At 64.7% G+C, this 56,559-nt stretch carries 55 protein-coding genes and 1 tRNA gene (2 of these 56 running past the window's edge); 12 read left to right on the forward strand and 44 right to left on the reverse strand.

From position 1 onward, the window contains the following. Nucleotides 1–1,190, reverse strand: the 5' portion of a protein-coding gene (locus XI08_RS38375; RefSeq protein WP_271578401.1) for an arylsulfatase. The gene continues 1,099 nt to the left of window position 1, outside the view; 1,190 of the gene's 2,289 nt are visible here — the first part of the coding sequence; it begins with the start codon at nt 1,188–1,190; its stop codon lies off the left edge, out of view. Nucleotides 1,191–1,297: 107 nt separating this feature from the next. Here XI08_RS38375 and XI08_RS38380 point away from each other — a divergent pair, with 107 nt between their 5' ends. Further along, nucleotides 1,298–1,972: a TetR/AcrR family transcriptional regulator gene (locus tag XI08_RS38380; RefSeq protein ID WP_271578402.1), complete on the forward strand. Its 675-nt coding sequence runs from the start codon at nt 1,298–1,300 to the stop codon at nt 1,970–1,972. Here XI08_RS38380 and XI08_RS38385 read toward each other — a convergent pair. The 10 genes from XI08_RS38385 to XI08_RS38430 form a co-directional block, all read right to left on the reverse strand. Next, on the reverse strand, nt 1,954–2,079 hold the full coding sequence (locus XI08_RS38385) for a hypothetical protein (RefSeq protein WP_271578403.1): 126 nt from the start codon (nt 2,077–2,079) through the stop codon (nt 1,954–1,956). The two genes, XI08_RS38380 and XI08_RS38385, sit on opposite strands and share 19 nt — an antisense overlap. Before the next feature lie 31 nt (nt 2,080–2,110). Beyond that, nucleotides 2,111–2,473 (reverse strand): DUF1428 domain-containing protein, encoded by a 363-nt coding sequence (locus XI08_RS38390; protein WP_027543170.1) that lies wholly within the window; start codon nt 2,471–2,473, stop codon nt 2,111–2,113. Nucleotides 2,474–2,647: 174 nt separating this feature from the next. Further along, a tRNA-Gln gene (locus tag XI08_RS38395) sits at nt 2,648–2,721 on the reverse strand. A gap of 171 nt (nt 2,722–2,892) precedes the next feature. Continuing rightward, nucleotides 2,893–3,027 (reverse strand): hypothetical protein, encoded by a 135-nt coding sequence (locus XI08_RS38400; protein WP_271578404.1) that lies wholly within the window; start codon nt 3,025–3,027, stop codon nt 2,893–2,895. Between the two features lie 32 nt (nt 3,028–3,059). Continuing rightward, the gene (locus XI08_RS38405; RefSeq protein WP_271578405.1) at nt 3,060–4,031 is read right to left on the reverse strand and encodes a Bug family tripartite tricarboxylate transporter substrate binding protein; all 972 of its coding nucleotides are present in this window, start codon (nt 4,029–4,031) and stop codon (nt 3,060–3,062) included. A gap of 57 nt (nt 4,032–4,088) precedes the next feature. Then, nucleotides 4,089–5,219: an iron-containing alcohol dehydrogenase gene (locus XI08_RS38410; protein ID WP_271578406.1), complete on the reverse strand. Its 1,131-nt coding sequence runs from the start codon at nt 5,217–5,219 to the stop codon at nt 4,089–4,091. A gap of 13 nt (nt 5,220–5,232) precedes the next feature. Beyond that, nucleotides 5,233–6,270, reverse strand: a complete 1,038-nt coding sequence (gene pdxA / locus XI08_RS38415) for a 4-hydroxythreonine-4-phosphate dehydrogenase PdxA (protein WP_271578407.1) — start codon at nt 6,268–6,270, stop codon at nt 5,233–5,235. After that, entirely contained in the window at nt 6,267–7,373 is a 1,107-nt protein-coding gene (locus XI08_RS38420; RefSeq protein WP_271578408.1) for a four-carbon acid sugar kinase family protein, read from the reverse strand. Before XI08_RS38420 ends, pdxA begins: the two co-directional genes overlap by 4 nt. Continuing rightward, nucleotides 7,370–8,815 (reverse strand): FAD-binding oxidoreductase, encoded by a 1,446-nt coding sequence (locus tag XI08_RS38425; protein WP_271578409.1) that lies wholly within the window; start codon nt 8,813–8,815, stop codon nt 7,370–7,372. Before XI08_RS38425 ends, XI08_RS38420 begins: the two co-directional genes overlap by 4 nt. A gap of 27 nt (nt 8,816–8,842) precedes the next feature. Next, nucleotides 8,843–9,766, reverse strand: a complete 924-nt coding sequence (locus XI08_RS38430; protein ID WP_271578410.1) for a dihydrodipicolinate synthase family protein — start codon at nt 9,764–9,766, stop codon at nt 8,843–8,845. Between the two features lie 125 nt (nt 9,767–9,891). Between XI08_RS38430 and XI08_RS38435 the strand changes: the two genes are divergently transcribed. Next, nucleotides 9,892–10,725 (forward strand): IclR family transcriptional regulator, encoded by an 834-nt coding sequence (locus XI08_RS38435; protein WP_271578411.1) that lies wholly within the window; start codon nt 9,892–9,894, stop codon nt 10,723–10,725. Nucleotides 10,726–10,734: 9 nt separating this feature from the next. Here the strand turns inward: XI08_RS38435 and rnz are convergent, their stop codons facing one another. The 4 genes from rnz to XI08_RS38455 all read right to left on the reverse strand — a co-directional run bounded on the left by rnz (nt 10,735) and on the right by XI08_RS38455 (nt 15,332). After that, the gene (gene rnz / locus XI08_RS38440) at nt 10,735–11,640 is read right to left on the reverse strand and encodes a ribonuclease Z (protein ID WP_271578412.1); all 906 of its coding nucleotides are present in this window, start codon (nt 11,638–11,640) and stop codon (nt 10,735–10,737) included. A gap of 67 nt (nt 11,641–11,707) precedes the next feature. Beyond that, nucleotides 11,708–12,691 carry an antibiotic biosynthesis monooxygenase gene (locus XI08_RS38445; protein WP_271578413.1) on the reverse strand — a complete coding sequence of 328 codons (984 nt, stop codon included), beginning with the start codon at nt 12,689–12,691 and terminating at the stop codon, nt 11,708–11,710. A 10-nt stretch (nt 12,692–12,701) separates the two neighbouring features. After that, entirely contained in the window at nt 12,702–14,099 is a 1,398-nt protein-coding gene (gene guaD / locus XI08_RS38450; protein ID WP_271578414.1) for a guanine deaminase, read from the reverse strand. Between the two features lie 15 nt (nt 14,100–14,114). Continuing rightward, nucleotides 14,115–15,332, reverse strand: a complete 1,218-nt coding sequence (locus XI08_RS38455; RefSeq protein ID WP_271578415.1) for a multidrug effflux MFS transporter — start codon at nt 15,330–15,332, stop codon at nt 14,115–14,117. Nucleotides 15,333–15,792: 460 nt separating this feature from the next. Here XI08_RS38455 and XI08_RS38460 point away from each other — a divergent pair, with 460 nt between their 5' ends. Next, nucleotides 15,793–17,313 (forward strand): amidase, encoded by a 1,521-nt coding sequence (locus XI08_RS38460; RefSeq protein ID WP_442869902.1) that lies wholly within the window; start codon nt 15,793–15,795, stop codon nt 17,311–17,313. A gap of 1 nt (nt 17,314) precedes the next feature. Here the strand turns inward: XI08_RS38460 and XI08_RS38465 are convergent, their stop codons facing one another. After that, nucleotides 17,315–17,920 (reverse strand): TetR/AcrR family transcriptional regulator, encoded by a 606-nt coding sequence (locus XI08_RS38465; protein WP_271578416.1) that lies wholly within the window; start codon nt 17,918–17,920, stop codon nt 17,315–17,317. Between the two features lie 201 nt (nt 17,921–18,121). Here XI08_RS38465 and XI08_RS38470 point away from each other — a divergent pair, with 201 nt between their 5' ends. Further along, nucleotides 18,122–19,363, forward strand: a complete 1,242-nt coding sequence (locus XI08_RS38470) for an efflux RND transporter periplasmic adaptor subunit (protein WP_271578417.1) — start codon at nt 18,122–18,124, stop codon at nt 19,361–19,363. Nucleotides 19,364–19,548: 185 nt separating this feature from the next. Further along, the gene (locus XI08_RS38475; RefSeq protein WP_271578418.1) at nt 19,549–22,737 is read left to right on the forward strand and encodes an efflux RND transporter permease subunit; all 3,189 of its coding nucleotides are present in this window, start codon (nt 19,549–19,551) and stop codon (nt 22,735–22,737) included. Here the strand turns inward: XI08_RS38475 and XI08_RS38480 are convergent. The 16 genes from XI08_RS38480 to XI08_RS38555 all read right to left on the reverse strand — a co-directional run bounded on the left by XI08_RS38480 (nt 22,734) and on the right by XI08_RS38555 (nt 37,306). Next, complete coding sequence (locus tag XI08_RS38480; RefSeq protein WP_271578419.1) at nt 22,734–23,462, reverse strand: sulfite exporter TauE/SafE family protein; 729 nt, start codon at nt 23,460–23,462, stop codon at nt 22,734–22,736. The genes XI08_RS38475 and XI08_RS38480 overlap by 4 nt on opposite strands. 14 nt (nt 23,463–23,476) lie before the next feature. Beyond that, nucleotides 23,477–23,656 (reverse strand): hypothetical protein, encoded by a 180-nt coding sequence (locus XI08_RS38485; RefSeq protein ID WP_271578420.1) that lies wholly within the window; start codon nt 23,654–23,656, stop codon nt 23,477–23,479. Next, a complete protein-coding gene (locus XI08_RS38490; RefSeq protein WP_271578421.1) occupies nt 23,649–23,906 on the reverse strand; it encodes a hypothetical protein in 258 nt (85 codons plus the stop codon). Before XI08_RS38490 ends, XI08_RS38485 begins: the two co-directional genes overlap by 8 nt. Before the next feature lie 227 nt (nt 23,907–24,133). Next, nucleotides 24,134–25,252 (reverse strand): helix-turn-helix transcriptional regulator, encoded by a 1,119-nt coding sequence (locus tag XI08_RS38495; protein WP_271578422.1) that lies wholly within the window; start codon nt 25,250–25,252, stop codon nt 24,134–24,136. Between the two features lie 111 nt (nt 25,253–25,363). Further along, the gene (locus XI08_RS38500) at nt 25,364–26,482 is read right to left on the reverse strand and encodes a helix-turn-helix transcriptional regulator (RefSeq protein WP_271578423.1); all 1,119 of its coding nucleotides are present in this window, start codon (nt 26,480–26,482) and stop codon (nt 25,364–25,366) included. A 144-nt stretch (nt 26,483–26,626) separates the two neighbouring features. Then, nucleotides 26,627–28,219 carry an autotransporter family protein gene (locus XI08_RS38505; protein WP_271578424.1) on the reverse strand — a complete coding sequence of 531 codons (1,593 nt, stop codon included), beginning with the start codon at nt 28,217–28,219 and terminating at the stop codon, nt 26,627–26,629. Further along, nucleotides 28,216–28,719 carry a hypothetical protein gene (locus XI08_RS38510; RefSeq protein ID WP_271578425.1) on the reverse strand — a complete coding sequence of 168 codons (504 nt, stop codon included), beginning with the start codon at nt 28,717–28,719 and terminating at the stop codon, nt 28,216–28,218. Before XI08_RS38510 ends, XI08_RS38505 begins: the two co-directional genes overlap by 4 nt. A 288-nt stretch (nt 28,720–29,007) precedes the next feature. Beyond that, the gene (locus XI08_RS38515; RefSeq protein WP_271578426.1) at nt 29,008–29,256 is read right to left on the reverse strand and encodes a DUF6894 family protein; all 249 of its coding nucleotides are present in this window, start codon (nt 29,254–29,256) and stop codon (nt 29,008–29,010) included. A gap of 221 nt (nt 29,257–29,477) precedes the next feature. Next, complete coding sequence (locus tag XI08_RS38520) at nt 29,478–30,452, reverse strand: helix-turn-helix transcriptional regulator (RefSeq protein WP_271578427.1); 975 nt, start codon at nt 30,450–30,452, stop codon at nt 29,478–29,480. A 230-nt stretch (nt 30,453–30,682) separates the two neighbouring features. Then, nucleotides 30,683–31,837: a helix-turn-helix transcriptional regulator gene (locus XI08_RS38525; RefSeq protein ID WP_271578428.1), complete on the reverse strand. Its 1,155-nt coding sequence runs from the start codon at nt 31,835–31,837 to the stop codon at nt 30,683–30,685. Nucleotides 31,838–32,133: 296 nt separating this feature from the next. Further along, nucleotides 32,134–32,646 carry a hypothetical protein gene (locus XI08_RS38530; protein ID WP_271578429.1) on the reverse strand — a complete coding sequence of 171 codons (513 nt, stop codon included), beginning with the start codon at nt 32,644–32,646 and terminating at the stop codon, nt 32,134–32,136. Nucleotides 32,647–32,747: 101 nt separating this feature from the next. Continuing rightward, nucleotides 32,748–33,194, reverse strand: coding sequence for a MaoC family dehydratase (locus tag XI08_RS38535; protein WP_092183210.1), 447 nt, complete (start codon nt 33,192–33,194; stop codon nt 32,748–32,750). Nucleotides 33,195–33,580: 386 nt separating this feature from the next. Further along, entirely contained in the window at nt 33,581–34,003 is a 423-nt protein-coding gene (locus XI08_RS38540; RefSeq protein ID WP_027543197.1) for a hypothetical protein, read from the reverse strand. A 12-nt stretch (nt 34,004–34,015) separates the two neighbouring features. Further along, nucleotides 34,016–34,237 carry a hypothetical protein gene (locus tag XI08_RS38545; protein WP_027543198.1) on the reverse strand — a complete coding sequence of 74 codons (222 nt, stop codon included), beginning with the start codon at nt 34,235–34,237 and terminating at the stop codon, nt 34,016–34,018. A 198-nt stretch (nt 34,238–34,435) separates the two neighbouring features. Continuing rightward, entirely contained in the window at nt 34,436–35,248 is an 813-nt protein-coding gene (locus tag XI08_RS38550) for a lytic murein transglycosylase (RefSeq protein WP_271578430.1), read from the reverse strand. A 240-nt stretch (nt 35,249–35,488) separates the two neighbouring features. After that, entirely contained in the window at nt 35,489–37,306 is a 1,818-nt protein-coding gene (locus XI08_RS38555; RefSeq protein WP_271578431.1) for a flavin-containing monooxygenase, read from the reverse strand. A gap of 174 nt (nt 37,307–37,480) precedes the next feature. Here XI08_RS38555 and XI08_RS38560 point away from each other — a divergent pair, with 174 nt between their 5' ends. Beyond that, nucleotides 37,481–39,106: a long-chain fatty acid--CoA ligase gene (locus tag XI08_RS38560; protein ID WP_271578432.1), complete on the forward strand. Its 1,626-nt coding sequence runs from the start codon at nt 37,481–37,483 to the stop codon at nt 39,104–39,106. 55 nt (nt 39,107–39,161) lie between these two features. Next, on the forward strand, nt 39,162–40,373 hold the full coding sequence (locus tag XI08_RS38565) for an acyl-CoA dehydrogenase family protein (protein ID WP_271578433.1): 1,212 nt from the start codon (nt 39,162–39,164) through the stop codon (nt 40,371–40,373). Between the two features lie 670 nt (nt 40,374–41,043). Here XI08_RS38565 and XI08_RS38570 read toward each other — a convergent pair. Genes XI08_RS38570 through XI08_RS38585 form a run of 4 tightly spaced genes read right to left on the reverse strand, consistent with a single transcriptional unit; the run spans nt 41,044 to nt 44,637 of the window. After that, nucleotides 41,044–41,910: an efflux RND transporter periplasmic adaptor subunit gene (locus tag XI08_RS38570; protein WP_271578434.1), complete on the reverse strand. Its 867-nt coding sequence runs from the start codon at nt 41,908–41,910 to the stop codon at nt 41,044–41,046. Beyond that, nucleotides 41,907–42,113 (reverse strand): DUF1656 domain-containing protein, encoded by a 207-nt coding sequence (locus XI08_RS38575; protein WP_271578435.1) that lies wholly within the window; start codon nt 42,111–42,113, stop codon nt 41,907–41,909. The genes XI08_RS38570 and XI08_RS38575 overlap by 4 nt, the downstream gene beginning before the upstream one ends. Then, entirely contained in the window at nt 42,110–44,161 is a 2,052-nt protein-coding gene (locus XI08_RS38580; RefSeq protein WP_271578436.1) for an FUSC family protein, read from the reverse strand. The genes XI08_RS38575 and XI08_RS38580 overlap by 4 nt, the downstream gene beginning before the upstream one ends. Before the next feature lie 2 nt (nt 44,162–44,163). After that, nucleotides 44,164–44,637, reverse strand: a complete 474-nt coding sequence (locus XI08_RS38585; protein WP_271578437.1) for a MarR family winged helix-turn-helix transcriptional regulator — start codon at nt 44,635–44,637, stop codon at nt 44,164–44,166. A gap of 92 nt (nt 44,638–44,729) precedes the next feature. Between XI08_RS38585 and XI08_RS38590 the strand changes: the two genes are divergently transcribed. Next, nucleotides 44,730–45,170, forward strand: coding sequence for an MFS transporter (locus XI08_RS38590; RefSeq protein ID WP_271578438.1), 441 nt, complete (start codon nt 44,730–44,732; stop codon nt 45,168–45,170). A gap of 50 nt (nt 45,171–45,220) precedes the next feature. On the opposite strand, the gene XI08_RS38595 is transcribed toward XI08_RS38590, so the two are convergent. From XI08_RS38595 to XI08_RS38615, 5 genes are all read right to left on the reverse strand, one after another. Beyond that, on the reverse strand, nt 45,221–46,129 hold the full coding sequence (locus XI08_RS38595; RefSeq protein WP_271578439.1) for an amino acid ABC transporter substrate-binding protein: 909 nt from the start codon (nt 46,127–46,129) through the stop codon (nt 45,221–45,223). Nucleotides 46,130–46,276: 147 nt separating this feature from the next. Beyond that, nucleotides 46,277–47,710 carry an amidohydrolase family protein gene (locus XI08_RS38600; protein ID WP_271578440.1) on the reverse strand — a complete coding sequence of 478 codons (1,434 nt, stop codon included), beginning with the start codon at nt 47,708–47,710 and terminating at the stop codon, nt 46,277–46,279. Between the two features lie 16 nt (nt 47,711–47,726). Next, the gene (locus XI08_RS38605) at nt 47,727–48,752 is read right to left on the reverse strand and encodes an ABC transporter substrate-binding protein (RefSeq protein WP_271578441.1); all 1,026 of its coding nucleotides are present in this window, start codon (nt 48,750–48,752) and stop codon (nt 47,727–47,729) included. Nucleotides 48,753–48,791: 39 nt separating this feature from the next. Then, nucleotides 48,792–49,568, reverse strand: coding sequence for an ABC transporter permease (locus XI08_RS38610; RefSeq protein WP_271578442.1), 777 nt, complete (start codon nt 49,566–49,568; stop codon nt 48,792–48,794). Next, on the reverse strand, nt 49,568–50,413 hold the full coding sequence (locus tag XI08_RS38615; protein ID WP_271578443.1) for an ABC transporter ATP-binding protein: 846 nt from the start codon (nt 50,411–50,413) through the stop codon (nt 49,568–49,570). The genes XI08_RS38610 and XI08_RS38615 overlap by 1 nt, the downstream gene beginning before the upstream one ends. Before the next feature lie 198 nt (nt 50,414–50,611). Here XI08_RS38615 and XI08_RS38620 point away from each other — a divergent pair, with 198 nt between their 5' ends. After that, nucleotides 50,612–51,370, forward strand: coding sequence for a GntR family transcriptional regulator (locus tag XI08_RS38620; RefSeq protein WP_027543212.1), 759 nt, complete (start codon nt 50,612–50,614; stop codon nt 51,368–51,370). Here XI08_RS38620 and XI08_RS38625 read toward each other — a convergent pair. Continuing rightward, nucleotides 51,367–51,783 (reverse strand): nuclear transport factor 2 family protein, encoded by a 417-nt coding sequence (locus XI08_RS38625; protein WP_271578444.1) that lies wholly within the window; start codon nt 51,781–51,783, stop codon nt 51,367–51,369. The two genes, XI08_RS38620 and XI08_RS38625, sit on opposite strands and share 4 nt — an antisense overlap. Before the next feature lie 162 nt (nt 51,784–51,945). On the opposite strand from XI08_RS38625, the gene XI08_RS38630 reads away from it, so the two are divergent. From XI08_RS38630 to XI08_RS38640, 3 genes are all read left to right on the forward strand, one after another. After that, nucleotides 51,946–53,187, forward strand: a complete 1,242-nt coding sequence (locus tag XI08_RS38630) for an amidohydrolase family protein (RefSeq protein ID WP_271578445.1) — start codon at nt 51,946–51,948, stop codon at nt 53,185–53,187. A 79-nt stretch (nt 53,188–53,266) separates the two neighbouring features. Beyond that, entirely contained in the window at nt 53,267–54,472 is a 1,206-nt protein-coding gene (locus XI08_RS38635; protein ID WP_271578446.1) for an amidohydrolase family protein, read from the forward strand. 175 nt (nt 54,473–54,647) lie between these two features. Then, on the forward strand, nt 54,648–54,950 hold the full coding sequence (locus tag XI08_RS38640) for a hypothetical protein (protein ID WP_271578447.1): 303 nt from the start codon (nt 54,648–54,650) through the stop codon (nt 54,948–54,950). A 12-nt stretch (nt 54,951–54,962) separates the two neighbouring features. Here the strand turns inward: XI08_RS38640 and XI08_RS38645 are convergent, their stop codons facing one another. Beyond that, complete coding sequence (locus XI08_RS38645; protein WP_271578617.1) at nt 54,963–55,886, reverse strand: DUF1932 domain-containing protein; 924 nt, start codon at nt 55,884–55,886, stop codon at nt 54,963–54,965. Continuing rightward, on the reverse strand, nt 55,883–56,559 hold the 3' portion of the coding sequence (locus XI08_RS38650; RefSeq protein ID WP_271578448.1) for a hypothetical protein. The gene runs 193 nt beyond the window's last position; the window shows 677 of its 870 coding nt (coding positions 194–870); its start codon lies beyond the right edge, outside the window — the gene reads right to left on this strand; the stop codon is at nt 55,883–55,885. Before XI08_RS38650 ends, XI08_RS38645 begins: the two co-directional genes overlap by 4 nt.

A 56,559-nucleotide genomic window follows, 5' to 3' on the forward strand; every position in this document is an offset into this window, starting at 1 on the left:
AGCGGCGTGTTCGACGCCATCGCCCAGCCATGCGGGAAATTGCTGTGGGTGTCGGGCCCGCCGATGTCGTCGATGCGGCTCAGCTTTTCGGCGATGGGCTCCGGCTTGAAGTTGAACGGCCCCATCGCGTTGACGAAGCCGAGCGGCCCGCCCTCCTGGCTCGCGCCATTGTCGGACATCACGATGATGACAGTGTTGTCGCGGATGCCGGCCGTATCGAGAAACGCGACGAGCCGGGCAAGATGCCGGTCGGAATGGTCGAGCATGCCGGCAAAGGCTGCTTGCAGGCGCGTGAACACGCGGCGCTCGTCCGCGGAATGATCCTCCCAGGCCTTCACGCCGTCATTGCGCGGCGGCATCCGCGTGTCCTGCGGCACCAGCCCCATCGCCTTCTGGCGCGCCAGGCGCTGCTCCCGTTCGACGTCCCAGCCGTGCGCGAAGGTCGCGTCGTAGCTCCTGATGATATCGGCGGGCGCCTGATGCGGCGCATGGCAGGCGCCGAGCGCAACCCAGGTGAGCCAGGGAATCTCCGGCCGGTCGGCGACGTGATCGCCGACGAAGCGGATCGCCTGGTCGATCAGGTCCTCGGTCAGGTGATAGCCGTCGGCGAAAGTGCCCGGAGGATCAATATGCGTGTTGTCGGACACGAGCTCAGGCGCATACTGATCGGTCTCAGCATCGAGGAAACCGTAGAAGCGATCGAAGCCGCGCCCGAGCGGCCAGCCGTCGAACGGGCCGGTGGCGCCGCTCTCGGTCAGCGGCGTGACGTGCCATTTGCCGACCATGTAGTTGCGATAGCCATGCACACGCAGCATCTCGGCCAGCGTCCCCGCCTCGCGCGCGATCTTGCCGCGATAACCGGGATAGCCGGAATCGAAATTGGCAAGGCAGCCGACGCCGACCGAGTGATGATTGCGTCCTGTCAGCAGCGCGGCGCGCGTCGTCGAGCACATCGCTGTGGTGTGAAAGCCGGAGTAGCGCAGCCCCTCCGCGGCGAGCCGATCGATGGTCAGCGTCTTGATTGTCGAGCCGTAGCAGCCGAAATCGGAGAAGCCGACGTCGTCGAACAGCACGACCAGGATGTTCGGCGCACCCTCGGGCGGCTTCGGCGCCTCCGGCCACCAGGGTTTTGACTCCGCAACCGTCTTGCCGACGGTGCCGCGGAACGGCGTGCCGCTGCCTGCGCTCATCTGACCCTCCCTGCCTGTTGCGTGAATCGGACGGTTGACCCGCGGTCCGACCGCGCTTAAATTATAATCCGAATTATGATTATGATTTTGATCGGATGCAAGCACCGATGCGGCCACGCTCAGAAGAGCCCGGATTTCGCGATTTCGACCTGCCGGGCGTTGCCCCGTCGCGCCAGAAGCGCAGCCGCGAGACGACGCTGGCGCTGCTGCGCGCCGGCGCCGATATGCTGCGGGCGCGGAGCCTTGCCGAACTCTCGATCGAGGCACTCTGCGCCGAGGTCGGCGCCACCGTCGGCGCCTTCTACAGCCGCTTCGAGAGCAAGGAGGCCTATTTCAACGCCCTGATGGCGCTGGCCACGCGCGACGGCGAGCAGCGGCTGGGCGAGATCAGGCGGCCGTCACCCGGCGCCGGCCTCGACAAGCTCTGCCAGGTCATCGTCAGCAGCATCATCGCCTGGATGCGCAACCACGAGGGCGTGCTGCGCGCGGCGCTTCAGCATGACGACACCCGCCCGGACAAATGGACGCCGTTCAAGGCGCTCGCGAAGGCGACCACGATGCGCGCCACCCCTCTCCTGCTGCCCGCCATGGGCAAGGGACGCAAGGCCGCCAAGACCCGCACCATCGCCTTCGGCTTCCAGGTCGTGCTGGGCACGCTGGTGAACGCGATCCTGAACGACCCCGGGCCGCTGCAGCTTCGGTCGAAAGAGATGGAGGCGCGGCTGGCCGGTTGCCTGTTGCTGCTGCTTCAGGCGGAGATGGGTCACTCGACTCCGAGATAGGCCTTCTGCACCTGCGGGTCTTCCGCCAGCGCCGCCGCGGTGCCCGACAGCACGCTTTTGCCGACCTGGAGCACGGACAGCGCACCCGGATTTCGCTTACGCTCCATCCGGGCTACGAGTCTCCGTGCTCTACCTCACTCAACTGATAACGTCGCTCGCGCGCAGCAGAGTCGTGAAGCCACCATAGATCATGCGCTTGCCGTCGAACGGCATGTCGCAGCCCTTGAGCCGCGCATCCGCCATCACCTTTTTGTTGACGGCATCGCGGCTCTCACGGTCGCGGTAGACGATCCAGGAGAACACGACGAGCTCATCCTCCTTCGCCATCACCGCGCGCGGAAACGATGTCAGCTCGCCATAGGGAACGTCGTCGCCGATGCATTCGACATAATCGAGCGCGCCGTGCTCCATCCAGACCGCGCAGGCCATTTTCGCCAGCGCCTTGTAGGCCTCGATCTTGTCCTTCGGCACGGCCAGCACGAAACCATCGACATAGGGCATCACGGATCTCCTTGGGTTGTGTGTCCCAAGGACGATGGAGCGCGCGGCGATCCGACCCCGCAGATGCGCTTTCAGATGAGGCAAACCGTCGCGAGCGGGGTGCGGCCAGCCGGGCTTCGCAAATGGTGCGGCTGCGGGGCGGGTCAATCATGGCTTGGGAAAAAGCGCCTGAATTGGCTGGGGAACCTGGATTCGAACCAAGACAAACAGAGTCAGAGTCTGTTGTGCTACCGTTACACCATTCCCCAACGGAATAGCCGAACAAATTCAATAGCTTACAAATTTGTCCGACTGCGGCCGGAAGCGCGTTTGGCGCAAATCACGGCTCAGGCGTGGCAGCCTTCTACCCGCTCGGCTCCGGGCTGGCAAGCGCGGCGGTGCACGGAGCTGTGAACCCGCAGCGGGGGACCGAAAGGTGCCTATTCCGGCGCGAGCGTCGCGAGCCCGGCTTCGATAATCGTGATCTCCTCGCAGACCCGCGCGATGGCCGGCTTCGGGTCCGCGCCCGTGACGGCCGTCAGTTGCCTGAGAAGATCCTGCCGATGCGCCAGCATCTCGTGAAGCGCATACCTCCGATGGAGCGATACTACTCCAGCTTGATGTTCGCGGCCTCGATCACCTTCTTCCAGCGCGCTGTCTCCGCGGCGATGTAGGCAGCGAACGGCTCCGAATCCACCGCCACCGCAGCCGCGCCGAGCTCGGCCATCTTCTGCACCGTGTCCGGTTGCTGCATGAAGGCGCGGATCTCGGTCGAGAGTTTTTCGACGATCGGCTTCGGCGTGCCCGCAGGGACGAAGAAGCCGTGCCAGGCGACCGCCTCGAAGCCGGGCAGGAATTCGGCGACGGCCGGGACTTCAGGATCGAACACGGCACGCTTGGGCGTTGCGGTCGCAAGCATCGCGAGCTGGCCGGTCTTCACCTGCGGCAGCAGCAGCGGCACGTTGTCGAAGGCAAGATCGATCTGGCCGCTGAGCAGATCGGTCAGCATCTGGCTGGAGCCCTTGTAAGGCACGTGCACCATCCTGGTGCCGGTCATCTGCTGAAACAGTTCGCCCGCAAGATGCTGCGAGGTGCCGACGCCGGCCGATCCGAACGAGACCTTGTCCGGATTCGCCTTCAGATAGGAGATCAGCTCCGGCACGGTGCGCGCCTTGATCTTGTTGGGGTTCACGACGAGAACGTTGGGCACGATGCTGATCTGGGCGATCGGCACCAGATCCTTGTCCGGCTGGTAGCTGAGCTTCGGCCCATAGAGCGAGGGGTTGATCGCGAGCGCCGACGTGCTGGCAAGGCCGAGCGTGATGCCATCAGGCGCCGATTTCGCCAGCCGCGTCACGCCGAGGATCGAGCCGGCGCCGCCGACATTCTCGACCACGAAGGGCTTGCCGAGCTTGACCTGCAAATGGTTGGAGACCATGCGCGCGAAGATGTCGGCGGTGCCGCCGGCGGCGAAGGGAACGATTACCGTCACCTGCTTGGACGGATAGCCGTCCTGCGCCTTCGCCGGCGACGTCGCCAGCAGCATGACCGAGGCAAGAACAAGCCACATCGATCTCATCGAAGTTTCCTCTGTTTTACCGTGTTGTTGATTGGCTGCCGCGCGCGGCAGAGATAGCTAGAACGCGACCTCGTACATGTTCAGGATCGCATCCCGGCCGAGATCGCGCGGGTTGTTGTCGAGCAGGCGGCGAATGGCGTGCGCCTCGTCGGCCATCACGCCGAGATCGTTCCTGGGCACGCCAAGCGCGGACAGCCGCATCTCGATACCGAGATTCCTGCAGAACTCGTAAGTTGCGTCGAACGCGCGTTTCGCGTCGCCCTGCTCCGGCAGTTCGAGCGCCCGGAGCACCGCGACCGTCTTGGCCTCGACCGCCGGAATGTTGAAGGCCAGCGTGTGCGGGAAGATCACCGCGCAGGCGAGCCCGTGCGCGATATGATGGCGCGTGCCAAGCGGATAGGCCACCGCGTGGCCGGCGGTGGTGTTCACCGGCCCAAGGCAATAGCCGCCATAGAGCGAAGCCAGGGCAAGACCGGCGCGCGCCTCGCGGTCGCCGCCGTCGGCCACCGCGCGCTTGAGATAGCGCCCGACCAGCCGCGCACCCTCGAGCGCATAGAGGTCGATCATTGGATGCGCCTTGCGGCTGGTATAAGCCTCGACGCAATGCGCGAGCGCGTCGACGCCGGTGGCCGCAGTGACCTCCTTCGGCACGGTCATGGTCAAGTCCGGATCGACGATGGCGATATCGGCAAGCATGAAGCGGCTCTGCACCGCCTGCTTGTTCTGGCTGACGGGATCGGTGACGAGCGCGCGGGTGCCGGCCTCGCTGCCGGTGCCCGACGTGGTCGGTATCTGCATCAGCGCCACGCTGCGGCCGGCCACCTTCTCCGGCCCGACGATGTCGGCAAAGGCCACGTCGCTCGTGCAGAGCACCGCGACCAGCTTGGCGAGATCCATCGCGCTGCCGCCGCCGAAGCCGACGACAAGATCGGGCTTGGCCTCGCGCGCCATCGCCACGGCCTTCTCCAGATTGGGCAGGTCCGGCTCGGGCTTGACGTCGCCGAACACCTTCACCACACCCGGCAGCGCCAGCATGTCGACGCGGCGCGCATTGAAGGGATCCGAGATCACCAGCGGCCGCTTGGCGCCGATCCGCTCGGCAAAGCGTGCCGCAGCCGTGATCGTCCCGTTGCCGAATTCCAGGGTGGTGGGACGTTGGATTTCGATGGGTGTGAAGGCGTTGGTCATAGCGCGGTCGATCTCATGATTTGGATGCGGAAGCGCCAGCGGCCAGCCGTTCGGCATAGTCGATGGCCTCGATCAGGCTGTGCTCGTTGGCGATGCCCTTGCCGGCGATGTCGAAGGCGGTGCCGTGATCGACGGAGGTGCGGATGATCGGCAGGCCCAGCGTGATGTTGACGCCGGAGAGCTCCTGCCAGCGGCCGGTCGCGGGATCGACCTGGAAGCCGAGCAGCTTGACGGGAATATGCCCCTGGTCGTGATACATCGCGACCGCCGCATCGAACTGGCCGGCGCGCAGCTTGACGAAGATGGTGTCGCCGGGCACGGGGCCGACGACGTCGAGACCATCGGCGACCGCTTTGGCGATCGTCGGCGCGGACACATCGATATCCTGCCGGCCGAACAGGCCGCCCTCGCCCGCATGCGGGTTGAGCGCCGCGATCGCGATCTTCGGTTTGGCAATGCCGAGCCGGCGCAGCGCATCGTTGGTGAGGTCGATCACCAGGCGCAACCGCTCCGGCGTCAGACGCTTCGGCACGTCCTCCAGCGCGACATGAGTCGAAACATGGCTGACGCGCATGTTGCCATGGGCGAGCAGCATCACCGAGCCGCGCACACCGGTCAGATGGGCCAGCATCTCGGTATGGCCGGGGAAATGATAGCCGGCCTTGTTGAGCGCTTCCTTGTTGAGCGGAGCCGTGACGATGGCCGCGGTGCGGCCCGCCTGCGTCAAACGCACGCCCTGCTCGATCGCCTTGTAGGCGAAGCGGCCGCCATCGGCGCTGAGCACGCCGGGCTTGATCGGATCGCCTTCGGCGTCGGCTTGCAGGTAGCAGAGGTTGGGCCATTCGGGATCGTCGGCCGACACCTGCGGGATCGCAACGTCGGTGCCGAGCGCGGCCTTTGCGCCGTCCAGTGCCGCGCCGCTGCCGATGACCAGCAGGCGCAGATCGCCCGTCGCGATCCGGTCCTTCAGCCCGACACAGGCCTTGACGATGATCTCCGGCCCGATTCCGGCCGGATCGCCCATGGTGATGGCAAGATGACGAGAGGTCATGTCGGACTCTCCATTCTGAGCAGATGATTGTCCCGGAGCAGATCACGCCAGAGCTCGCGGGTGCCGAACGCTCCGGACTTCGAGACGACGTCAACGCCGGCCCAGCGCCCGCCTTGCAGCACTGAACGCGGCAGTCCCGGCACGATGCGTCCTGTCACCTGGAGGGCATCGGCGCCGAGGGCAATGCATGCGGCCTTCAGGGTCTCGCCGCCGGCGACGATCAACGTACCGGGTTGATCGAGCGCCGCGATCAGCGCCGTCATTTCATGCGCGATCCGCCGCGCCGCCTCGGCGCGCGTCAGGCCTTCGGCGAGAGAGAATTTGACCAATGCGATTTCGTCACCGGCGAGCTTGCGCTGGACACGCGCGGCGCCCTCGCCTTCCGCAAGCGCGACGGTCGCCCCGCCGCATGCGGCGAGCTGCGACGCCGTGGCGGGCTGGTCGGACCCGAACAGCCCCAGCACCGGCAGCTTCAACTCGCTCTGCGCATCGGCACGGTGGCTCCGGGCGAGCGCCCCGGCCAATCCGCCGCTTCCGCACCACAGCACTGGCCCCGGCATGCGCCGTCCCATCTCCACCACACGGTCGAGGTCGATGTCGCTCTCGGCATCGAAGACCTGAACGCCGGCCTGCGCCAGCGTATCAGCCTGCCCCTGCCGCGCCTCAATGCCCTCGAGCTGCAACTGGGCGAGGAGATTGTCGCCGACACGATGCCACTCGCCTTGCACCGTGCGCGCGAATTGCTGGCCATCGACGGTACGGCGCCCCTGATAATCGAAGGCAGGCGCGACCACGCAAGATGCCCAATGGCCGCTGCCCAGGCAGGCGCCGAGCTCTGCCGCCCACGCCCCACGCAGGAGGCTATCGACCTTCTTGTAGCCGATCGTCGCCCCGCGCAGCTGCGGCGCCAGCCGCCCGACGATCTCGACGCTCTCCGCCTTGGAGCGCTCGCGCGTGCCGCTGTCGATCGCGAGGCTCCGGGAGCCTTGCGCCGCGGGCGCTGCCGGCCAGGTGACGTCGAACGGTCCGCACAGGCCGACGAACTCCGCCGCGGTGTCGAGCGCACCGGTGAGGTCGTCGGCAAGCAGGCGAACGCTCGTCATCGCCGCACGCCTCCCGCGGCAAAAATCTTGCCCGGATTCATCAAGCCATCCGGGTCGAGCAATTGCTTGATGTCGCGCATCAGCTCGATGTCGAGGGGATCGGCAACGCGGGCGAGCCGGCCGCGATTGGTGATCCCGATGCCGTGCTCGGCGCTGATGGCCCCGCCTTGCGCCGCGGTCTCGTCGTCGACGATCTCGTTGATCTCGGCCACCAGCTTGGCCGTGGCATCCGGGTCCTGGCAATGCACGCGATCCATCAAGGCCACGACATGGATGTTGCCGTCGCCGATATGTCCGTGCATGACCACATTCGCATGCGGCACGGCGGCCTTGATCCGGGCCTCGACATTGTTGACGAAGGCCGCCTGGCGCTCCAGCGGCACGACGCTGTCATGGGACACCACGTAACCGCTGCGCTTGTTGCCTTCGGACACGCTGTGCCGGACCGCCCAGATCGCCTTCGCCTGCGCCAGGCTGGAGGCCAATATGGCGTCTTCAGCGAGCCCCGCCTCCATCGCCTCCGCAAGCACCGCGGCCAGCGGCTCGTTCAGGTCCACGCCCGCGAGCGTGTCGGTCAGCTCGACGATCAGATACCACGGCGTCGTCAGCTCGAAGGGGATCGTGACATGCGGCACGGTCTTCGCGATCGCCTCGATCTGCGACCGCGACATGATCTCGAGGCTGCCGAGCCGGTCGCCGACAGCACCGCGCAGGCGCTGCATGATCTCGAGCGCCTGCTCGACACCCTGCAACTTCAATAGCGCCAACGCCGAGCTACGCGGCGGCGCGAACAGTTTCAGCACCGCCGCGGTGACGATGCCGAGCGTTCCCTCGGCGCCGATGAAGAGCTGCTTGAGCGCGTAACCCGTGTTGTCCTTGCGAAGCGCGCGCAGGCCGTTGAGGACGCGCCCGTCGGGCAGCACGACCTCCAGCCCGAGTACGAGATCGCGCGTCGGCCCGTAGCGCAGCACGGCGGTGCCGCCGGCATTGGTCGAGATGTTGCCGCCGATCTGGCAGGAGCCCTCGGCACCGAGGCTCAAGGGAAAATAGCGATCGACGTCTCGGGCCGCGTTCTGCACGTCGGCGAGGATGCAGCCGGCCTCCACGGTGATCGTGTTGGCGAGCGGGCTGACGTCGCGCACGGCCCGCATGCGGTCGAGCCGGATCACGACATTGCCCGCGCGATCGTCCGGCGTCGCCGCGCCGCACATCCCGGTGTTGCCGCCCTGCGGCACGATGGCGAGCCGCCTTGCCGCGCAGAATTTGACGACGGAGGCGACCTCGGCTGTCGAGCCGGGCTTCACCACCGCGACGGCGCGGCCGTGATAGCGCCCGCGCCAGTCCACCACATAGGGCTCCAGGTCGGGCCCGGACGCGATGACGTGCTTGTCGCCGACGATATCAGCGAGCCCGGCCAACGCATCCTGGAAAGAATCGGACATCGGATCGCCTCGTCGCCCGCGCCAAGTCTAGACGGTGGCGGCGGCGAATGCAGCAGCATCCGCGAGCAGCTCTTTCACCTGAGCCGGCGGCAGCGATACCAGCGGCGGCCGCAGCCGCTGCCATCCGGAATGACCGGTACGCTCGGCCACCAGCGCCTTCAGCGAGGCCATCTGCGGGAACCGCGAGACCAGCTCGCGCGCCTTCACGATGCGCGCCTGCGCCGCCTTGAGCGCCGCATCGTCGTCGCTGTCGCGAAAGTGCTTGTAGACGTAGGCAAGACTGCGCGCGACGAGATTGGACGTCGCGGTAATGCAGCCTGCGCCGCCCTTGCGCAGCAACGGCAGCATCAACGGGTCCGCGCCGCCCAGGACCGCGAACCCGGGGAAGCGCTCCACCATTGCGGTCATGTTGGCGAAATCGCCGGACGAATCCTTGATGCCGGTGAAGACGGCCGGATAGGCCTTGCGCAGCCGTTCGATCAGCGCATGCGAGATCGGCTGCGCCGACATCTGCGGATAGTGGTAGAGCACGACTTTCAGACGCGCATCACCGATGCGCTGCACCACTTCACTGTAGGAGGCGTAGATGCCGTCATCGCTGACGTTCTTGTAGTAGAACGGCGGCAGCATCACCACGGTGTCGACGCCGACCGAAAGCGCGTGACGCGTCAGCGCGATGGTCTCGGTGAGCGCGGCAACGCCGGTGCCGGGCAGAAGCCGCTGCGGCGCGATGCCTGCGGCCACCACGGCTTCGAGCAGCGCAGTGCGCTCCGCAACGGAAAAGGAATTGGCCTCGCCGGTCGTGCCGAGCAGCGCGATGCCGTCGCAGCCCTCATCCAGAAGGTAGCGGCAATGCTCCACGAAGCGCGCATGATCGGGCGCAAGCTCGGCGTCGAGCGGCGTCAGCGCGGCGGAGAACACGCCATGAGGGTGCAGCGATGATGTCGACAAAACTTCCTCCGATCGCCAAATCGATATTGTTCGGAATGCGAACATTTGTTATTTACTGATGCTGTCAGTAAAATCAGCGCGCCCCTGCGTCAAGGGCGATGCTGTCATGACGGGGACATTCGAGCATGGCCAAGGTCCAAAAGAAGGCCGCGAAGCGCAAACCTGAACCTAGCCCAAAGAATCCCAAGAATTATGTCTCTTCCGTTGGGAAGGCCTTCGCCGTGCTCAGGAGTTTCACCAGCGAGGCCTTCGAGCTCACCTTGAGTGAAGTTGCCGCACGCGCCGATCTCGATCGCGGGACCGCGTTCCGGCTGATCCAGACCTTGATCGAGCTCGGTTATCTCCAGCCGGTTCCGCAGACCCGTCGCTTCCGCCTCGGGCTCGCCTGTCTCGACCTCGGCTACACCGTGCTGTCGCACGGATCGCTGCGAGCCATCGTCGAGCCGCTGCTGCGCGACCTCGTGCCCGAGGTGGGCGATGCGGCCTCGCTCGGCATCCTCGACGGCGGCGACGTGATCTATCTCGCGCGCGTCGGCGCCGGCCTCGACCGCCACAAGATGGATCGCCGGCCAGGTTCGCGCATTCCCGCCTACAGCGCCGCGCTCGGCCATGTCATGCTGGCGCATCTGGCGCGGGACGAGCAGATCGAGCGACTGGAAGCGCGCCCTCGCGTCAAGCTGTCGGAACGAACGCTGACCGATCTCGATGCCCTGCTCGCCCGGCTCGATCTGGTGAAGAAGAAAGGCCACGCCGTCTCCGACGGCGAGAACGCCTATGGCTTGCGTACGCTGGCCACGCCGATCTTCGACGCCCAGGGTGTCGTGATCGGGGGATTGAGCGTGACCATCGACACGATGCGCATGGACATGCCGGCCTTCCGCGACCAGGCGCTGCCGCGGTTGATGCAGGTGACGCGCCAGGTGCAGGACATCGCGATCAAGTCGGGATTGTCGGGCTGAGGGCTGCGACTAGACGACGATGTGATCGAAGTCGGCGGCGATCCGGCTGTTCGGGAAGATCCTTGCCGCCTCGGCCAGGATCTCCTCGTCCTCGTAACGTCCCGACATATGGGTCAGCACGAGCTGCCCGACATTGTTCGCGGCCGCAAAGGTGGCTGCTTCTGCTGCGGTGAGGTGGCCATAGTCCCGCGCGGTCGGCGCGTCGCGATCGAGGAACGTCGCCTCGATCACCAGCATGTCGGCGTCAGCGACGTATTGCGACAGCCCCTCGCTGGTCTCGGTGTCGCCGATCACGACGAGCTTCCGGCCGCCGCTCGGCGGTCCCAGGACGTCCTCCGGTTCAATCGTCCGGCCATCTTCGATCACGACCGGTCGGCCTTGAGCCAATTCGCCGCGCAAGGGACCGTCGGGGACACCAAGGGTCGTGAGACGATCGGACAAAAGATGGCGACGTGCTGGGCTCTGGAAGGAGAAGCCAAAGCTGTCGGTGTCGCGATGGCGGACCGGAAAGCAGTCGATGGTAAAGTCGCCGGCATCGATGACCTGGCCCTCGGTCAGCGCTGCGAACTCCACGGGGATCGGCGCCCTGCCCGCGCCCCACAGACCCGCCAGCATCCGGATGACGATGTCGAGCGTATCTGGGCCGCCATGAATGGTCATCACGTCGGAGGTCTGCCGCAAGCCCAGCGTCGAGAAGAGACCGGGGATGCCGAGGACGTGATCGAGATGAGCGTGCGTCAGCAGGATGCGATCGAGCCGCCGGAAGCCGGCGCCGCTGCGCAGCAACTGGCGCTGCGTGCCCTCGCCGCAATCTATCAGGATGCGCTTGCCCGCGGCCTCCACCAGGAGGGCGGGATGGTTGCGTTCCGCGGAGGGAACGCTGGCCGAGGTCCCGAGGAATGTCAGGGCGAACATGCTCGTCACTGTCCAGAGACCGCCGCTCTTCCCGACAGCACCGCAACGGCCGGCACGGTGGACGGTCTCACCGTCCCCAATGCCATGCGAGCAGCAGCGCGTACAGGCCCATCGACGCAGCGTAGAGCGCGGCAAGCAGTGCGTATCCCGCGACCTGGCGACCGAGCGCCGCCTTCGGCGTGACCCACCAGCCCAACGCCCTAAAGGCGGCCGGCACCAGCCACCAGCCGAGCAGCTGGGTGCTCACGAGATTGCCGACGAACAGCGACAGCCAGACCGGCACACCATGGCTGTCGATCAGCGGCCGGCTGATGAAATAGCCCCAGAGGTAGACCACCGGATAGAGCACCAGCAGCACGATGAGGTTGCTCTTCCAGATCAGCGCGGGGCCCTGCTCCGGAGCCTGCGTCTTGCCGGCCGGGAACCAGAAATTGAAGCCGTAGCTCGCCCGCTTCACGTTCATGCCCGCGTTGAAGCGCGCGCCCTCCTTCAGCAGCGTCTGCCGCATGGGAGAGTCGAGCCAGGCATTGAGGTTGGCGTCGCTGTCGAACGACAGGATGACGATCCACTCATCGTGCAGGCCCGGAATGGGCCGCTCGATCTTGTGCCGCAAAAATCCCTTGAACTCGGCTTCCGCGGCCTGGATGCGCTGCTGCCATTTGAGGAATGCGTCCTCGAGCCCGTCAGGTACCTTGAAGGAGATGACGGCTGAGACCGCGCTGTCGCGTTGAACGCCGGTGTCCGGCAGAATATGGACATCCTCCGAACCGACGAAGAAGCGTTGTATCTCCGCAATCAGCTTCGCCCGCACCTCGCTCTGAAGCCAGGCGCGCGCCGCGGCCGGGCTGGCGAAGCGCAGGATCGTCACCCAGTCCACATGCGCCGGCGGCTGTGGCGGCACCACCTCCTGGCCGAGGAAGCCCGGCCACGCCTTGAGCACCTCGCCGACCTCGCCGTTCCACCGCGCGAACGCGGCGAAGCCGTCGTCGGCGATGCGGCGCTGGATGACGAGGGCGACCGGCTGGCCGGCCGTATCGGGTGATCCGTTCATCGCGTCCGCTTCAGTTCTTCTTGTAGAGACGCTTGCCCATCACCCAGGTCTCGTCGACGCAGCGATCGTCGCCGACCATCATGACGGCGAACAGCATGCTCGCGGCGTCATCGACCGTGCGCGGGCCGGCACCGTCGGCGACCAGCGACTGGTGCCAGGGTTGAGCGACCGGGCCACCGTTCGGATCGAGCGCGACGAAATCGGCTTCCTTGCCGGGCTCGAAATTGCCGAGCTTGTCGTCGATGTAGAGGCCTTCGGCGCCGCCGAGCGTGACCGACCAGAAGCCACGATAGGGCGAGAGCTTGTTCCGCTCGGCTTCCGCGAGGTCCTTGCGCGATGGATCGATGCTGCCGTCGAGCATCGTGTTGTTGCACATGCCGACCTTGTAGGCGTCATCGAGCACGGAGATCATCGAGAAGCGGTTGCCACCGCCCACGTCAGTGCCGAACGACATCTTCACCCGATGCTCGGGATCGGTGGCGCGGCCGAGACGGAACAGGCCGCTGCCGAGGAACAGGTTCGAGCACGGGCAGAACACCACCGCCGCGCCCTTCTTGGACATGCGGCGGAATTCGTTGTTCGAGAGATAGACGCCATGGCCGCCGGAGAACTTCGGACCGACCAGATCGAACTTCTCGTAGACGCCGAGATAGTCCTGGCAATCCGGGTGCTCGACCAGCACGCCGCTGCACTCGGCCGGGTTCTCGGAGATGTGGGTGTTGACCCAGCAGTCCGGATGCTCGTGCTTGAGGCGCTGACACGCCTTGAGCAGCTCCGGCGAGGCGCCGAAGGCGAAGCGCGGCGTGATGGCGTAGAGGTTGCGGCCCTTGTTGTGATACTGCGCGATCAGCCGCTTGCTGTCGCGATAGAAGTTCTCGGGCGTGTCGATGAATTCGGCCGGCGCGTTGCGGTCGATCCCGGTGAGGCCCGCGATCACGCGCATGTTGCGCCTGCTTGCCTCCTCGAACAGCTCCTCGGTCGAGACCGGTGAGGAGCTGGTGAAGGCCTGGCAGGTGGTGGTGCCGGCGGCGAGCAGTGCATCGAGAAAACGCTTCACGCCTTCGCGCGCGTAGTTGCGATCCTTGTACTTGATCTCCTCGGGATAGATCGACTTCTGCAGCCACGGCAGCAGCTGCTCGCCATAGGCACCGAGCACGCGGGTCTGCGGCAGATGGATGTGGCCGTCCATGAAGCCCGGAACGATGATGCGGTCCTTGATGTGGGTGACCTCAACGCCCGGATGCGCAGCGGCGATCTTGTCATAGGAGCCGAACGCCTTGATGACGCCATCGGTGACGACCATGAGGCCGTCCTGGTGAAAGCGCGCGGCGGCCTGCTCGTTGCCGATGTGCTTCCAGGGATCGTCGACGAAGTCGAAGAACGTGCCGCGAATACCGACGGTGGTCATGAACTGGTTCCTTCCTTAAGTCTGTGTGGCGTGGCGCGCCGCGGGCAGCGAGATCGCAAGCAGCGTGCCTGCAACAATGCAGAGGCCGAGATAAAGCCAGCCGATCGGCGCCTGCGTGGCTTCAGGCAGCACCGCCGCGATCGCCATGGCACCGCTCACCGCGAGGTAGCAGAGCGCGCTGATGAGGCCGCCGATCAGGCCGTGGTCACGCTCGAACAGGCCGAGCGCCATGCCGTACATCATCGGGCACAGGACGCCGCAGCCGCCGAGCACCAGCGCGCCGCCGATCGTGATCGACGCAAAATCGAGACGGATGGTCATCCCGGTCGCGGTCAGAACCACGGAGCCTGCGAGAAACAGCGCGAAGGCGCCGAAGCCCAGCATGCGGGCCGACATGACGCGCGCGAAATGGGCGCAGCCGAGCTCACCGGCGAGATTGACACCGCCAAGGCCGAGCGCGACGAGGCCGTAGATGGCCGCCGAATAACCGAGGCCGGTCTGGTAGAAGAACGGCGCGACGACGCCGAACGCCAGCTGCGCGCTGGCGGCAGCGGCAAAGACCAGCACGAAGGCCAGGAAGCCCGGACGAACGAGCGCCTCGCGGAGGATGCCGGCGGTGCGGCGCGGATCGAACGGCGCGCGGCGATCCGCCGGCAAGGTTTCGGGCAGCAGCAGCACGACGATCGCAGCGACGATCGCCGCGGCAACGGCGATGATGACGAACACTCCGCGCCACGACGTCAGCTCGACGATGAAGCCGCCGGCCGCCGGCGCAAGCACGGGCGCGAGCCCCCAGGCCGCGCCAAGCAGGCCGGAGATTGCGGTGAGCTCGCGACCGCGAAAGCAATCGGCCGCGACCGCGTAGGCGACGACGAGACAGGTGCAACCGCCGACGCCTTGCAGGAAGCGCAGCGCGAGCAGCAGCGAGGCGCTGGTGGCGAGCGCACAGGCAATGCTCATCGCGATGAGCACCGATAGCCCTGCGAGCAGGACGTTGCGGCGACCCAGCGTATCGGAGGCGATGCCGACTGGCACGAGTGCCAGACTCATGCCGAGCATGTAGGCGGTGACGGTGTTCTGCATCGACGCCGGATCGGCGGAAATATCCACCACCATCTGCGGCAGGCCGGGCGTATAGGCATCGAGTGGAATCTGACTGAACGGCACGACGCACAACAGGATCGGCACGATCCCACCCTTCGCGCGACCGGCGTCAGAAGCAAGTGCAGTCATGGGTAACGCCCCCTCGATGCCGGCTGCTCCTGTCTTTTCGTGCGCGCAATGCGATGCGACGATGCAGGCTGCGGATATTGACGCGCGGAGCGTGCCAGAACTGTGTGTAAAAATTCTTAGGAGTTCCGGTTGAATACGGACTCTGGCGCGTTGTTCTGTCTCTGTTGGAACGCTCAGACAAAAAACGCGAAAACAACCCCATGCACAGTACAAATCATTGAGGAATTTCGTCCCGCGCGGCGCGAGCCCCGCCAGCGCAGACGTTTGACACGTCGGGCAAGACAGGCGCAGGATTGCATGATCGCCGCTTGGGAACTCACCGTCGAGCCGACGCCATTAACCGTTCGGAAGGCATCGCTGTTTTCGGACGGTGCTGTCCTCCCAATTGGCAAGCAGGTCTGGTGTGTGTCCCGGATTGCGCTACGCTCCATCCGGGCTACGAAGTATCAGCAGTCACACAATGGAGATCGAGATGCAGGGCGGGTTGGCCTCGGATAGCGCTGACTTGGATTACGGCTCGATCAGCGCGCTTCTGGGTGCCCTGCACGCGCGCAAGGTGTCTGCGTCGGAACTGCTCGAGCATACGATCGCGCGCATCGAGGCGCTGGACGGGCGGATCAATGCCGTCATCGTTCGCGATTTCGATCGCGCAAGAGACGCCGCGCGCGCGGCCGACGCTGCGCTTGGCCGCGGCGAGCGTCAGCCGCTGCTCGGCATTCCCGTGACCCTCAAGGAACCGTTCAACGTCGCCGGCCTGCCGACGACATGGGGCTTTCCGCATTTCAGGGATTTCCAACCGGCGGAGGATGCCCTCGTCGTCTCGCGGTTGAAGGCGGCGGGCGCCGTCATCATCGGCAAGACCAATATCCCGATCGGGCTCAGGGATTTCCAGAGCTACAACGACATCCACGGGACGACGAACAACCCGTGGGATCTCGGCCGGTCGCCCGGCGGCTCCTCGGGCGGATCGGGGGCGGCGCTGGCCGCGGGCTTCGGTCCACTCTCGATCGGCTCGGATATCGGCGGATCAATCCGGGTTCCTTCGCATTTCTGCGGTGTGTTCGGGCACAAGCCGAGCCTCGGCCTGGTCCCGCTGCGCGGATACAGCCTGCCGCCGGCGCCGCCCGTCCCTGGCCAGGGCGATCTGGCTGTCGTTGGACCGATGGCGCGCACGGCCTCCGATCTCGCCCTGGCGCTCGAGGTGATTGCCGGCCCCGACGAGACGCGGGACGGGATCGGCTATCGCCTGGCGCTGCCGGCGCCGCGACACGACCAGCTCAGGAATTTCAGGATCCTCGTGATCGACACGCATCCGTTGATGCCGACGGGTGACGCCGTGCGTTCAGCCATTGGACGATTGGCAGACCGGCTCGACAAATCGGAGGCGCGGGTCGCGCGCTCGAGCACGCTGCTACCTGATCTCGCCGAATCCGCGCGGCTCTACATGAAGCTGTTGAACGCCGCGCGAAGTCCGCGCCTGACCCAGGCCGCCCTCGCAGAGGCGCAAGGAGTTGCCGCGGCACTCGCGCCCGAGGACCGCAGCCTGCAGTCCGAGCGCGCCCGCGGCTGGGGCATGATCCATCGTGAGTGGCTGGCGACCGACGCGGCCCGCCTGCAACTGCAACAGAGGTGGCAGCAGTTCTTCCGCGACTTCGACGCGGTGATCTACCCGGCCGCCGCCGTGCCGGCCTTTCCGCATGACCAGTCCGAGTCGTTCGACGCGCGGCAGCTCGACATCGATGGAAAGCTCTACAACTACTCCGATGCGTGCTTCATCTGGGCTGATCCCGCATCGACCTGCGGCCTGCCGGCAACCGCCGTTCCGATCGAGCGCACGCCTTCGGGCCTGCCGATCGGCGTGCAGATCATCGGGCCTTATCTCGAGGACCGGACAACGATTGCGCTGGCCGGGCTGATCGCGCGCGAGTTCGGTGGTTTTGTCCCACCGCCGTCGCTGCCGGCAACGTCATCCGCGAAATGAATCAGGTTCTCTCGGCCGACTGCGCCTCGATCGCCTGCACGGCCACGCTCGCCACCTGCCGCAGCGCTTCGCGATCCGCGCCCGAAGACGCCATCACGCCCATGCCGACGGAGACCGCCGAGACGTAGCGCGCGAGCGCGGCGGGATCAGAGCTCGGCTTGAGATCGCCCTCCGCCTTGGCGCGGATGAAGCGGTCGCGGAGCTGGTCTTCGTTCTGGGCGCGGCGGGCGGCGAGTTCGAAGGGGACGTTCTCGGAGCCGCTGCCGCAGGCGATGCCGCCTTGCACGAGCAGGCATCCGGGAGGATTGGCAGGATCGGTCTGCTTGTCGGCGATGCCCATCAGCATCCGCTCGGCAACCTCACGAGCGGTCGGCGCGGCAACCACCTCGTCCATCCAGACGCCACGCAATTTGGTGTAGCGGTCGAGCGCGGCCTTCAGCAGGCCTTCCTTGTTGCCGAAACAGGCATAAAGGCTCGGTGGGTTGATGCCCATCGCCTCGGTGAGCTGAGCGATCGTGGCGCCCTCATAGCCATGGCGCCAAAACACTTCCATCGCCTGATCCAACGCCACATCGGCGTCGAACTCGCGGGGGCGTCCCATGCCCATGTGCCTGTCTCCTCGGAATTCACGTTCTGCCTGAGGCTTAACGCCTAATCCTATCTATTTGTTCTAGCTTTATTTTCTCTGCAGTCTTCCAATTCTTGCGGTATGCCGCTACAATTTTCTTAGTGAATGGTACATAAGTATCTTGCGCTGCAGTATCCAGCTCCACATCTGTAGTGAACACTACATATCTGGAGCGCGCAAATGCCCCCCTCCCAAAATACCTCTCGCCCTGGCCGTATCCGCCGCCTTCTCGCCGGTGTCGCCGTTGTGGGTGCCCTCGCCGTGGCCGGTTCGATCGCGACCGGCCATTACTTTCGCGGAGCGCAAGCGACCGCAACGGCGGCCGCGGCCGAGCAAGCCGTTTCCGTCACGGTCGCGATGATCGAGCCGCGGCCGACCGTGCTGTGGGACGATTTCTCCGGCCGGCTCGAGGCCATCCAGCGTGTCGAGCTTCGCCCGCGCGTGGCCGGTGCGATCTTGTCGACCAATTTCACCGAAGGCGCGCTGGTGAAAGCCGGCGACGTCTTGTTCAAGATCGATCCTGCGCCCTACGCGGCCGAGGTCGACAAGGCCAACGCCCAGCTCGAGGCGGCGAAGGCGCGCGTGGTGTTCACCCAGAGCGAGCTCGAGCGCGGTGCGCAGCTCGTCGGCAATGCCGTCGTCACGCGGCGCGATTACGACCAGCGCGACAATGCCAATCGCGAGGCCATCGCCAACGTCAAGGCGGCCGAAGCGACGCTCCAGACCGCAAGGCTCAATCTCGATTACACCGAGGTGCGCGCGCCCGTGGACGGCCGCGTCGGCAAGATCGAGGTAACCGTCGGCAATCTCGTCGCCGCCGGCACCGCCTCCCCGGTGCTGACCTCGCTCGTTTCCGTCAATCCGATCTACGCGTCGTTCGATGCGGATGAAGAGGTCGTGCTGCACGCCCTGAACTCGATCGCAGATGCTTCCGGCAAGCGCGGCAATCTCGACCAGATCCCGGTGGAGATGGCGACCTCCGGCGGCCTTTCGGCGAAAGGCCATATCCAGCTCATCGACAACCAGGTCAACGGCCAGAGCGGCACCATCCGCGTCCGCGCGGTGTTCCAGAACGCGGACGGGCGCCTGATCCCCGGCCAGTTCGCTCGCGTGCGCATGGGCCAGCCGAAGCAGCAGACGCTGGTCATGATCGACGAGCGCGCGATCGGCACCGACCAGGACAAGAAGTTCGTGATGGCGGTCGGCGACGACAGCCGCGCGGTCTACCGTCCGATCACGCTTGGCGGCGCGGTCGATGGACTTCGCATCGTCACCACGGGCCTGAAGCCCGGCGACCGCATCGTCGTCAACGGCCTCCAGCGCGTGCGTCCCGGCGCCCTCCTCAAGACGGAGGTCGCGGCGATGGGCGCGCGTGGGCAGCAGGCTTCCAACCACAGCAACCAGGACGTGGTGCAACGCTAGTGTTCTCCGTCATTCCGGGGCGCGCATAACGCGAACTACGGTGCGCAATTGCGCACCTGAGAATCTCGAAGTTACGAAACTCCGACCACTTCACCTCCGAATTCCGGGTTCGCGGGCTTCGCCCGCGCCCCGGAATGACGGAGGGGCGGTCAGAGAACCGCAGGATATTGCCCAGGGGCAAAGCCATGAATCTCTCAAAGTTCTTCATCGACCGTCCGATTTTTGCCGGCGTGCTGTCGGTCCTGATCTTCCTTGCCGGCCTGATCTCGCTGTTCGCGATGCCGATCTCGGAATACCCGGACGTGGTGCCGCCCTCTGTCCTCGTGCGCGCGACCTACCCCGGCGCCAATCCGAAGGTGATCGCAGAGACGGTGGCCACCCCGATCGAGGAGCAGATCAACGGCGTCGAAGGCATGCTCTACATGTCGAGCCAGGCCACCACCGACGGCGCCATGACGCTGACGGTGACGTTCCGCCTCGGCACCGATCCCGACAAGGCGACGCAGCTGGTGCAGAACCGGGTGCAGCAGGCCGAGCCGCGCCTGCCGGCCGTGGTGCGCCAGCTCGGCATCATCACCAAGAAGTCGTCGCCCGACCTCACCATGGTGGTGCATCTGCTGTCGCCGAACGGTCGCTACGACATGACGTATTTGCGCAACTACGCGGTGCTCAACGTCAAGGACCGGCTGGCGCGGATCGACGGCGTCGGCGACGTCCAGCTCTACGGCGCCGGCGACTATTCGATGCGGGTCTGGGTCGATCCGCAGAAGGCGGCGGAACACGGGCTGACCGCGAGCGATATCGTCAAATCGATCCAGGCGCAGAACGTCGAGGCCGCCGCCGGCGTGGTCGGCTCCTCCCCGAACGTCAAGGGCATCGACCTTCAGCTCTCCGTCAACGCGGAAGGGCGGCTCGCGAACGAGGAGCAGTTCGGCGACATCGTCGTCAAGACCGGCGCGCGCGGCGAAGTGGTGCGCTTACGCGACGTCGCGCGCATCGAGCTTGGCGCGTCCGAATACGGCCTGCGCTCGCTGCTCGACAACAAGCAGGCGGTGGCGATCCCGATCTTCCAGGCGCCGGGCTCCAATGCGCTCCAGATTTCCGACCACGTCCGCGCCACCATGGCCGAGATCAAGAAGAACATGCCGGAGGGCGTGTCCTACCAGATCGTCTACGACCCCACCCAGTTCGTGCGCTCCTCGATCGAGGCTGTGATCCACACGCTGCTGGAGGCGATCGCGCTGGTGGTGCTGGTCGTGATCCTGTTCCTCCAGACCTGGCGCGCCTCGATCATTCCGCTGCTGGCGGTGCCCGTGTCGATCGTCGGCACCTTTGCCGTGATGCACATGTTCGGCTTCTCCATCAACGCGCTCAGCCTGTTCGGCCTGGTGCTCGCGATCGGCATCGTCGTCGACGACGCCATCGTCGTGGTCGAGAACGTCGAGCGGAACATAGAGGCCGGGCTGTCACCGCGCGATGCCACCTATCAGGCGATGCGCGAGGTTTCAGGTCCGATCATCGCAATCGCGATGGTGCTGATCGCGGTCTTCGTGCCGCTCGCCTTCATCTCCGGCCTCACCGGGCAGTTCTACAAGCAGTTCGCGCTGACGATCGCGATCTCGACCGTGATCTCGGCGGTCAACTCGCTGACGCTGTCCCCGGCGTTGTCGGCTCTGCTGCTCAAGGGCCACAACGAGCCGAAGGACCGGCTGACGATCATCATGGAAAAGAGCCTTGGCTGGTTCTTCCGTGGGTTCAACCGCGCCTTCACGCGTTCATCCGAGAATTACAGCGGCACCGTCACAAAGGTGATCTCCGGCAAGGCCGCGGTGATGGGTCTTTACGTCGTGCTGGTCGGACTCACCGCCCTCCTGTTCCAGCAGGTGCCGAGCGGCTTCGTCCCCGGCCAGGACAAGCAATATCTGGTCGGCTTCTCGCGGCTGCCTGACGGTGCAACGCTCGACCGCACCGAAGAGGTGATCCGCAAGATGAGCGACGTCGCGCTGACCCAGCCCGGTGTCGAGAGTTCGGTCGCCTTCCCGGGCCTGTCGATCTCCGGCTTTACCAACTCCTCCAATGCCGGCATCGTGTTCTCGACGCTGAAGCCGTTCGACGAGCGCAAGGGTCCGGCCCTGAGCGGGAATGCCATCGCGGCCGATCTCAACAAGAAATACGCCGGCATCCAGGAAGCCTTCATCGCCATGTTCCCGCCGCCGCCGGTCAACGGTCTCGGCACCATCGGTGGCTTCAAGCTCCAGATCGAAGACCGCGCCGGTCTCGGCTACGAGGCGCTGAACGAGGCGACGAAGGCGTTCATGGCGGCGATGCAGAAGGCGCCGGAGATCGCCGGCGTATTCTCGAGCTTCCAGGTCAACGTACCCCAGCTCTTCGCCGACATCGACCGCACCAAGGCGCTTCAGCTCGGCGTGCCCGTGACCGAAGTGTTCAACACGCTCCAGATCTACCTCGGCTCCTACTACGTCAACGACTTCAACAAGTTTGGCCGCACCTACTCCGTCTATGTCCAGGCCGATGCGCCGTTCCGTGCCCGCGCCGACGACATCCGGCAGCTGAAGGTGCGTTCGTCCTCGGGTGACATGGTGCCGTTGTCGGCGCTGCTGAAGATCCGCCAGAGCGCGGGTCCGGAGCGCGCAATCCGCTACAACGGCTTCCTGTCGTCCGACATCAACGCGGCGGCCGCGCCCGGCTTCTCATCCGGCCAGGCGCAGGAAGCGGCGACGCGGATCGCGGCGGAAACGCTACCGCCCGGCTTTGCCTTCGAATGGACCGACCTGACCTATCAGGAATTCATCGCCGGCAATTCCGGGCTCTGGGTGTTCCCGCTGGCGATCCTGCTGGTGTTCCTGGTGCTGGCCGCGCTCTACGAGAGCCTGACCCTGCCGCTCTCGATCATCATGATCGTGCCGATGGGTCTGCTGGCGGCGATGTTCGGCGTCTGGATGTCCAAGGGCGACAACAACGTCTTCACCCAGATCGGCCTCATCGTTCTGGTCGGACTCTCGGCCAAGAACGCGATCCTGATCGTCGAATTCGCGCGCGAGCTCGAATTCGCCGGGCGCACGCCGATCCGGGCCGCGATCGAGGCGAGCCGGCTGCGGTTACGTCCGATCCTGATGACGTCGATGGCGTTCATCATGGGCGTCTTGCCGCTGGTGCTCTCGACCGGCGCGGGGTCCGAGATGCGGCGCGCCATGGGTGTCGCCGTGTTCTCCGGCATGATCGGCGTCACCGTGTTCGGCCTGTTCCTGACGCCGGTGTTCTACGTGTTGCTGCGGACCGTCACCGGCATGAAGCCGCTGACGCATCACGGCAGCGACACCAGCGCGGCGCCGGTCCAGGGGCTCACGCACTAGATCAGGGAAATCCCCGATATCAGCAGCAGAACGAGCACGGTCTTGCGAAAGACCGTCTCGTTGACGCGGTGAAAGGCGATCACACCGAGCGCGGAGCCGGCGAACAGCGCCGGCAGGCTGATCGCGAAGTCGACGAAGACCTTTGACGACAGGTCCTGATGTCCGACCAGCAGCGCGATGGCAAAGATCTGCATCGCGGCGATGAAAGGCTGCACCAGGCCCCGCTGCTCGCTCTTGGGCATGCCGCGCATGTCGCACCAGATCGTCGGAATCGCGCCCGGCATGGCGGTCAGCCCGCCGACCAGCCCTCCCCCGAACCCGATCAGCGCGACCCAGTGCCGGCCGACGGCCTCGCCGGCCGTCACCAGCGTCGGCCGCAGCAGCATGTAGGCGGCATAGAGCGCGACGATGATGCCGAAGCCCCGCCTGAGCAGATGCGTATCGGTGGACTGCAACAGCGACACCGCGATGGGAACGCCGATCAATCCGCCGACGATCAGCAGCAGACTGCCCTCCCAACGAATGCTGCGCCGAAGCGCCCACAGATTGGTCGCCTGCACGCCGATGCTGCACGCCATCATCAGCGGCACCGCCTCCAGCGGCTGAAACACCCGGAGCAGAATGGCGCCCGCTACGGCCGAGAATGCGAATCCCGACAGCCCCGAAACGAAGGCGCCGGCGAATACGGCAACGCTGAGCAGAACCAGTGTCGTGACATCGGGCACGGACCGTCCTCCGCTCAATCGTAGGGAATTTGCGAGACGGCCGCGTCGACGTTCTCGGAGCAAACCTGCGGTTCGCGTGGAAACGACACATGCATTGCGTGCGCGTGTGAGCGCTCCAGCATCGCGAGGCCAACCAGTTGGAGAGTGACGAGTGCCGCGGTCATGGCGATCGCGACGATGTTGACGTTATGCACGTTCGAACGTGGGGTGGCCGGCGGCGCGCTCGCACGCATCAGATCCGTGGGCATTTGCTGAAATATCCTCTTTGCTGCTGACCGGAATGATTTCATTCAAAGGCAATGGGTCGTGCGGCTCTCTCAGCAAATGGCGGTACCGTTGCAAGGCGCGCCGCGCATCGATCTCGCGCTGGCTGCGAATGGCATCCCCGACGCGCGCGACGATATCGCGAAACCTGGCCGTCAAAGCAGGTGATGCCGTTCCCATGACAATCTTCCCTCAATGGTTCGAGAGACTGACGGAATTCACTGCTGCCTGCTGTGAATTGCTTCACACGAAGATCGAACGTCGAATAAGAAATCGTGTGACGTGTCTCTAGAAGAGAACGCCGAAAAACGCGTCATTCGATCGAATGACCCGCGATAACTTTCTAATGATGCCTCTGTTTTGAACCTATTGCGGCTGCAGTGACCAGCCCACTGCCCAAATGGGCGTCAGTGCACGAGCGGATTGGAAAATCCTGCCGCAAGCTTCACGAGATCCGCCTGACGAGAAACGCCAGTCTTGGCGAAGACGCGATGCAGATGCGTTTTCACCGTCGTCTCTGCGATGCCGAGCGCAATCGCCGTCTCCGGCACGCCGCCGACCTCGACGATCGACTGAAAGACCCTCAATTCCGCCGGAGTGAGGTCGAACGTGCGATCAATGAGGCCGGCGCACGAGCGGCCGTCGAATTCCGCCTTCCAGACGAACAGGGCTCCGACGGCCGACGTCCGCTCCGTCGCTCCGTCGCGCAGCAGTGACGGCAGCGCGATGACGTTCGCGATATAGTAGGAACCGCCATGGGATATCAGCGAGATCTTTCGACCGGCCGCCGCAGCCATTGCAACCTGCCCCGCGTCGCGGAAGATATCGCGCAGGGCCAGATTTGCCTCGGAGGATCGCGCCACGAGCCGGCCCGAGACCGACCGCAGGACGTCGGCCGCGGCCAGCATCGCCTTCGCGGCAGGATTGCTGTGGACGATATTGCAGGCGGCATCGAGCAGGATGACGCCGGCACTGAGCCGGTCCACGACATCGGCCAGCGCGATCGCTCGCTGCTGCTTTCGCTCGATCGCCCGGTTGATCAGCAGCGCACGGCTTGTGTGCGCGACCAGTGACTGCATTCGCGCGCGCTGCCCGGCATCGAGCATCTCCCTGCCCGGGATCACCGTCAGCAACATCGGACACGGCGACTTCGACTGCTCCAGCACCACGTTCGCCACGTCGGCATAGCCCTGTGGACGCAGCCATTCCTGATAGAAGCGGCCGCGGCGATATTCCTCGAAGTGCACGAGATCCGGGATGTTGCGCACCTCGCCATAACGGGGAAGCCTGGCGAGCGGATCATACTGCGCGTAGGTCTCGGCATAGAGCTGGATGTAGTGCGGATCGACCCCGCAATAAAAATGTGTCGCGCCGGACTTGCTGACGGGATCCTTCGAGATCAGGCCGCAGGCCTGGCTGCCGATGAACGCATTAAGCATGACGACCACGTCGCTCCACAACTCAGGGTGGAGACCGGCGTCATAGATGCTCTCGATCAACTCGGAATGTTTCGGAGGTCGGGGCATGGGAAGAGCCAGTGGTCAAACATCGAGATCGTGAAATGTTCTTCATGCCCGGCGGCCTAGTTGAGTCTATCACGGAAGCAAAAGGTTCAACTCCGATCGTGATTTTACCGATCAGTTGACGAGCGGATTGGCGAATCCCGCAGCGAGCTTGACGAGGTCGGCTTGCCGGGACACGCCTGTCTTGGCAAAGACGCGGTGCAGATGCGTCTTCGCCGTCGTTTCCGCGATACCCAGCGCAGTCGCCGTCTCGGGAACACCGCCGACCTCCACGATCGACAGGAGCACGCGGAGCTCGGCCGGCGTGAGATCGAAGGTCCGCGCGATCAGTTCGCCGTAGGACTGCCCTCGAAGCGACACCGCGCGCAGCAGCAGCGCGCCGACGGCATCGCCGACGCGTTCGCTGCCGTTGCGCAGCACGGATGACAGCGGCAGGATGTGCGCGACATAGTGCTCGCCGTGGGCCGAAATCAACGGAATCGCGTGCGCCCTTGCGGCCAGCAGGGCAACGTCGCCGCCGGTTGCAAATACCTCGCGCAGGCTCTGATTGGCTTCATTGCTGCTGGTTACGAGCCGCCCGGCAACGGACCGGACGACGTCGTCCGCCGCAAGCAGGGCATGACCGGCGGAATTGGCATGCACCACCCGGCAGCAGGCATCGAGCAAGAAGACGCCGGATGTCAGATTGTCCAGAACGTCGGCCAGCGCCGTCGCCAGGGTCAGCTTTGCGTCGATGGCGCGGTTGATCAGGAGCGCGCGGCTGGCGTGCGGGACGATGAACGAGAGACGGTGCTTCATCGCGGGATCGACCATGCGCCGGCCCGACAGCACCGTCATCATCACCGGGCAGCTCGCATTCGACGTGTCGAGCACGACGTTGGCCGCATCGCTGCACCCCTGCGGCCGCATCCATTCCTGGTAGAAGCGCCCGCGGCGATACTCATCGAAATCGACGAGGTCCGGAATGCTTACAATCCGGCCGTGCGGCGGCAGCACCGTCAGCGGATCGAACTTCGAGTGGGTCTCGGAATAGAGCTGGATGTAGTGCGGGTCTGCCCCGCAATAATAATGCGTGACGCCGAATTTGCTGATGGAATCCTTGGAAAACAGCCCGCAGGCCTGACCGCCGACGAAATCGCGGATGCCGGTGACGACGTCGTTCCACAACGAGGGATCGAGCCCGGCGTCGTAGATGGACTCGACCAGGTCGGGCAGCTTTCGTGGTCCGTGCATCGCTTTAAATGGCCTGAGTGATCAATATCACCAAGCGTAGCACAGCCACGACATGCGGCATCCTCCGATCGGAGGACGCGCCGGCCGGGCGGATGGAGCCCGGCCGGCGGGCGTCGCGTTCAAGCCGCCGGGGCTAATGCCGGCTCAGAACGTGACGCGAACGCCGCCCTTCGCCGTGCCGGTGCGGCTCTGGTCGGACATCATCATGCCCTCGACCGCGCCGAACACGGACACGTTCCTGGTCGTGCGGTAATCGAAGCCGATGCCGGCGACAGCGCCGACGGTGCTGCGGCTGCCGGGCGTCACGAACGACAGGTTCTGGCCGAGCAGCACGGTGTTGATGGTCGTGTCGCCCACACGCTGGAGTGCGATGACGCCGCCATGGATGTTGGCCTTGAACTCGCCGCCGGCAAGGCTTGTCACGCGCGAGAGATCGACCTCGCCGCGCTCCTCGAAATCCTGGAGCGTGCGGCCGCCGACCGACAGACCCTGTGCCGAGCCGGTCTCGCTGTAGCCGTCGAACCGGCCGGCGACGTAACGCAGCCGTGCCGTCGGCGTCAGCAGGTAGCCGTTGCCAACCTCGAGCTTGTAGCCGTAGGCGACTTCGGGACTGACGTACCAGCCGCTGTAATTGGCCGTCGCCGTCTCCATGCCGCCGACCGCGGCGTTGTTCAGCACCAGGCGGCGCGATCTATTGTCGGCATTGCCGCCCTGGATCGTGAAGTCGAAGAACTGCGCGGCCCATTCGAACCGGCTGTAGGCGCCGGCGAAGACGTAGTTGGTGTCGACCGACTGCGAATTGAGATCGACCGAGAGACCACCCTGCCCGCCGCCGAGGAAGGCGCCGACCAGCCAGTTCGGCTGCACCTTGCGGTCGATGCCGACGGCTCCGCCCCACGCCGTCGAGGTCGCGCGCAAGGTCGATGCGGTCTCATCCTGGATGCGATGGCCGCCAAAGCTGTTGACCCAGACCGTGATCGGCGCCGGATCGGTCCACAGGCTACGCGGCGCCTTGTTAAAGGGGCCGGCTTGTGCAGTTTCCGGCGCATAGGCCATCGCCATCATGTTGCTGCCGGCTGTGCCAGTGCCACCGTTCAGGCGCCCCTGCACCAGCGAGGAGACGCCGCCGGTCAAATCCATCAGCGTGCGGTCGGTCTGCGCCAGGGCGGTCGGATCGAGCGTCGCGAGAGTCGTGCCGAAGGCGACCGAAGGACCGTTGAAGGCGCCTCCCGACGTGATTGTATTGATGGTGCCCTCGAAATTTCTGAAGGTCGGCAGACTGATCGTCGTCAACGACGACACCCTGCTGCTCGGCGCGAGGTTGACGTTGACGACGTCGGCCCCGAAGCCGAAATCGACCACACCGTTGATCTTCGAGCCTGGCAGCAGCGTCAGCGTATCGGCCTTGTTGGAGAGCTGGATCGCCGTCCCGCTGGTGCCGGTGATGGTGCCGGAGTTCGTGATGTTCGATCCGTTGCTCGAAGAGATGCCGATCCTGGCGAGGATGGTGCCGGAGGCAAGATTGGTCAGGTTGACGTTCTGACCCGATACGCCAAACGCGTGACCGGTGATGTCGCCGGCGTTTGCCACTGTCACCAGACCGGAGGCCTGGATGGCACCTCCGCTTGCCGCGATCTGCGAGATGACCCCGGAGCGATTATTGGTGATGTTGAGGATACCGCCGGTGATGCCGCTCGCATCTCCCGAAATCGTTCCGGTGTTCGAGGTCAGATTCACCGTGTCGCCATTGATCCGACGGTGTCAGGACCCACTCCAGCGATCGTGCCGGAATTGGTCACGGTGACGTTCCTGACCTCGATCCCGCTCCCGCGTCCGCCGGCCTCACTCTTGATCGTGCCTGCATTGTCGATGGTCGCGGAAGCCCCGGTAATGCCGTGGAAACCCACGATCGTAGCCCTGGCAAGATTGGAGACGGTCACACCGCTCCCCGACGCGATCCCGGCCGAAGTAGCTCCGTCGATCGTGCCGGCATTGATGAATACACCGCCGTCGCGGCTCTTGATGCCAAACGCAAAACCGTGAACGTTGGCGCCAGCTTCGATCTTGTAGGTATTGTTGTCGTCAACGAACGTGCCATAGCCGGTACGACTGCCTTGCTGGGTGTCGACGTCGCCCGAACAGACAATCGTCGCGTTGCTGACAGGCGCCACCGGCGTGCAAGCGGCGATGGCCCGCTCGACCATGAACAACGGCATAGCCAACACGGCCGGCACCACAAGGCGCATCGACCGGCACGCCAGACGCCATCGTGCAATACCGCCCAGAGTCTTCGCATTCATTTTTAGTTCCTCGGTCGCCGCCGTCTCGCCCCATCGGCGTCAGGCACGTTGTCGCCAGCCTCCTCCGATCGCAGGAGGCTGGCTCACGCCAATTGGATTCGCTGAACGCCAGGGTAGAAAGGATCGTCACGACCGACTTGGACGGCAGCGACCGAGTTTCGGCTCAGAACGAACCGCACCGTTTCGCGGAGCACTGATGCAGAGTTGCGACACTGTGCAAACGCACTACGCCTGGTCCCAGCCCGCCCGCTCCGCGCTCTCGGCCCACACCGCCGCGCGATAGATCTCGCGCCCGGTGTTGTCCCTGACGCGGATCCACGCATCGCGATCGCGCAGATCGTCGCGCCAGACGAAGAGATGCCGCGCCATCTCGTCGGCCACCACGAAAGTCGCCTTGGCATGTTCGAACACCATGCCGCCCGGATCGATCTTCACGATATTGCCGACCAGGAGATCAAAGAAGAAACGGTGCATTCACCACTCCGGCCGCCGTTGCCGCACGCAACACTGGATCATGATCTATTCCGCGCGCCAGAACACGTAGTCGGCCGAATACGGCACGCTGCGATAGGCGCCGCCTGGGTGCAGGGCCCACTCACGACGCCTCCTTGCGTGTTGAGTTTTCGATAAAGGATCATGTCAAATCCCTTTCGCCTCATTGAAATGGCAGCTCTCTGAAATTCGACCGGGGCCCGTTACAGCGCCTCGCCGCTCCTGACGTTGCTTGGCGTCGCGCCATAGGCCCGACGGAAGCAACGGTTGAAATAGGAGAGATCGCCGAAGCCGACGTCGTAGGCGATCGAACTCACCGGCCGCTCGGCGAAGTCAGGCTCGCGCAGCATGCGATGGGCACGCTTGAGGCGTTGCTCGGTCAGGAAGGACGAAAAGGTCTTGCCGTCGGCCTCGAACAAGCGTTGGAGATAGCGCGGGGTCACGCCGAGCTCATGCGCAACATTTGCCACCGAAATATCCTGCTGCCAGCAATTGTTGACGATGAGGAATTTCGCCTTCTGGAGTCGCGCCGCCTTGATACCGCGCCGTCCGGTCGATTCCCGGGCGTGATCGGTGGCACCGAGAACGAGCGCCAGGAGATCATGCAGATGCGCGACGCCGAGCTGCCGCATCGCCGGTACCGCCAGTGCCTTTTCGTGCAACAGCGCTATCGCGTAGTCGACGAGCAGCCGAAGCCCGGTGGTGCGCTCCGGGATGACGCGCATCACCGCATCGTCGACATCCACGATCATCGGGGCCAGCACCCGTCGCGGCACGCGCAGCGAGAAGCCACTTCCCAGCGAGAGCCGCTCGAAGGTCGTGACGTCCTCCGCGCTGGTCAGGACCGCCTCTCCTGCCTGAAGCCTCAAATCGTGTCCGCGCTCGGATATGCCGAGAACGCCGGACCTGTTCACGATCAGGGCGAGACTGTCGTCGCCATCTGCAACCAGCTGCTTCGTGCGAATGACCCGCGCTCCGCACAATCCCCCGATCAGCAACTGGGCTTCCGGCAAGACGTGGGACGTGAAGCTCGCCGCGGCCGGCTTTCCGTCCCTTGCTTCGACCTCCGCCTTCAGCACGCCACGACAGTAGAATTCGCGCAGGAGCGGCACGCGCTCGTCTTCGGGAATGTGGTCCGTTGAAACATTGAAAATGGAAAATTCATCCTTGCCGCTCACTGCAATCTCTCCAACCAACGAGCAGGCTCGGCCACGCGCTGTTGTCTCCCGCACCCGCGTTCGGCGCCGGCGCGCATTGTTCCGTGGCGCACGCTGCCCTCCTCATTTCAAGTGACGGCCATATACGAAAGTATCAAATGACACGCGTCATACGTTCGGAGGACTCGCGCACCTTGCTCATCACAATGGATTGAGATCGCACGTTCGCGCGCTTCGCGATGTGAATTGGATCACACCGCGTCGTCGCCGCCGGTCCGCTGGGCAAACGGAACGGAAAATCCGGCGGCGATCTTGACGAGGTCGGCCTGCCTGCCGGCGCCGGTCTTTTCGAACAGCCGGCCGAGATGCGTCTTCACCGTCGTCTCGGCGATACCGAGCTTGGCCGCAATGTCGGGGACCCCGCCGATCTCGACAATCGCCATCAGAACGCGCAATTCTGACGGCGTCAGCCTGAACGCCGCCGCGATTGCATCGGGCACGAGCGATGACACCATCGTAGCCCTTTGAACGAACAGCACGGTGGCAGCTACATCACGCGGCAGATGGCGTTCCCGCCTCAAGAGAAAAGCGTGGAGCAGATAATGATGTCCGTCGGACGATGTCACGAGCTCGATCTGACGGCGACCGGTTGAATGCATTCCTGCATCCGCGGAAATTTCGAACAGGCTGCGGAATATTTTATCCACCTGGGTGTTGCGGGCGACGAGTCTGTCGCCGACCATGGCGAGGAGATTGGCGTCAGCGAAGAGCTGACGGCACGCCGCATTGGCATGGACGACTCTCCCCTCCGCGTCGAGCAGGCAAATCGCCGTGCTCAGTCCGTCCAGGACATCGGCAAGATCGTCCACGGTATGCGAGCGCGCCCTGATCTGGCGACCCATGACCCGCGATCGCTGGATGTGGGGCGCGAGCAGGCACATACGCTCACGCATCGCGTCGTCGACGATCCCGCGGGACCGGTGACGCAACACCTGCAAGATCGTGGTGCGCGCGTCCGATTTCTCGAGCATGACGGTTGCGAGATCGATCGCTCCCTGCGGCTCCACCCACTCTCGATAGAAACTGGTCGCCACGAAGTCGGAATGGGGCATGATGTCGGTCACGCCGACCGTCTGGCCCGCGGCGAGATCGAGATGGCGATCGAGCAATGGATCAAGTTCTACATATCTGTCGCGATAGAGCTGGCGGAACCGGGTATCCGTGCCAAAATGCTCGTGGATCTCGATAGAAAGCTTGGCTGCATCCCTGGACAGGATGGTGGCGGCACATCCGCCGACGAAATTCGAAACCTGCTCCAACGCCGCGCTGCGCAGCGCGGGATTGGCCGCCGCATCGTAAATCTCGCCGACGAGCGACGAGAACCGGTTTGCCTGGAGGATCGTCATCGGACGGACGACGGGATCTGCGTGTTACCCCGGTGGCGATAGGGGCGAGCGCTTGGGGAACTGAAGGAGGCAGGTCGGCCGATCGCCGCCTTGGACGGGGAAAAAATGCGACAGCGCAATGCTGGAATATCGAACATCGTCCTTGCGTAACGTCAACCGCAGGATGCGGCTTGGACGTTTTCGCCAAAGACTAGGATTAATGCGAACAGCAGTCGGACGGTGTGCGAAGAGTCACGCGCCCACTCGCGACGATCGGCTGCTGTCGCCTGACCGCCTTGTGGACCGGCCTCAGCGACTTACTTCCGGTTCTCCTCGCAGAATTTCAGTGCGGCGAGCGCCTCGCCGGCGCGCGGGACCTGCATCTCGATGCTGTCGTCGTCATCGTCCTCGAAATCGAGCGTGAGGCGCTTGGCCTTCGAGAGGCGATCCATGATCGACTGGTCGAATTCGAAGATACCGCGTACCGTGGTCTTGTCCATCACCTCCCACTTCGCCTTCTTCATGATGTCGGCGTCATCGGTGGCGACGTCGGCCCGGAGGACCTCGCCGACCTTGTCCCACTCCCAGCCGTCGTAGATCATCACGATCACGATGGCCTTCTCGGAATAGGTGATGACGATGACGTAGTCGCGGTTCTCGTCCTCCTTGTCCTTGTAGCCGCGGCTCGCATTGCAATGCGTATCCTGCGTGCGCTTCTCGATGGTCCAGTCGCCGACCTTGGATTGTTGCGCTAGCGCGGGCCTCGAGCTCAAGGCAGCTGCGCTCCAGGCGCCTGCGAGCATTCCGGCGACGAGAAGGAATCGTCTCATGTCAGCCTCCGGCGTATTCCCCGGAGCTGAGATGATCACCTCTGCCGGCGGCCCGCAAGAGCTTCAGGCCGCGGGAAAGGCAGCGGCAAGCGGCTTCCATCCTAACCCCGCCGCGGCACGATCGCGATCGGAGTGAAGGTGTAAACCTCCTCGCCGTTCTGGTTGAACATCGTCCATTTCACCAGCGCGATGCCTTGCGGCTTCGACTTCGACGGCGTCAGGCTCATGACCTCACCGACCAGATGCAGACGGTCATTGGGCCGCACCGGAATGGTCCAGCGCAGCCCGTCGACGCCTGCGCCGATCAGCGGATGCGGGCCGAAAGGACGGGTCTGGATCGCGAGGTTCATGGCAATCGCGGCGGTGTGCCATCCTGACGCGGCGAGCCCGTTGAACAGGGTCCCCTTGGCGGCCTCATGGTCGAGGTGCATCGGCTGCGGATCGAACTCGGCCGCGAAGCGCTTGATGTCGGCTTCGGTGACCTGAACTTCGGGGGATTTGAACCGCATTCCGATGCTGAGATCGTCGAACCACTCGACCTGCGCCATGATTTTGCCTCGCCATGCAAGACCGCCTGCGAAGACGCGCGGCCGAAGAAATTGAGCTAAATGCGCGATGTAGCGGGTCCTCGGCGCACAAACCAGCCCAGGGTTCCCCAAGAAACCCCTTTCCGAGTGCGACGAAACACGCCTGAAACAGATGGCCGGTTATCTAGTTGTCAAAATCATACAGGGACGGCCACCATGCAATTCCTTCTTGATCTGATCCTGGATTATTCCTGCTGCCAAAACCTCGTCGCCCGGCCGCTGCGGGAGGATGAGCTATGATCGAGCTGATCTCCGCCCTCCTCGCTCTTTGCAGCATCGGCGTCTTCGCGGCGCATGCGCTGGATGCCTATCGCACCACGCATTCCTGAGCGCCTGCGCTCGTCGCGTTAGAACGGCCGCCGGTAAAAATGCTCCGAATGCGTTGCCGGCGGAAACCTGTTGGCGAGCGCCAGCGCGGACTTTTCGTCCGTCTCGAGCGCAATCTTCTGCGCGAGCATCACGTCGCCGGGCACCAGGAAGCCTGACGGGACGAAGCACCACCCCATCATTGCCATGCCGGCATCGTCGATTTCGTGGACGTTGGCGGCCGTGCCGTAGTGGATGCGATACCTCTTGCCGGTATCGCAGCCGATCACATCGAAATACCGATACTGCTCGAACTGGGCGCGCTGCTCCGGTGTCAGCCATTCGGCCAGAAGCCGGCGGCCGCGCGCATCCGGCGTATTCTCGCCGAAGAAGCGACGGTAGAGTTCGCGCAGCGCATGCAAGCGCGCACGCGCCGGCGCGCGGAACCTGAGTGCCGCGAACATGAGCAGCTCAGATCAGCCGCCGACCAGGCGGGGATAGAATAGCGTTTCCTGCGCGGTCGGGTCGAACGACTTGATACGTGTAACTTCGCCGGGCCCGGTTCGGAAGGCGGCGGTAAAGCCGGCTCCGGTCAGCTCCCGAAAGCGCTGTTCGGCCCGCGCCAGCGCTTCGGCATTGTCGGGATCAAACTCGTGGCGTGTGTCGCCAGTCTGGTCCATCACGATCTGGGTTGCCATCTTGAGTCTCCTCATGCCCAGCCCTGAATCTGATCAAAGCAAACCTCATGCCGTCGGTTCCCGATAGCAACAACTTTCTCGCGCGGGCGCATCACGCCTTGCTGAGCAAGAGCGTTTTCGAGCGAAGTGGATGCCGGTTCGCGTCAAGAAAACGCGTCAAAACAAGAATCGAGAGCCCCGTTTGACACGGGGTTCTCGTCAGCGTGAAGCGGCCGTCCCCCCTTCGTCGATCTGCCGTCCCATCAGCGCGATTGCCTTCTGATAGACGCCGGCCGCATTCCAGGCCTCGATCGCGGCGAAATTCGGCTCACCCGGCTGGTAACCGGCTCCCGCACGCCAGCCATGGGCCTTCAGGAAATTCGCGGTCGAGTTCAACGCATTGGCGGCAACCTCGAGATTGCCGGTGCCGTAGGCCAGGATGTTCTTGGGCATGAACTGGGTCTGGCCGACCTCGCCATGCATGGAGCCGCGGGTCGCTCCCGACAGGGTGCCGCGGTCGATCAGCTTCAGCGCGGCATAGAGCTGGTCGGTGAAGAACTCAGGGCGGCGGCAGTCATAGGCAAGGGTCGCGATCGACGACAGCATGTTCTGGTTGCCGCGCTGGCTGCCGAAGCCGGTCTCCATGCCCCAGATCGCGATCAGCGGCCCGGGCGGGACGCCATAGCGCTGCTGGATCGAGGCGAACAAGGCCGCCTGCGACTGCTTGAGCTGCCGTCCCTTGGCGACGATGGTGGTGGCGCCGCGCTTGGCGAGAAACTGATCGAGCGACAGCGAGAAGCTGCGCTGGCCGCGGTCGGCTGCGATGGTCGCGCTGGCGTAATTCGTCTGCATCAGGGCGGAGATCGCGGTCTGGCCGATGCCCTTGCCCTGCGCCTCTGCACTGAACTCGCGCTTCCAGCCTTCGAACCCGGCCGGCGTGCTGCCGCATTGCGCCGCCTCGGCCGCGGGCAGAGAGAGAAGCAGCGCGGCCGCGCCGATCACCGCCGTCGCGACTGTCCTGCCCTTGATCATTGCTCGTTCCTCTCCTTACGGCGCGACCGGCTCGCGCATGATCCTACGTCGGTTGCGATCGCTCAAGTCCCGACAGGTACAATCGATCCAAGCAAAGCTCTTGACTCCGGCATGTCGCAACGCCCGCAAGTCACGCAGCCCCCGTTCCCACCAGGAAATTCACCATGATGCTCTGGTGCTGCTGGGTCATGCCGCTCAAGCCGGGATCGGGGCGCCGCCCGCCTCTGCGGCCGTCGTCCCCTAAGTCAATTCCAATCCATCCAGGCTGCCCTCCTTGCGCCATTTGTCGAGCAGCCGCAGGAACGCCACCGGCCCGCGCCAGTACTGGCTGTTTCTTGCCGCAATCGGGTCGAACACGCCTTCATTGTTGTAGTAGCCGGGCGTGCATTCGGCGAGATAGGTCTGGCGGCCGAGCGCGGCCTTGACGACCTCGTCGACCCAGGCGCCCTCGGCAGCGAGCGTCGGCTCCACCGTTCTGGCGCCACGCTTGCGCGCCTGATCGATGACATAGGCGATGTGCTGCGACTGCTCGTCTATGATGTGCGGGAAGTTGGCGCTCTGGCCGGCCTGAACCGTGACGATCAGGAAGCAGTTCGGGAAACCGCGGCTATAGAAGCCGTGCATCGTCTTGACGCCGTCGTGCCAGCGCTCGGACAGGCTCATGCCGTCGCGACCATAGACCTCAAAACCCATGCGGCGGGCATAATCGGTGCCGACCTCGAAGCCGCTGGCATAGATCAGGCAGTCGAGCTCATAGGCCTTGCCATCGACGATCACGGCATTCTCCGTGATGCGCTCGACGCCCTGCCCCCTGGTGTCGACGAGATGCACGTTGGATCGATTAAAAGTGTCGAGATATTCGTCGTGGAAGCATGGCCGCTTGCAGAACGCCTTGTACCAGGGCTTGAGCGCGGCCGCGGCTGCCTCGTCCTTCACCACGGCATCGACGCGCGCGCGGATCTCCTCCATCTTGCGGTAGTCGGCCTGCTCGATGACCTTCAGCGCCTCCTCCAGCGAGGTCACCGGCTGCGGCTGGCGGCGCGGCGCCAGCAGGATCTCGCCAAGCAGGCCGGTCCAGCCGTCCTGCACCAGATCCTGCTCGAACGGCTCGCCCGAGATCACGGCCGTGAAATTGTCCATGCGCTCGCGTTGCCAGCCGGGCCTGAGGCTCCGCGCCCAGCTCTGATCCGTCGGCCGGTCGTCGCGCACGCCGATCGCCGACGGTGTGCGCTGGAAGACGTAGAGCTCCTTCGCCGAGCGGCCGAGATGCGGCACGCATTGCACGGCGGTGGCGCCGGTGCCGATGATGCCGACGCGCTTGCCGGCGAGACCGGTGAGACCGCCTTCAGCCGTACCGCCGGTGTAGCCATAATCCCAGCGGCTGGTGTGAAAGCTGTGTCCGGCAAAACTTTCGATGCCGGGAATGCCCGGCAGCTTCGGCCGGCTCAGCGGGCCGCCGGCCAGGATGACGAAGCGCGCGCGGATGCGATCGCCGCGATCGGTCTCGACCAGCCAGCGCGCCTCCGGCTCCTGCCATTCCATCCGCGAGATGACGGTCTGAAACAGCGCACGCTCGTAGAGGCCGAAGTGACGGCCGATACGGCGGGAATGTTCGTAGATCTCCGGCGCCCGCGCATATTTGCGCACCGGCATGTAGCCGGTCTCCTCCAGCAGCGGCAGATAGATGTAGCTCTCGGTATCGCAGGCCGCGCCGGGGTATCGATTCCAGTACCAGGTGCCGCCGAAATCGGCGGCCTTTTCCACGATACGGAAATCCGAGATGCCGGCTTCGCGCAGGCGCGCGCCGCAGAGAAGGCCGCCAAAGCCGCCGCCGACGATGAGCACTTCGGTCTCTTCGCTGACAGCCTCGCGCGCAAATCCCGGATCGGCCCAGGGATCGTCGAGATAGCGGCCGAAATCGCCTGACACCTCGACATATTGCGCCTTGCCCTCGGCGCGCAGACGGCGATCGCGCTCGTCGCGATAGCGCGCGCGGAGTGCGGAAATGTCGACCATAGGTGTGCCGGCTGCGCCGGTCTTGTGTCTTTCCGCTGACATCCATTTCCTCCACGGCAGACGCTGCTTCGCCGGCAGCTCACCTCACGTTAGCCCTGAAAAAGTGACGCATGCAATCGCGTCCGCCGTTTTTTGCGTGAACGGCGCGTGACGTTCCGGTAACCTCGCGCGCAAATCACAAGCGCCATGCAACGACATGGCCATCCGGAGGAAATGATGCAGGGATTGATGATGGACATGCCGCTGCTGATCAGCGGCCTGATCCAGTACGCCGCCGACTATCATGGCGAGGCGGAGATCGTCGCGCGCGAGATCGAGGGCGACATCCATCGCTACACCTATGCGGATGCTCATCCGCGCATCAAGCGCATGGCGCTGGCCTTGAAGCGTCTCGGCATGACTCCTGGCGACCGTGTCGGCACGCTGGCCTGGAATACCCACCGCCATTTCGAGATGTTCTACGCCGCGCCGGGCATGGGCTATGTGCTGCACACCGTCAATCCGCGGCTGTTTCCCGAGCAGCTCGTCTACATCGTCAACCACGCCGAAGATCGCCTGCTGTTCATCGACCGCGCCACGCTGCCAATCGTCGAGGCGATCGCGCCGCAATTGAAGACGATCGAGGCTTACGTCGTGATGTCCTCGCGCGAGCGGATGCCGGAAACGATGCTTGCGAACGTCCATTGCTACGAGGAGCTTCTGGGACGGGAGAACGACGCCGGTTTCACCTGGCCGGAGTTCGACGAAAAATCCGCCTCCACCATCTGCTACACCTCGGGGACGACGGGAAATCCCAAGGGCGTGATCTATTCGCACCGCGCCGCGATCCTGCAGACCATGACCTGCTGCAATTTCGACTTCCTGCCGGGACACGTCGAAGGGGTGCGCGAGGTGATGATGCCGATGGCGCCGCTGTTCCACGGCAATGGCTGGAATATGCCGTTCACCGCGCCCTATACAGGCTCGAAACTGGTGCTGCCCGGCCGCAACTATGAGCCCGACAAGCTCTATGAACTGCTCGAAGGCGAGAAGGTGACGCTGTCGGCGGGGGTGCCGAGCTTCTGGCTGATCCTGCTCGACTGGCTGGGCCGCACCGGCAACAAATTCTCGACCCTGCGCGCGACGCTATCGTCCGGCTCGGCGCCGCCGCGCGCGATGGTCGAGAAGCTCAAGCGCGACTATGACATCGACTACGTCCAGGCCTGGGGCATGACCGAGGCTTTGGGCTGCTCGATGCCCGGCTTGCGGCCGGGCTCCGAGCATCTCAGCGAAAAGGAGAAATTCGACCGACGCCAGGTCTCGGGCCGCGCCTGTTTCGGCACCACCTTGCGCATCGTCGACGACGGCGGCAACGAGCTGCCGCGTGATGGCAAGTCCGTCGGTCATCTGCGCGCGCGTGGTCCCTGGGTCGCCTCGGGCTATATGAAGCTCGACGAAGGCCTCGACCGCGACGGCTGGCTGATCACCGGCGACATGGCGGTGATCGATCCGCAGGGCCACGTCACGCTCACCGACCGCTCCAAGGACGTGATCAAGTCCGGCGGCGAGTGGATCTCCTCGATCCAGCTCGAGGACGTCGCCTTGTCTCATCCCGACGTGCTGCAGGCTGCCGTGGTCGCGATTGCGCATGAGAAGTGGCAGGAGCGCCCCCTGCTCCTCGTGGTTCGCAAGAAGGGCGCGACCGTCGACGGCAAGACCCTGCTCGACCACATGCGCCCGAAGATCGCGAACTGGTGGATGCCTGATGCCGTCGAGTTCCTGGACGAATTCCCGATGACCGGCACCGGAAAGGTGCTCAAATCCGCGTTGCGCGAGAAGTTCAGGGACTACCGCGTCGCTTGAGGCGGCACGCGATCACGCTGACGTCCGCGCCGTCCGTCGATCAAGGAGACGAAAGATGCTGTACCCGATGTCGCCCAAAGTCGTCGAGCTCAAGCGCAAGCTCGAAAGTTTCATGGACCGGCACATCTATCTCAATGAGGAGCGGTTCTATCGCGAGGCCGAAGAGCTCGGGCCCTGGAAGGTCTATCCCGTCGTCGAAGAATTGAAGCCGCTCGCACGCGCGGAAGGCCTCTGGAACCTGTTCCTGCCGCAGTCCAGTCACGGCGCGGGCCTCACCAATCTCGAATATGCCCCGCTCTGCGAAGTGATGGGCCGTTCGCATCTTGCGCCCGAAGTGTTCAACTGCTCGGCGCCGGACACCGGCAACATGGAGGTGCTGGAGCGCTACGGCACGAAAGAGGACAAGGAGCGCTGGCTGAAGCCGCTGCTCGCGGGTGAAATCCGCTCCTGCTTCGCCATGACCGAGCCTGCGGTCGCCTCGTCCGATGCGACCAACATCGAGAGCTCGATCGTACGCGACGGCGACCATTACGTCATCAACGGGCGCAAATGGTACACCACCAACGCGACCGATCCGCGCTGCAAGATCTGCATCTTCATGGGCAAGACCGACCCCGACAATCCGGACCGCCACGAGCAGCAGTCCATGATCCTCGTGCCGATGGACACGCCAGGCATCGAGGTGAAGCGTCCCCTCCCCGTGTTCGGCTTCTACGGCGTGCCCGACCGCGCCTCCGAGGTCGTCTTCACCAATGTGCGGGTCCCGAAGGAAAACATGCTGCTTGGCGAGGGCCGCGGCTTCGAGATCGCGCAGGGTCGCCTCGGCCCCGGCCGCATCCACCACTGCATGCGCCTGATTGGACTGGCCGAACGCACGCTGGAAAAGATGTGCCGCCGCGTTCGCAGCCGCGTCGCCTTCGGCAAGCCGGTCTCCGAGCAGACGGTGACGCAGGAGCGCATCGCGGAATCCCGTATCATGATCGAACAGGCCCGGCTGCTGACGCTGAACGCCGCCTACGCAATGGACACGGTCGGCAACAAGGTCGCGAAGAGCGAGATCGCGATGATTAAGGTCGCCGTACCCAACATGGCCTGCCAGATCATCGACTGGGCGATCCAGGCCCATGGCGGCGGCGGCACCTCGAACGATTTTGGCCTGACGCAGGCCTATGCCACCGCGCGTCTGCTGCGCCTCGCCGACGGCCCGGACGAGGTACACAGAAACCAGATCGCGCGGTTGGAGCTGAGGAAGTATTCAAATGCCTGAGGAGGCGTTGGCCCATCAGTAAGCATCGAAGCCAACGCAATGGAATCGGCGTCTAATCGAAGCTTGGCGGCTCATCGATGGATACCGGCACATCCTTCTGCTTCGTAGCTGCTTCGAGCATCGCGTTGAAGATGATGATCGGCAGGTAAAACATAAGCATGATCGTATTCCTCCTGCTGTGACAACCTCGGCTTACAGGGCCAGGTTCCTCGAATTGACACTCGCCGGCCTCGGAACATTCTCGTGGCTTACTTGGCTACCGACGAAACCAAGTCTCGAAGAGTCTCAGGAACGCATCGCGTCAATCGCATGAGCGATCAACACCATCGCGCTCGCGGCGATGAGAAACACAAGCAACCAACTCACGTCCGCCTCCAACGCCGGGAGTGAACGCGGTCATCCTTGCACAGTCAAAAACCATCCGACCGGAACCGCTATTCAGCGGCTCGCTGATGCTTCGCAGCAACAAGTGCATCCGCTGTCGGTCCTATCGGCAGAACGCCAAAAGGAGCAACGCGCCAACCACGCATGCCGCTAGGACTAAAAACCAAACGCCCAAAGCAACTCCCCCGACTCACACACGCGAGGCAGGATTAGCTCCACCATTTGGTATTGAAACGGTCGTTGCCGGTTTTTCCCCAACCCAAACGCTGCTCCATCTGCGCTCGCGTTAGTCCAATACCTCCACCGTCGCCGAGCGTCCCGCAACCAGCGACATCGCGTCGGGAACAGGATCCAGCGCGATGCGCACCGGCACCCGCTGGGCCAGGCGCACCCAGCTGAAGGTCGGGTTGACGTTGGCGAGCAGGTTGGCGCCGTCGGCGCGGTCGCGGTCCTCGATGCCGGCGGCGATGCTCTCGACGTGGCCTGACAGCGTGACTGTCTCGCCCATCAGGCGGACCCGCACCTTGTCGCCGACGCGGATGCGCGCGAGTTTGGTCTCTTCGAAATAGCCTTCCACATGCAGCGTGTCGGTGTCGACCAGCGCCATCACACCCTTCCCGGCCGTGACGTAGGCGCCGGGGCGCAGGTCCATGTTGGTGATCACGCCATTCACGGAGGCATGGACCTCGCTGCGATCGAGATTAAGCTGGGCGACGGCACGGTCGGCGACGGCTTGATCGAAGGCCGCCTTGGCCTGGAGCTGGGTAGCCAGAACCTGTTCCTGCTTCTGCTGCGATACCGCATCGGTCGTCAACGCGCTGTAGCGCTTTAAATCGGCATTGGCCTGATCGAGCGTCGCCTGATGACCGGCCACCGACGCATCGGCCTGGCGCAGCGCCAGCGCAAAGCGTTCGCGGTCGATCCGGAACAGCACGTCGCCGCGGCGGACTTTCTGGTTATCCTTGACCAGCACCTCGGTGACGAAGCCGGAGACATCAGGGGCGACCTGGACCACGTCGGCGCGGACGCGGCCGTCGCGGGTCCAAGGCTGTTCCATGTAGTAGACCCAAAGCTCGCGGCCGACGGCGAGCGCGGCGACGACGGCGATGACCGTCACTGCGAGGCGAGCGAGCCAGGCGAAATTCCCCTTCATGAAAGATACTCCGAGAGATAGACGACGACGCCGAGAAGGCAGACGAAGATCGAAAAATCGAACAGCGCGCGATGCCAGACCAGGCGGTAGAGGTCGAAGCGCTGCATGAGCCGGCGCAGAATCGCGCTCAGGACATAAGCGACAATGACCCACAGGAGCAGCGACGGCACGAGCACGCCGTAGATGTCGATCACATATCTCATGCCGCAACACTCTCACCCGCGCGTGCCCGGTAAGCCGGCGCGTCCGGAAACAAGCCACGCCTGATACCGACGAGACCTATCAGGGCGTCTTCGCGCGCGCTGTCATTGGGATCCTTCACCGCCTGGGCCAACGCCCGGTCGACGCTCGTCAGCAGCTCGGCCGGCATTCCGTCGCCCGCGTAGCCGCGGCAGGCGACGGCGAGCCGATCGAGCATGTCGTCGATGACGGCAATGGTGGATGCCGCAAGCCCATAGCGGGCGCGGCGCAGGTCGATGATGTTGATCCCGATCCGAAGCTGGGCGAGGCTGTCGGTGTCGCGGCGATCGCTCTCCGAGAGATAAGCGATGCGCTGCACCAGAAGCCCGAGCCTGTGCAGCATGAGGCCCGCGAACTCGGCGCGGTCGCGCTGGCCGCGCCGTTCGGCGGCGACCGCGAGCGCCTTCCAGTTCGACAGCACCAGGCGATTGGCGATCCATTCCGCGCCGACGCCGCGCGCGATCCGCGTCACGATCTCGGCGATGACAACGCCGATGAAGAAGGCCACGGCGGAATTGGCGTAGGATGCAAAGTCCGCGCTGTAGGTCGACTGGATTGCAAGCAGGGTTGCAGTGTTGGCCGCGAGCGCCATCCCGGTTCCCGCCGTGGCCGGACGGCCGATCAAGAAGCCGTAGAGCAAAAAGGTCGGCGCCAGTGCGACCACCAAGACCTCGAGATGGGAGATCGCGGGGACCACCGCGAACAGATAGACCGCGACGACGACGATGGCGACCAGCGACCACCGGCCAAAGCTGCGGATGAAGCGCGCGGGCTCGTCTTGCGCGGCGAAGAACGAGCACGCGACCGCCGCCATCATCGGCGCCGACGCACCGTCCGGCCAGCCGGTCCCGATCCAGAACGCACAGCAGATCAGGATGGCCACGACCGCGCCGGCGGCCGACCACAATGCAAGGCCGCGGTCGCGGTGACGCACGGGCGCGGCACCGGCCTCGGAATGAAAGGCCAGGTCGATGGTTGAAACGTTGCGGCTCTCGGCAATCGCCTCGGTCAGCGCACGGCAATCGCGCGAGAGGTCGACCAGCTCGCGCAGCCGCGACAACAGACTGGTGGTGATGATCCGCTCCCAGTCGGCGCCGCCGTCGAGCACCGCCTGCTGCTCCGAGATCGCGGCCCGGATCCGCTCGGCCGGCTGCCGCGCGCCGCCGTCGCTCGCGATCCATTGCGCCACGTCCTCCAGGAGCCGCTTCAGCTCGGGTTGCCGCCGTAAGGCCTCCTCCCCCAGCGCGGCCAGCCGATCCTCGAGCGAGGCGATCACCGGCAGCAGAGTCAGCATGCGCAGCCGGATTTCACTGAGGCCGGTCACGGCATTGCGGTCGGTCAACCGGTCATAGGCAAGATGGGTGGAGAGCGTGTCGATCTCGACAATGTCGGTCGCAAGTTTCAGGCGCTTGCCGCGACGGGTTTCCCCTGAGCCCTCCCGCAGCAGCACCACCTCGCTGAGGCGGCGCGCATCCGACAGCCAGCTGTCGACGCGGTGGGCCACGGCCGGTGCGACGCTGCGGGGAAACACGATGGTCGAGACCAGGCTGGCGCAGATGATGCCGAGCGAGATTTCCTCTACCCGCGCAACCGCGGTGTCGAAGATGGCGCCGGGCTCGGACACCGAGGGAAAGCCGATCAGCGCGACCGTGTATCCGGCCAGCATGAAGACGTAGCTGCGCGGCGTGCCGTCGAGCAGCGAGAGATAGAGGCAGAGCCCGACCCAGAGCGCGATGGCAAGGCAGAGCAGTTCCGGCGCATCGATCAGGTTCGGCACCAGCGCCACCGTCATGGTCGCGCCGACCAGCGTGCCCAGCACCCGGAAGAACGCCTTCGAGCTGGTCGCGCCCGCCAGCGGCTGCGAGGTGATGTAGACGGTCGCCATCGCCCAATAGGGCCGCGGCAGGTCCATGGCGAGTGCGATGACGAGCGCCAGCATCGACGCAGCGAACGTCTTCAAAGCGAAAACGAGGTCCGCATGGCGGACCAGGAACGGCTCATCGGCGCGCATGACTATTTCGTCTCGGAAAACGTCTTGGCTTCATGCAGGCGACTGGCCCGCTGCTCGATGCGCTGGAGCGTCTCGAAGGTTATCGCAAGTTCCTCAGTTCCGATATCCTTGAGCAGGCTTGCCCGCACCCGCCGCAGCACCCGGTTGGTCTCCTCGACCTTGGCCTCGCCCGCCTTCGTCAGATGTAGCGTTTTGGCACGCCGGTCAGTCGGATCTTCGCGGCGCTCCACGAGGCCTTCGGCCTGAAGCAGGTCGATCAGCCGGACCAGCGACGGCCCCTCGACGCCAAGCTCGTCGGCGAGCACGCCCTGACGGACATTCTCGCCCTGGCGCGACAGCAGCAAAAGCGGAATCGCGGTCGCATCGGACAGGCCGTGATCGGACAGCGCCTGATCCGACTCGCGGCGCCACATGCGAGCGAGACGCGCGATGACTCGACCGATCTCGGAATGGATATGTGCCTGCGCGGGAGCCATGCAAATTAGATAGGACACTAACTAATAGGCTACAACTATCTAATCCGGCGTGGTGCGATCGATCACGCAAATGCGAACCAGGACAACGCAGGATGAGACCGGGTTCCACGACTGAGGCAAGGGAGGCGATAGCGGGCGAGAGCGTGCTGACGCTCGTCCCGACCTCCGTCGTCGTCGCCGTGGACGGCACGGGAATGGGAATCATCCTGCCGCTGCTGCCGTTCTATTCGCAGCGGCTCGGCGCCACGCCCTTCCTGCTCGGCGCGCTGATCTCGGTCTATGCCGTCTGCCAGCTCGTTGCCGGCCCTGTGGTCGGCATGCTCTCGGACCGCTACGGTCGCAGAAGGGTCCTGCTGGTCAGCCAGATCGGGACGTTCATCGGATTTGTGCTGCTCGCATTGGCGGGCAATCTGACCCTGGTGTTCGTGGCGCGCATCATCGACGGCCTGATGGCCGCGATCGCGGCCATCGGCGCGGCACTGGCCGGACAACTTCTCGACACGCCGCGGGCCCGCCAAGATAGATCAAGCTGAGTTCGCAGTGCCCACCTCTCCCTACGGGAGAGGTCGAAACCGCCCTCGCCTCAGTTCACCACGTAGACATCAGGATCGAAGCTCGAGCTCGGCTTCTTGAAGGCGTTGCGCAGGGCCGCCGACATCGGGACGTTGTAGTTGAGGCCGTTCGGCAGCGTCGGCGATTCCAGCCACCTCTTGTAGAGGACCTCGATCTCCGGGCTCGCATAGAGCTCTGCCGTGGCGCGATCGGCGAGTGCCTTGAACGGCGCGTCCTCCCGCCGCAGCATGATCCCGTAGGGCTCCGGCTTCGAGAACGCTTCCTCGCTGATCATGAACAGCGCCGGCTCCTTGGATCGTGCGATCGCGACCGCGAGCTGGACGTCGTCGAGCGCGTAGGCCTGGGCGCGATCTGTCTCCAGCAGCAGGAAGGCCTCGGCCTGGTCCTTGGCCGGCATCACATTGATGCCGAGGTTGCGTTCGGTGTTGACCTTGGCGAGCTGCGTCAGGTTGACCGACCCCGCTACCGCGGTGACCGCCTTGCCCTTGAGATCGTCGATGGTGTTGATCTTTGCGGCCTTCTTGGCCGCAAACCGCGTCGCGCTGAGGAAGTGTGTATTGGTGAAGGCGACCTGCTTCTGGCGGTCGGCATTGTTGGTGGTCGCGGAGCAATGCAGGTCGAGCGTGCCGTTGACCATCAGCGGGATGCGGTTCGACGACGTCACCGCGAGAGTGTCGACGGCGATGTCGGGCATGCCGAGCTGCTTCTTCACGGCGTCCACGATCTTGAGGCAGATGTCCATGGCGAAGCCGACCGGCTTCTGGTTTCCGTCCAGATAGCTGAACGGGACCGAGGCCTCCTGATAGCCGAGCGTGATCTTCTTGGTCTCCTTGACCTTCTGGAGCGTGCCCGACAGCTCTTCGGCTGAAGCTGCGCCCGCAAGACATGTGACGGCCAGGAGAACGGTGGGAAGACGCATCGGAGGCTCCTAAAGGGGGTCATCGGCTCGTGTCGAGACGCTATCGCGGAGCTAATAGCCCAGACGTCCGCCAGCCGCCAGAAGAGGCAGCGTCTACCAGCTATCGCGCTTTTATATACAACCTGGTCGAAGGGAGCCTCGGGCGCGCTACTGACAGGTCAGCTGCTGTTCGAACCAGCCGGCCAGTCGCTCCGACAGGGGCGGCCAGGTCCGCTGGAAGCCGGCGAGCCTGCCGACATTGGCGCGGTACATCCCCCGCAACTCCTGTTCGATGGCCGGCAGATCAACGCCGGCGCAGACCCCGTCCCTGACGATCGTCTTGCCTGCAACGACGACCTCTTTGACCAACGATGCGTTGCCGCGCGCGAACAGCAGCGCCATGGGATCGACGGGCATGATCCGGTCGCGATCGAGCCGGTCGAGATCGATCACGACATAGTCGGCGGGGTTGCCCGCAACGAGCTCGCCGCTCCCCGGCGCGCCGGTCGCGCAGCGCCCGTTGCGGATGGCGAGCGCGAACATCTCGGCTGGCGTCCATGTCGCCTTGAAGCCGAGGCCGCCATGGGCCATCTGCACCAGCCGCATCTCGCGCAGGATGTCGTCGTCCTCGTCCAGCGCCAGCCCGTCGACGCCGACCGCGATGGCGCAGCCGCATGCGTGCGCGGCGGCGATCGGGGCGAGCCCCGAGCGCAGATGCATGTTCGAGCTGAAATTGGTGACGATGCGCGCGCCGGAGGCCGCGATCATCGCCAGCTCATCGGAACGGGCGTGGATGCAGTGCGCCAGCGTCAGCCGCTTCGAGAGGAAGCCGATGTCGCGGAGCCACCGCACCATGTCCGGAAAGTTCTGGTCGGCCCAGGCACGCTGGTACACGGTCTCCAGCAGATGCATGTGAATGCGGCGGCCGGTCAGCGCCGAATTCTCGGCCACCGCCTCCAGCAGTGGCTTCGAGCACCATTGCACGCCCGCAGGCCCGAGCTGCACATCGACCATCGGGCCGGTGATGGCGGCGGCAATGGCATCGGTCAGCTCGATATAGGCCTTCGGCGACATCGGCGCGCGGACGAACAGCTCCTCGATGGTGTTGCGGTCGTCGCGCGAAAGACCGGAAAGCACCGGTTCAGCATCGCCGTACACGATCGGATTCTGGTCGCGCACCGCCATCGCAAAGGCGATGCGGATGCCGACGTCGGATGCAGCCCTCGCAACAGCCTTGGCTTCATCGAGCAAGGGCATCGTCCCGCTCGGGCGGGTGTAATGCACCATCATGGCGGCGCAGCCTGCCTTGGCCGACCGGGCCAGTGCGGACGCCGCGGTCAGATAGGGATCGACGGGCGTGCCGAGCACGGTCCGCAGGATCCAGCTTTCCAAGGGCAAGCCGACCGCGCCAAAGGACGAGGCGGTGGCGCGGGCATGATCGTGGGCGTTGACGAAGGCCGGAACGACGAAGGAGCGAGGACCGGGCTCCGCCCCTTCAGAGATACCGGTGATGACCCCGCCGTCGTGCCGCAGCACGACGTTGTCGCTGACGCCGCGGTCAGGGCCACGGAACAGGCTGGCTGCCGAAATCTCCGTGGCCATGACCGTCGCTCCACAATCAGTTGGCAGTATACACCAGCTCCCGCTCCGCGCGCGGCGGCAGGAATTCGCGCGAGAAAACCTCCGCCGGCGTCGGCGCGCGGGCGAGCTGGTAGCCCTCGACCACGATGCCGATGGCGCGCGTCATGCGGTCATCCTTGATGTCGCCGATGCCGATCTCCTTCATCTCCGCCGAGACGATCAGCTTCTCGAAGGAATATTGCAGCCGGCGCTTCTCGACGGCAACGTCGATCAGATTGTCGTAGTTCAGCGCGGCCTTCATGCCGGCGTTCTGGTCCTTGGCCACCGCGATCGCGCCCTTGTTGATGGCGCGAACGAGGCCGGCGACCGCCTTCGGGTTGGAGGCGAGCAGCTTCTTCGAGACCATCACGCCGTTGGAATAGAGGTCGAGGCCATACTCACCGAACGAGAACCACTTGAAGTCCTTGTCCGGGTCCTGGCGGTTGAGCACGAGGTTGAAGTAGCTGGTGATGTTGAAAACGAGCGCGGCGTCGATGTCGCCCTTGATCAGCATCGGCTCCTGGAGGTTCGGCGCCATGTTGGAGATCTTGATCTTCTCGGCGTCGAGCCCGTTCTTGCGGGTGAACACCGGCAGCAGGCGCGTCGTCGGCGTGCCCTGCGCGCCGCCGAGCGTATGGCCCTCGAAATCCTTGATGGTGTTGATGCCGCTGGTCTTCTTGGCGACGATCGCGAATGGCGGCTGGTTCCACATCATGTAGACCATGACGGGCGCGTCCTGCGGCTTGGTCGAGGCGTTCTGGATGATCGCGTTGACGTCGCCGAAGCCGGCATCATAGGCACCGGACATGACGCGCGTGACGGTGGCGCCTGAGCCTTCGCCCTGGTCGATCACCACGTTGAGGCCCTCTTCCTTGAAGAAGCCGTTGTCCTTGGCGTAGAAGAACGCGGCGTCGCTGCCTTGCGTCTTCCAGCCCAGCGTGAACTTGATCGTGGTGTCTTCGGCCATCGCGGCGCCCGTGGACAGGGCCAATCCCAGCAGCGCGGCAGTTACTCTTCTCAACATCGAGACCTCCTCAAGCTTCGTTGCGTGATGGTTTGAAAATCAGGTGGCGATCACGTCGTTCTTGCGCGTGGCCCAGCCGGTGACACGGCCTTCGATCAGCGAGAACACGGCGTAGAGAGCGACGCCGAGACCGGCGAGCACGAACAGGCCGGCGAACACCAGCGGCACGTTGAAATTCGAGGACGCGGTCATCATGACGTTGCCGATGCCACGATTGGAGGCGACGGTTTCCGACAGCACTGCGCCGACGAATGCGTAGGAAATCGCGACCTTCAGCGAGGCAAAGAAGAACGGCATGGTCCGGGGCAAACCGACGTTCCAGAGGATGTCGAACTTGCTGGCGCCGAGCGCCTTCAGCACGTCCTCGAGTTCGGGCTCGGTGGTCGCAAGACCCGTGGCGATGTTGACCACGATCGGGAAGAAGCAGATCGACAGCGCAGTCAGCACCGCCGGCACGGTGCCCGAGCCGAACCACAGCACGAAGATCGGCACCACCGCGACCTTGGGGATCGAGGAGAAGCCGATCAGCAGCGGGTAGCAGGTGTCATAAGCTGTTTTGGAGACGCCGATGATTGCGCCAAGGGCGACACCGAGCGCGACGCCAAGCACGAAGCCGAGCATGGTGGTGGCGAGCGTCTGCACGATATGCGGCCACAGCACCGGGAAGCGCTGGAACAAGGTCACGAACACCTGCGACGGGCGCGGCAGCACCAAATCCGACATGCCGGTCATCAGGCAGAACAGCTCCCAGGCGACGAAGAACAGCACGATCAGCCCCGCCGACCACGCCTTCTGTCTGATATCGATCCCGAACATCAGCCTGTCCTCTGCTCAGCCGCGCTGCGCGCATCCTCGATGAAGGCGCGCAGCTTCTGGTTCAGCGCGACGAAATCCGGCTCGAAGGTCATGGCAACGGTGCGCGGCCGGGCGAATTCGACGCGGCTGTCGTCGAGGATGCGGCCGGGACGCGCGCTCATCACGCAGATGCGGCCGGCGAGAAAACCGGCCTCGCGCAGATCGTGCGTCACCAGCAGCACGGTCGGCTTATGCGTCATCCAGAGATTTTGCAGGATCGCCCACAGCTCCTCGCGGGTGAACTGGTCGAGTGCGCCAAAGGGCTCATCGAGCAGCAGCAGGCGCGGCTCGTGGATCAGCGCGCGGCAGAGATTGGCGCGCTGGAGCATGCCGCCGGAGAGCTGCCAGGGATAGCGGCTGCCAAATCCCCTGAGCCCCACCTGCTCCAGCAGTGCATTGGCCTTGTCGCGGAATTCGCTCTTGCGCAGCCTGCGGAAGTTCGAGCGGAACGGCTCGACGATCTTCAGCGGCAGCATGATGTTCCGCTCGATCGTCATCCACGGCAGCATGGTCGGGTTCTGGAACGCCATGCCCACCCGCATCGCGCGCGCCGCGACCTCGCGGCCGCCGACGATGACGACGCCGCTGGTTGGCTGCACCAGCCCGCTGACGAGACGTAAGATGGTCGATTTGCCGCATCCGGACGGGCCGACCAGTGCGACAAACTCGCCGTCGGCGATCTTGAGCGTCGTCTTCGACAGAGCGGGCACGGCCCGGTCGCCGCGCCCGAACGTCACGGAGGCGTCCGACAGCTCGATGGCGGTCGCGGCGACGGGCTGGCCGTCAAACTGATCATTGGGTTGCATGCGTATCACGGGAAAAGTGCATGCAAGCTGAATGCCAGCGGCCAACCTCCGTGAAATCAACGGGCTAGCGAAACGCCGGGCCGGATGGCCGGATACGATTTAGGCAGCTTGAGCCCCAAACTGCATGCAATTGGAGCGATGGATTGTCGTCGCCCTGTGCTAAAGGAGCGATGACGATCCCACTCCAAGGATTCGCCGATGGCGGCGCGCGCAAGCAGCAAGACTTCAGAATCGTCGGACAAGGTCAGCGTGATCTGCCGCGCGCTCCGGCGCGCGATCATCGAGCAGGCGCTGGAGCCCGGGGCGAAGCTGCCGGAGGATGCACTCGGCGAGCGTTTCGGCGTCAGCCGCACCATTGCCCGCCACGCGCTGGGGCAACTCGCCGCCGAAGGCCTGGTCGAGCTCCGCCGCAATCGGATCGCGGTGGTCGCGACGCCGAGCTGGCAGGAGGCGCGCGATGCCTTCGACATCCGCATCGAGCTCGAACGGCTCGTGGTCCGCCAGCTTGCGGGCAAGCTGAGCAAGAGCCAGATCGCCGAACTGAACGCCCATGTCGATGCCGAGGACCGCGCGCGCGGCGGCACGGATGCGGTTTCGATCCGGCTCGCCACCGAATTCCACATCCTGCTCGCGCACATGACGAACAGTCCGATCCTGGTGCGCTATGTCAGCGAGGTCGCCTATCGCTGCTGCCTGACGCTTTCGCTCTACAGCCGCCCGCATTCGACCGAATGCGCCATCAACGAGCACCGCGCCATCATTGCCGCGCTAGCCAAGGGCGACGAAGCCAAGGTGATGGAATTGATGCACCATCACCTCGATTCCGTGGCCAATCGCGCACTGGTCGCCCCTGCCCCGCAGCGCGGCCGCGACCTGCTCGATATTCTCGCGCCCTATGCCGACGAGGTGACGAGCGATCGCGTCGTCAAGCTACCGAAGGTCGCCCGAAGAGGTTAAGCCTCGATCCCGCGCTGGACCAGGAGGCGCTCGGCGCTGTCGTTCCAGACGTCCATCTTCACGATCTGTCCGCCCCTCACGACGAAACGATCGACGTAGCGATTGCCCTCGAACGGCGTGCCGTCTATCCACTCGCCGTAGAGCGTGCCGACGCTGTAGACGACGGTCTCGTCCGCGCCGGAGCAGACGTCGAACCGGTCCATCTTCTTCTTGACCCAGCGATAGCGCTTGGCGTTGAAACCGGTCGGACCGCGCGGATGGTCGAACTCGCGGCCGCCTGTGAAGGTGATCACCGTGCCCGGCTTCATGTAGGCCGCAGCAGCGTCGGGATCGGGTATCATCGAGGCCGTCAGGTAAGCCTCGACAATCTCGGCGTCGGTCATCGGGCGTTCGGCTTTTGCGGGGGTGGACATGTCAGGTTCTCTTGGCAGGTTCTCCGGAAGCCCCGGCATACTACAATTCATGCCTCAAACTGCATGCATATTTTTTGGACAATTCGATGGCGGAACTGCACACAATCTGGAGCTGCCCGCTTCCGCCGCTTCCGCTAGGCTAACACACCCGAATATGACGCCATGACCACGCAGACCGCCTTCGACCTGATCTTCCGCAACGCGCTGTTGCGATCATCCGCCGCACCCGTCGATATCGGCGTGAAGGGCGGCCGCATCGCCGCGATCGAGCCCAAGCTTGCCTGCGAGGCGGTCGAGGTCGATGTCGGCGGACGCCTCACCCTGCCCGGCTTCGTCGACACCCACATCCATCTCGACAAGGCCTGCCTGCTTGGCCGCTGCGGGCACAATCACGGCAGCGTCTCGGAAGCCATCCGCGCCGTTGCCGGGATGAAGAAGGATTTTACCGTCGAGGACGTCTACGCGCGCGGCGCTCGCGTGCTGGAGCGGGCCATCGTGCACGGCACGACGCGTATGCGTACCCATGTCGAGATCGACCCGCGCATCGGCTTACGCGGCTTCGAGGCGATCAAGTCGCTCAAGCGCGACTACGCCTGGGCGATCGACCTCGAACTCTGTGTCTTCCCGCAGGAGGGCCTGACCAACGATCCCGGCGCCGAGGAGCTGCTGATCCAGGCGCTGCGCGACGGCGGCGAGGTCATCGGCGGCTGTCCCTATATGGACACCGACCCGAACGCGCATCTCGCGCGCATCTTCGATCTCGCGCAGGAATTCGAGGTCGATGTCGACCTCCATCTCGACTTCGACCTCGATCCGTCCTGGTGGCACCTCGACGAAGTCTGCCGGCAGACCGAGCGGCGCAACTATCAGGGGCGCGTCGCGATCGGCCATGCCACGAAACTCTCGGCCTTGCCCCCGGAGCGGCTGAAAGCCGCCACCGCGCAATTGGCAAAAGCCGGCGTTGCCGTCACCGTGCTGCCCGCGACCGATCTCTATTTGATGGGTCGCGAGGCCACCCACAACGCGCCGCGCGGGCTCACGCTCGCGCACAAGCTCGCGGGCGACGGCGTGCTGTGCTCGGTCGCGACCAACAACGTGCTCAATCCCTTCACGCCCTTCGGCGACGCCTCGCTGCTGCGGATGGCGAATTTCTATGCCAACGTCGCCCATGCCTCCGTGAGCGACTTCGAGATCTGCCTCGATCTCGTGACCGAACTGCCGGCACGGCTGATGAACCTCGGCGATTACGGCATCAAGGTCGGTAATCCCGCCGATCTCATCGTGCTCGACACGCAAGACGGCCGCTTCGCCATCGCCGAGCTCCCCGATGTCATGATGGGCTTCAAGGCTGGCCGGCAAACTTTTGAGCGGCCGCGGCCCACTCTGTTCAGCCCCGGACGCTGAGCAGCTCTCGCCTTCCCACGCCTTGCGCCCGCTCCGCGGCCCGCGCAACACTCGGCAAATCGTCCAACGGAGGAACCGGATGGCCTTCGACACACTCTTCCTGAACGCACGCTTCGACGGCGGCGCCCGACATCACATCGCGGTCAAGGATGGCCGTATCGCCGCGATCACGTCCGTTGACCAGCCACCCGCCGGTGCCGAGACGATCGATCTCAAGGATGCCCTTGTCGTTCCCGGCTATGTCGAGGGTCACATCCATCTCGACACAAGTTTCTATGGCGACGCCTGGCGTCCGCACAAGCCATGCACCGACGGGTTCAACGTGCATGAACGCGTCGCCTTCCAGGCCGAGAATATGGCCGAGGCCGCGCCGATGGACGTGCGGGCGCGCAACCAGCTCGATCTCTGTATCGGGCACGGCACGACGCAGATGCGCAGCCATGTCATGGTGGACGGCTCGGTCGGCCTGAAATCGCTCGAGACGATCCTGCGCGTGCGCGAGGAGTACAAGGGCCTGATCGACATCCAGCTCGTCGCCTTTCCCCAGAGCGGAATCCTGTCGAGCCCGGGCACGCCGCAGCTGCTCGACGAGGCCATCCGCCTTGGCGCCGACCTCGTCGGCGGGCTCGATCCCGCGAGCTTCGATCGCGACGTCGAAAGGCATCTCGACGTCGTGTTCGGCGTCGCCAATAGGCACGGCGTCGATGTCGACATCCATCTGCACGACATGGGCACATTGGGCGCCTTCGAGATCGAGCAGATCGCGGCGCGCACGCGCGCGCTCGGCATGGAGGGACGCGTCGCAGTCAGTCACGCTTACGGACTCGGCGACATCTCGCCAGATTACCTCAGGAAGATCGCCGATGTTCTCGCCCGCTCCGGCGTCGCGATCATGACCAACGCGCCGGGCGCGCGGCCGTTTCCGCCGATCCTCGCCTTGCGCAACGCCGGCGTAACCGTGTTCAGCGGCAACGACAACATTCGCGATTCCTGGTGGCCCTATGGCGACGGCGACATGCTGCGCCGGGCCACGACGCTCGGCTACCGCTCCGGCTTCAACATCGACGAGGAACTGCGCGCCGCGTTCGACGTCGTCACCGCATCAGGCGCAAAGGCGCTCCGGCTCGAAGGCTACGGGCTGCGAATCGGCGCGAAGGCCGATTTCGTGGCGCTGGATGCGGAACACGTTCCCGAGGCCGTCGTCGCGGTGCCGCAAGGGCGCTCCGTCTACAAGGACGGCAGGCTCGTCGCCGCGAACGGCAGGATGGTAGGGAAATCCGGCTGACGACCGGCCGCTTTCCGTTCGATGTTACCGCCAAGCTTTCTCAAATTCCGAATACGGTAGAATCCCGGATAGTAGATTCTCTCCGATTCCCGATAGGTGCGCGCATTGCAAGTCCCGCGGTGCCGGTCATAGTAGGGCCTGCACTGAAGTCTGCATTCTACGGGGAAGCATGGACATGTTCAGCGCATTCAGCAGCCATTCCGTTCGAGCGAGAACACCGAGCGAGATCGCCGTGAAGCGGCTCGACGGCATCGGGCACGTGCTGTCGGACCTCGATCTCGCTGATGTCCAGACTCAGGATGACCTGACACGTGCGCTCATGACGCTCGACACCGCCGACAAGTGCATTCGGGCGATCCGCGCGGAATTCCGGACTGAAGCTGCGAGCGACCGGCTGGTCCGCAAGGCCGAAAGCCTGATGGAATTGATCGAACGCGCCCGCGACGAGCTCACGGGCTGTCGCGCGGCAGTGTCCTGAGCCGGCGTCGCCCTACTTCGCGCGATTGATCTTCGCCAGGATGCGGTCGGCCTCGATGCGCCAGTCGGCGCTGCGCGCAAACTCCCCGGTGCCCCTGATGCCGAACAACCCTTCGTCGGCGAGATCGGCGACCCAGGCCTGCCGTTCGGCAGTGCCCTGCGCCGACCACGGCGTCAGCCCCGCCTCGCGCACCGTCTCGGCGACCTCGCGCACCTCCTCCGCGCGGCGACGGCCGTGCTCGATCACGCGCTGGAAGAAATAGGCACCCTGCTTCTCCCAATTGATCGCGGGAAAGGTTTCCGCAAGCGAGGCCAGCACGGCATCCTCCACGCCATAGGCGCGCGCGGTGGTGAAACTCTCGATGACCATGGCCTCGAGGCCCTTGATCATGATGCTGCGGCACATCTTCACCGCGGAGGACACACCGAGCTTGTCGCTGGCGACCTTCGCGGCAAAACCGATCGCGTTCAGAAGCGGCTCCAGCTCTTTCGCGCCGGGCCCGCCGAGCAGCAGCGGCACCTTGATGCGATACGGCGGCACCGAGGTCATCACGGCGCCCTCGACATAGCGCCCCGCAGCGCCGTCGATCAGCGCGGCAGCACGCTGCTTGGCACCGGGAGACGCCGAATTGAAATCGAGGAACCAGGTGCCCTGATTGATCGCGGCAGCGCAGGCCTTTGCGACCGGCACGGCCTGGCTCGCCGTGACCGCAGAGATGATGAAATCGGATTTCGCGGTCAACTCGGCGTGAGAGGCCGCAAGGCCGACGCCGAATTTCGCTGCATGCTCCTTCAGCGCACCATCCTGCTCACTACCGAGCTTGATGTCATAGGCGGCAACCTTGATGTCCTGCTGGCGCAAATCTTCGGCCAGGATCCTACCGACCTCGCCGTAGCCGACCAGCCCGACCTGCCATCGTCTCGGATCTGACATCAGTTCAATCCTCGTGTCGTCTCGTCGAACAGCTCCTCAACCGCATAGCGGCGCGGGATCAGTGCCTGCTGGAATGCGTAGTCGACGATCAGCTCCAACGGTTTTCGGTTGGCTTCGACCCCGAACGGGACGAGGTCGGGCGTCGCCGCAGGCCCCACCTGCTCCTTGTTCCGCTTGAGCAGATCATAGACGCCTGCAACCACATCGGGGCGTGACTTCGCGAGCGTCTCGGTCACGACCACGAGATGATTGACCGGCACGACACCGCGCCGGGCGTACCATGTGGCAGCCTCCGCGGCCGGATCGGGGAATAGCGGCTTCAACCTGGGATTATCAGAGGTCTCTCCGAGGACGGCATCGAGCTCGCCGTCAATCAGCATCTGCAAGATCTTCTTGTCCTTCGGCGCGCGCTCGGTGGCGTCGACATATTCGGCAACATGCGGATCCTCGAAGGTGACCCAGCGGATCTTGTCGAGATTGACACCGCAATCGTTGGCGAGAATGCCCCTGATCCAGGCGCCCGTCGTCGTCGTGAAGGAGCGGATGCCGACGCGCTTGCCTTCGAGATCGCCCGGCCCAAGCGTTCCCCGTTCCGGATTATAGAGCGCATAAGAATGCTGGAAGCGGCCGAGCATGGTCGCCGGCAGCAGCACCAGCGGCTTGCCGTGGGCCTTCG

It is taken from the genome of Bradyrhizobium sp. CCBAU 11361 (assembly GCF_028128935.1).
GTDB classification, from domain to species: domain Bacteria; phylum Pseudomonadota; class Alphaproteobacteria; order Rhizobiales; family Xanthobacteraceae; genus Bradyrhizobium; species Bradyrhizobium niftali.

Coding starts and splice junctions, on each gene's coding strand:
- XI08_RS38535 (WP_092183210.1), bottom strand. CDS start 33,194: ATGGCGCAGGTCGAGTGGTTCGACGATCTCAGCATCGGAATGCGGTTC.
- XI08_RS38425 (WP_271578409.1), bottom strand. CDS start 8,815: ATGTCCGATTCTTTCCAGGATGCGTTGGCCGGGCTCGCTGATATCGTC.
- XI08_RS38565 (WP_271578433.1), top strand. CDS start 39,162: ATGCTGTACCCGATGTCGCCCAAAGTCGTCGAGCTCAAGCGCAAGCTC.
- XI08_RS38560 (WP_271578432.1), top strand. CDS start 37,481: ATGCAGGGATTGATGATGGACATGCCGCTGCTGATCAGCGGCCTGATC.
- XI08_RS38460 (WP_442869902.1), top strand. CDS start 15,793: ATGGAGATCGAGATGCAGGGCGGGTTGGCCTCGGATAGCGCTGACTTG.
- XI08_RS38640 (WP_271578447.1), top strand. CDS start 54,648: ATGTTCAGCGCATTCAGCAGCCATTCCGTTCGAGCGAGAACACCGAGC.
- XI08_RS38515 (WP_271578426.1), bottom strand. CDS start 29,256: ATGCACCGTTTCTTCTTTGATCTCCTGGTCGGCAATATCGTGAAGATC.
- XI08_RS38620 (WP_027543212.1), top strand. CDS start 50,612: ATGGCGGCGCGCGCAAGCAGCAAGACTTCAGAATCGTCGGACAAGGTC.
- XI08_RS38575 (WP_271578435.1), bottom strand. CDS start 42,113: ATGAGATATGTGATCGACATCTACGGCGTGCTCGTGCCGTCGCTGCTC.
- XI08_RS38570 (WP_271578434.1), bottom strand. CDS start 41,910: ATGAAGGGGAATTTCGCCTGGCTCGCTCGCCTCGCAGTGACGGTCATC.
- XI08_RS38625 (WP_271578444.1), bottom strand. CDS start 51,783: ATGTCCACCCCCGCAAAAGCCGAACGCCCGATGACCGACGCCGAGATT.
- XI08_RS38605 (WP_271578441.1), bottom strand. CDS start 48,752: ATGTTGAGAAGAGTAACTGCCGCGCTGCTGGGATTGGCCCTGTCCACG.
- XI08_RS38385 (WP_271578403.1), bottom strand. CDS start 2,079: ATGGAGCGTAAGCGAAATCCGGGTGCGCTGTCCGTGCTCCAGGTCGGC.
- XI08_RS38550 (WP_271578430.1), bottom strand. CDS start 35,248: ATGATCAAGGGCAGGACAGTCGCGACGGCGGTGATCGGCGCGGCCGCG.
- XI08_RS38475 (WP_271578418.1), top strand. CDS start 19,549: ATGAATCTCTCAAAGTTCTTCATCGACCGTCCGATTTTTGCCGGCGTG.
- XI08_RS38420 (WP_271578408.1), bottom strand. CDS start 7,373: ATGACGAGCGTTCGCCTGCTTGCCGACGACCTCACCGGTGCGCTCGAC.
- XI08_RS38410 (WP_271578406.1), bottom strand. CDS start 5,219: ATGACCAACGCCTTCACACCCATCGAAATCCAACGTCCCACCACCCTG.
- XI08_RS38545 (WP_027543198.1), bottom strand. CDS start 34,237: ATGGCAACCCAGATCGTGATGGACCAGACTGGCGACACACGCCACGAG.
- XI08_RS38555 (WP_271578431.1), bottom strand. CDS start 37,306: ATGTCAGCGGAAAGACACAAGACCGGCGCAGCCGGCACACCTATGGTC.
- rnz (WP_271578412.1), bottom strand. CDS start 11,640: ATGTTCGCCCTGACATTCCTCGGGACCTCGGCCAGCGTTCCCTCCGCG.
- pdxA (WP_271578407.1), bottom strand. CDS start 6,270: ATGACCTCTCGTCATCTTGCCATCACCATGGGCGATCCGGCCGGAATC.
- XI08_RS38600 (WP_271578440.1), bottom strand. CDS start 47,710: ATGGCCACGGAGATTTCGGCAGCCAGCCTGTTCCGTGGCCCTGACCGC.
- XI08_RS38455 (WP_271578415.1), bottom strand. CDS start 15,332: ATGACTGCACTTGCTTCTGACGCCGGTCGCGCGAAGGGTGGGATCGTG.
- XI08_RS38470 (WP_271578417.1), top strand. CDS start 18,122: ATGCCCCCCTCCCAAAATACCTCTCGCCCTGGCCGTATCCGCCGCCTT.
- XI08_RS38380 (WP_271578402.1), top strand. CDS start 1,298: ATGCGGCCACGCTCAGAAGAGCCCGGATTTCGCGATTTCGACCTGCCG.
- XI08_RS38495 (WP_271578422.1), bottom strand. CDS start 25,252: ATGCCCCGACCTCCGAAACATTCCGAGTTGATCGAGAGCATCTATGAC.
- XI08_RS38405 (WP_271578405.1), bottom strand. CDS start 4,031: ATGAGATCGATGTGGCTTGTTCTTGCCTCGGTCATGCTGCTGGCGACG.
- XI08_RS38465 (WP_271578416.1), bottom strand. CDS start 17,920: ATGGGCATGGGACGCCCCCGCGAGTTCGACGCCGATGTGGCGTTGGAT.
- XI08_RS38445 (WP_271578413.1), bottom strand. CDS start 12,691: ATGAACGGATCACCCGATACGGCCGGCCAGCCGGTCGCCCTCGTCATC.
- XI08_RS38400 (WP_271578404.1), bottom strand. CDS start 3,027: ATGCTGGCGCATCGGCAGGATCTTCTCAGGCAACTGACGGCCGTCACG.
- XI08_RS38585 (WP_271578437.1), bottom strand. CDS start 44,637: ATGGCTCCCGCGCAGGCACATATCCATTCCGAGATCGGTCGAGTCATC.
- XI08_RS38595 (WP_271578439.1), bottom strand. CDS start 46,129: ATGCGTCTTCCCACCGTTCTCCTGGCCGTCACATGTCTTGCGGGCGCA.
- XI08_RS38540 (WP_027543197.1), bottom strand. CDS start 34,003: ATGTTCGCGGCACTCAGGTTCCGCGCGCCGGCGCGTGCGCGCTTGCAT.
- guaD (WP_271578414.1), bottom strand. CDS start 14,099: ATGACCACCGTCGGTATTCGCGGCACGTTCTTCGACTTCGTCGACGAT.
- XI08_RS38590 (WP_271578438.1), top strand. CDS start 44,730: ATGAGACCGGGTTCCACGACTGAGGCAAGGGAGGCGATAGCGGGCGAG.
- XI08_RS38580 (WP_271578436.1), bottom strand. CDS start 44,161: ATGCGCGCCGATGAGCCGTTCCTGGTCCGCCATGCGGACCTCGTTTTC.
- XI08_RS38390 (WP_027543170.1), bottom strand. CDS start 2,473: ATGCCCTATGTCGATGGTTTCGTGCTGGCCGTGCCGAAGGACAAGATC.
- XI08_RS38630 (WP_271578445.1), top strand. CDS start 51,946: ATGACCACGCAGACCGCCTTCGACCTGATCTTCCGCAACGCGCTGTTG.
- XI08_RS38530 (WP_271578429.1), bottom strand. CDS start 32,646: ATGAGACGATTCCTTCTCGTCGCCGGAATGCTCGCAGGCGCCTGGAGC.
- XI08_RS38500 (WP_271578423.1), bottom strand. CDS start 26,482: ATGCACGGACCACGAAAGCTGCCCGACCTGGTCGAGTCCATCTACGAC.
- XI08_RS38435 (WP_271578411.1), top strand. CDS start 9,892: ATGGCCAAGGTCCAAAAGAAGGCCGCGAAGCGCAAACCTGAACCTAGC.
- XI08_RS38635 (WP_271578446.1), top strand. CDS start 53,267: ATGGCCTTCGACACACTCTTCCTGAACGCACGCTTCGACGGCGGCGCC.
- XI08_RS38525 (WP_271578428.1), bottom strand. CDS start 31,837: ATGACGATCCTCCAGGCAAACCGGTTCTCGTCGCTCGTCGGCGAGATT.
- XI08_RS38615 (WP_271578443.1), bottom strand. CDS start 50,413: ATGCAACCCAATGATCAGTTTGACGGCCAGCCCGTCGCCGCGACCGCC.
- XI08_RS38490 (WP_271578421.1), bottom strand. CDS start 23,906: ATGGGAACGGCATCACCTGCTTTGACGGCCAGGTTTCGCGATATCGTC.
- XI08_RS38610 (WP_271578442.1), bottom strand. CDS start 49,568: ATGTTCGGGATCGATATCAGACAGAAGGCGTGGTCGGCGGGGCTGATC.